Origin of the sequence: uncultured Stenotrophomonas sp., assembly GCF_963519125.1 — a bacterium.
Classification (GTDB): domain Bacteria; phylum Pseudomonadota; class Gammaproteobacteria; order Xanthomonadales; family Xanthomonadaceae; genus Stenotrophomonas.
Map to the genome: position 1 here is coordinate 1 of NZ_CAUQLJ010000028.1, position 45742 is coordinate 45742.

The 45742-nt window shown below is 66.7% G+C and carries 37 protein-coding genes, 6 tRNA genes and 1 pseudogene; 27 read left to right on the plus strand and 17 right to left on the minus strand.

What is annotated here, in order from left to right; genetic code table 11:
* Positions 1-132 precede the first annotated feature (132 nt).
* From RYM47_RS17555 to RYM47_RS17565, 3 genes are all read left to right on the plus strand, one after another.
* Positions 133-747 (plus strand): RluA family pseudouridine synthase, encoded by a 615-nt coding sequence (locus RYM47_RS17555; RefSeq protein WP_315389598.1) that lies wholly within the window; start codon positions 133-135, stop codon positions 745-747.
* An 89-nt stretch (positions 748-836) separates the two neighbouring features.
* Positions 837-2714 carry a propionate--CoA ligase gene (gene prpE / locus RYM47_RS17560; RefSeq protein WP_315389600.1) on the plus strand — a complete coding sequence of 626 codons (1878 nt, stop codon included), beginning with the start codon at positions 837-839 and terminating at the stop codon, positions 2712-2714.
* Between the two features lie 208 nt (positions 2715-2922).
* Complete coding sequence (locus RYM47_RS17565) at positions 2923-3417, plus strand: hypothetical protein (protein ID WP_315389602.1); 495 nt, start codon at positions 2923-2925, stop codon at positions 3415-3417.
* 32 nt (positions 3418-3449) lie between these two features.
* Here RYM47_RS17565 and RYM47_RS17570 read toward each other — a convergent pair whose 3' ends face one another.
* The 4 genes from RYM47_RS17570 to RYM47_RS17585 all read right to left on the minus strand — a co-directional run bounded on the left by RYM47_RS17570 (position 3450) and on the right by RYM47_RS17585 (position 8099).
* Positions 3450-4061 (minus strand): glutathione S-transferase N-terminal domain-containing protein, encoded by a 612-nt coding sequence (locus RYM47_RS17570; protein ID WP_315389604.1) that lies wholly within the window; start codon positions 4059-4061, stop codon positions 3450-3452.
* Positions 4062-4151: 90 nt separating this feature from the next.
* Positions 4152-4610, minus strand: coding sequence for a cell wall hydrolase (locus RYM47_RS17575; RefSeq protein WP_315389606.1), 459 nt, complete (start codon positions 4608-4610; stop codon positions 4152-4154).
* Between the two features lie 334 nt (positions 4611-4944).
* Entirely contained in the window at positions 4945-6978 is a 2034-nt protein-coding gene (locus RYM47_RS17580; RefSeq protein ID WP_315389607.1) for an NADPH-dependent 2,4-dienoyl-CoA reductase, read from the minus strand.
* 98 nt (positions 6979-7076) lie between these two features.
* Positions 7077-8099: a zinc-binding alcohol dehydrogenase family protein gene (locus RYM47_RS17585; protein ID WP_315389608.1), complete on the minus strand. Its 1023-nt coding sequence runs from the start codon at positions 8097-8099 to the stop codon at positions 7077-7079.
* 369 nt (positions 8100-8468) lie between these two features.
* On the opposite strand from RYM47_RS17585, the gene RYM47_RS17590 reads away from it, so the two are divergent.
* From RYM47_RS17590 to RYM47_RS17605, 4 genes are all read left to right on the plus strand, one after another.
* Complete coding sequence (locus tag RYM47_RS17590) at positions 8469-9557, plus strand: OmpA family protein (RefSeq protein WP_315389609.1); 1089 nt, start codon at positions 8469-8471, stop codon at positions 9555-9557.
* 180 nt (positions 9558-9737) lie between these two features.
* Positions 9738-10247 carry a hypothetical protein gene (locus tag RYM47_RS17595; RefSeq protein ID WP_315389610.1) on the plus strand — a complete coding sequence of 170 codons (510 nt, stop codon included), beginning with the start codon at positions 9738-9740 and terminating at the stop codon, positions 10245-10247.
* A 19-nt stretch (positions 10248-10266) separates the two neighbouring features.
* Positions 10267-11109: a pseudouridine synthase gene (locus RYM47_RS17600; protein WP_315389611.1), complete on the plus strand. Its 843-nt coding sequence runs from the start codon at positions 10267-10269 to the stop codon at positions 11107-11109.
* An 84-nt stretch (positions 11110-11193) separates the two neighbouring features.
* Positions 11194-11541, plus strand: coding sequence for a hypothetical protein (locus RYM47_RS17605; protein WP_315389613.1), 348 nt, complete (start codon positions 11194-11196; stop codon positions 11539-11541).
* Positions 11542-11587: 46 nt separating this feature from the next.
* On the opposite strand, the gene kbl is transcribed toward RYM47_RS17605, so the two are convergent.
* Positions 11588-12799 (minus strand): glycine C-acetyltransferase, encoded by a 1212-nt coding sequence (kbl, locus tag RYM47_RS17610; RefSeq protein ID WP_315389615.1) that lies wholly within the window; start codon positions 12797-12799, stop codon positions 11588-11590.
* Positions 12800-12989: 190 nt separating this feature from the next.
* Between kbl and RYM47_RS17615 the strand changes: the two genes are divergently transcribed.
* Complete coding sequence (locus tag RYM47_RS17615; protein ID WP_315389617.1) at positions 12990-13691, plus strand: TorF family putative porin; 702 nt, start codon at positions 12990-12992, stop codon at positions 13689-13691.
* A gap of 57 nt (positions 13692-13748) precedes the next feature.
* Here the strand turns inward: RYM47_RS17615 and tdh are convergent, their stop codons facing one another.
* Positions 13749-14771: an L-threonine 3-dehydrogenase gene (tdh, locus tag RYM47_RS17620; protein ID WP_315389652.1), complete on the minus strand. Its 1023-nt coding sequence runs from the start codon at positions 14769-14771 to the stop codon at positions 13749-13751.
* Between the two features lie 134 nt (positions 14772-14905).
* Between tdh and RYM47_RS17625 the strand changes: the two genes are divergently transcribed.
* The 7 genes from RYM47_RS17625 to RYM47_RS17655 all read left to right on the plus strand — a co-directional run bounded on the left by RYM47_RS17625 (position 14906) and on the right by RYM47_RS17655 (position 23557).
* Entirely contained in the window at positions 14906-17068 is a 2163-nt protein-coding gene (locus RYM47_RS17625) for a S46 family peptidase (protein WP_315389618.1), read from the plus strand.
* A 198-nt stretch (positions 17069-17266) separates the two neighbouring features.
* Positions 17267-17911, plus strand: a complete 645-nt coding sequence (locus RYM47_RS17630) for a histidine phosphatase family protein (RefSeq protein ID WP_315389619.1) — start codon at positions 17267-17269, stop codon at positions 17909-17911.
* 24 nt (positions 17912-17935) lie between these two features.
* Positions 17936-19210, plus strand: a complete 1275-nt coding sequence (gene folC, locus RYM47_RS17635; RefSeq protein ID WP_315389621.1) for a bifunctional tetrahydrofolate synthase/dihydrofolate synthase — start codon at positions 17936-17938, stop codon at positions 19208-19210.
* 100 nt (positions 19211-19310) lie between these two features.
* Positions 19311-20360 carry an SPOR domain-containing protein gene (locus RYM47_RS17640; protein WP_315389623.1) on the plus strand — a complete coding sequence of 350 codons (1050 nt, stop codon included), beginning with the start codon at positions 19311-19313 and terminating at the stop codon, positions 20358-20360.
* Positions 20361-20417: 57 nt separating this feature from the next.
* Positions 20418-21215 carry a CvpA family protein gene (locus RYM47_RS17645; protein WP_315389624.1) on the plus strand — a complete coding sequence of 266 codons (798 nt, stop codon included), beginning with the start codon at positions 20418-20420 and terminating at the stop codon, positions 21213-21215.
* Positions 21216-21244: 29 nt separating this feature from the next.
* Positions 21245-22711 carry an amidophosphoribosyltransferase gene (gene purF / locus RYM47_RS17650; protein ID WP_315389626.1) on the plus strand — a complete coding sequence of 489 codons (1467 nt, stop codon included), beginning with the start codon at positions 21245-21247 and terminating at the stop codon, positions 22709-22711.
* A gap of 72 nt (positions 22712-22783) precedes the next feature.
* Positions 22784-23557 (plus strand): ferritin-like domain-containing protein, encoded by a 774-nt coding sequence (locus tag RYM47_RS17655; RefSeq protein WP_315389653.1) that lies wholly within the window; start codon positions 22784-22786, stop codon positions 23555-23557.
* 167 nt (positions 23558-23724) lie between these two features.
* Here RYM47_RS17655 and RYM47_RS17660 read toward each other — a convergent pair whose 3' ends face one another.
* Complete coding sequence (locus RYM47_RS17660) at positions 23725-25212, minus strand: DUF2235 domain-containing protein (RefSeq protein ID WP_315389627.1); 1488 nt, start codon at positions 25210-25212, stop codon at positions 23725-23727.
* A gap of 216 nt (positions 25213-25428) precedes the next feature.
* On the opposite strand from RYM47_RS17660, the gene RYM47_RS17665 reads away from it, so the two are divergent.
* On the plus strand, positions 25429-26685 hold the full coding sequence (locus tag RYM47_RS17665) for a M12 family metallo-peptidase (RefSeq protein ID WP_315389628.1): 1257 nt from the start codon (positions 25429-25431) through the stop codon (positions 26683-26685).
* Between the two features lie 19 nt (positions 26686-26704).
* On the opposite strand, the gene lpxH is transcribed toward RYM47_RS17665, so the two are convergent.
* The 9 genes from lpxH to RYM47_RS17710 form a co-directional block, all read right to left on the minus strand.
* Positions 26705-27445 carry a UDP-2,3-diacylglucosamine diphosphatase gene (gene lpxH, locus RYM47_RS17670; RefSeq protein ID WP_315389630.1) on the minus strand — a complete coding sequence of 247 codons (741 nt, stop codon included), beginning with the start codon at positions 27443-27445 and terminating at the stop codon, positions 26705-26707.
* A gap of 21 nt (positions 27446-27466) precedes the next feature.
* Positions 27467-28006 carry a phosphatase PAP2 family protein gene (locus RYM47_RS17675; protein ID WP_315389632.1) on the minus strand — a complete coding sequence of 180 codons (540 nt, stop codon included), beginning with the start codon at positions 28004-28006 and terminating at the stop codon, positions 27467-27469.
* Positions 27987-29123, minus strand: a complete 1137-nt coding sequence (locus RYM47_RS17680) for a glycosyltransferase family 1 protein (RefSeq protein ID WP_315389634.1) — start codon at positions 29121-29123, stop codon at positions 27987-27989. The genes RYM47_RS17675 and RYM47_RS17680 overlap by 20 nt, the downstream gene beginning before the upstream one ends.
* Before the next feature lie 146 nt (positions 29124-29269).
* On the minus strand, positions 29270-32191 hold the full coding sequence (locus RYM47_RS17685) for a TonB-dependent receptor (RefSeq protein ID WP_315389636.1): 2922 nt from the start codon (positions 32189-32191) through the stop codon (positions 29270-29272).
* A gap of 292 nt (positions 32192-32483) precedes the next feature.
* Positions 32484-34010: an exopolyphosphatase gene (gene ppx, locus RYM47_RS17690; protein WP_315389638.1), complete on the minus strand. Its 1527-nt coding sequence runs from the start codon at positions 34008-34010 to the stop codon at positions 32484-32486.
* 67 nt (positions 34011-34077) lie between these two features.
* Positions 34078-36159: a polyphosphate kinase 1 gene (gene ppk1 / locus RYM47_RS17695; protein WP_315389640.1), complete on the minus strand. Its 2082-nt coding sequence runs from the start codon at positions 36157-36159 to the stop codon at positions 34078-34080.
* Positions 36156-37496 (minus strand): phosphate regulon sensor histidine kinase PhoR, encoded by a 1341-nt coding sequence (phoR, locus tag RYM47_RS17700; RefSeq protein WP_315389655.1) that lies wholly within the window; start codon positions 37494-37496, stop codon positions 36156-36158. The genes ppk1 and phoR overlap by 4 nt, the downstream gene beginning before the upstream one ends.
* Positions 37497-37510: 14 nt before the next feature.
* A complete protein-coding gene (gene phoB, locus RYM47_RS17705) occupies positions 37511-38200 on the minus strand; it encodes a phosphate regulon transcriptional regulator PhoB (protein ID WP_068849561.1) in 690 nt (229 codons plus the stop codon).
* A gap of 135 nt (positions 38201-38335) precedes the next feature.
* Positions 38336-40027 carry a M48 family metalloprotease gene (locus RYM47_RS17710; protein WP_315389642.1) on the minus strand — a complete coding sequence of 564 codons (1692 nt, stop codon included), beginning with the start codon at positions 40025-40027 and terminating at the stop codon, positions 38336-38338.
* A gap of 57 nt (positions 40028-40084) precedes the next feature.
* Here RYM47_RS17710 and grxC point away from each other — a divergent pair, with 57 nt between their 5' ends.
* The 3 genes from grxC (at position 40085) to RYM47_RS17725 (ending at position 41939) form a co-directional block, all read left to right on the plus strand.
* Positions 40085-40381 carry a glutaredoxin 3 gene (gene grxC, locus RYM47_RS17715; RefSeq protein ID WP_315389644.1) on the plus strand — a complete coding sequence of 99 codons (297 nt, stop codon included), beginning with the start codon at positions 40085-40087 and terminating at the stop codon, positions 40379-40381.
* Positions 40378-40770, plus strand: a complete 393-nt coding sequence (locus RYM47_RS17720; RefSeq protein WP_070209465.1) for a carboxymuconolactone decarboxylase family protein — start codon at positions 40378-40380, stop codon at positions 40768-40770. Before grxC ends, RYM47_RS17720 begins: the two co-directional genes overlap by 4 nt.
* Positions 40771-40931: 161 nt before the next feature.
* Positions 40932-41939: an isocitrate dehydrogenase gene (locus tag RYM47_RS17725; protein ID WP_315389648.1), complete on the plus strand. Its 1008-nt coding sequence runs from the start codon at positions 40932-40934 to the stop codon at positions 41937-41939.
* Positions 41940-42011: 72 nt separating this feature from the next.
* On the opposite strand, the gene RYM47_RS17730 is transcribed toward RYM47_RS17725, so the two are convergent.
* Positions 42012-42770 carry a Bax inhibitor-1/YccA family protein gene (locus RYM47_RS17730; protein ID WP_315389649.1) on the minus strand — a complete coding sequence of 253 codons (759 nt, stop codon included), beginning with the start codon at positions 42768-42770 and terminating at the stop codon, positions 42012-42014.
* Between the two features lie 153 nt (positions 42771-42923).
* Here RYM47_RS17730 and RYM47_RS17735 point away from each other — a divergent pair.
* From RYM47_RS17735 to RYM47_RS17770, 8 genes and pseudogenes are all read left to right on the plus strand, one after another.
* Positions 42924-43000, plus strand: a tRNA-Pro gene (locus tag RYM47_RS17735).
* A gap of 39 nt (positions 43001-43039) precedes the next feature.
* A tRNA-Arg gene (locus RYM47_RS17740) sits at positions 43040-43116 on the plus strand.
* Between the two features lie 73 nt (positions 43117-43189).
* A tRNA-His gene (locus RYM47_RS17745) sits at positions 43190-43266 on the plus strand.
* Positions 43267-43350: 84 nt separating this feature from the next.
* Positions 43351-43426 (plus strand) — tRNA-Lys (locus RYM47_RS17750).
* A 158-nt stretch (positions 43427-43584) separates the two neighbouring features.
* A tRNA-Lys gene (locus tag RYM47_RS17755) sits at positions 43585-43660 on the plus strand.
* A 305-nt stretch (positions 43661-43965) separates the two neighbouring features.
* Positions 43966-44050 (plus strand) — tRNA-Leu (locus tag RYM47_RS17760).
* Between the two features lie 200 nt (positions 44051-44250).
* Complete coding sequence (gene tig, locus RYM47_RS17765) at positions 44251-45546, plus strand: trigger factor (protein ID WP_315389651.1); 1296 nt, start codon at positions 44251-44253, stop codon at positions 45544-45546.
* Between the two features lie 66 nt (positions 45547-45612).
* A pseudogene (locus tag RYM47_RS17770) lies at positions 45613-45742 on the plus strand (ATP-dependent Clp protease proteolytic subunit); the annotation flags it as partial.

A 45742-nucleotide genomic window follows, 5' to 3' on the forward strand; every position in this document is an offset into this window, starting at 1 on the left:
ACAAGACCCTGGCCGAGCTGGAAGAAGAGCGCGCCGGCGTCGCCCACCTGCTGGGTTGATCGGTTCGCACTGCGAACGATGAGAGGGGGACGCTTCGGCGTCCCTTTTTCATATCCGGCATACCATGGCGACATGATCCACCTGCATTACCTCGATGACGCCCTGCTGGTCGCGGAAAAACCCGCCGGCCTGCTTTCCGTGCCCGGACGACTGCCGGAAAACCAGGACTGCGTGATCGCGCGCCTGCAGGCCCTGTATCCCGACGCGCTGACCGTGCACCGACTCGACCAGGTCACCTCCGGGCTGCTGCTGCACGCACGCGGCAAGGCCATGGAAGCGGCGCTGTCGATCCAGTTCCAGCAACGCCAGGTCGGCAAGCGCTACCAGGCGGTGGTGGAAGGCGTGCTGGACGAGGACGCAGGCGAGGTCGACCTCCCGTTGATCGTGGACTGGCCGAACCGGCCGAAGCAGCGCGTGGACCATGACGCCGGCAAACCCGCACTGACCCGCTGGCAGGTGCTGGCCCGCGACCTCGAGGCCGGCCAGACCCGGGTCGCGCTGGAACCGGTGACCGGACGCAGCCATCAGCTGCGACTGCACATGGCCAGCCTCGGCCACCCCATCGTCGGCGACGTGCTGTACGGCGCCGCGCCGGCTGCGCGCGTGCACCTGCATGCCTGCCGCCTGCAGTTCATCCACCCGCTGACCGGGGAGGCCCTGCGGTTCGATTCGACGGTGCCGTTCTAGGCCGCCGCGCGCGTACGACCAAGGTCGGACGGTCCGCCAGCCGCCATCGGACTATGCTCGATCCCATGACTCTGTCTGGGAGGGCCGTCATGCATTACGAAGATGTCTACCGCCGATCGGTCGAGGAACCTGAAGCCTTCTGGGCCGAGGAGGCGCACCGCATCTATTGGCACGTGCCGCCGCAACAGGTGCTGGATTACAGCAACCCGCCGTTCCGGCGCTGGTACGTCGGTGGCCAGACCAACCTCTGCTACAACGCGGTCGACCGTCACCTGGCCGAGCGCCCCGACCAGCTGGCACTGGTCGCCATCTCCACCGAAACCAACGTCACCCGCGAGATCACCTACCGCGAGCTGTACCGCGAAGTGAATGCATTTGCCGCGGTGCTGCAGCGGCTGGACGTGCAGCGCGGCGACCGCGTGGTCATCTACATGCCGAACATGGCCGAGGCGGTGTTCGCGATGCTCGCCTGCGCGCGCATCGGTGCGATCCATTCGGTGGTGTTCGGTGGCTTTGCCGCGCACAACCTGGCGCTGCGCATCGACGACGCCGCGCCCAAGCTGCTGATCGCCGCCGACGCCGGCAAGCGCGGTGGCAAGGTGATTCCATACAAGGCAATGGTCGACGCGGCCTGCGCCGAAGCACAGTCGCCGCCGCCGCATGTATTGATCGTGTCGCGCGGGCTCGACCCGGCCGAGCCGAAGGTGCCGGGCCGGGACGTGGACTACGCCACGCTGCGCGAGGAAGTGGGCGACCAGGACGTGCCGGTGGTGTGGTTGGAATCGAACGAACCGAGCTACCTGCTGTACACCTCCGGCACCACAGGCAAGCCCAAGGGTGTGCAGCGCGATGTCGGCGGGTATGCCGTGGCGATGGCGCAGTCGATGGAGACCGTGTTCGACTGCAAACCAGGCCAGGTGATGTTCTCGACCTCGGACGTGGGCTGGGCGGTGGGGCATTCCTACAACGTGTATGGCCCGCTGATCGGTGGATGTACGTCGCTGCTGTACGAAGGGTTGCCCACGAATCCGGATCCGGGCATCTGGTGGGCGCTGTGCGAGCAGTACGGCGTGCGCACGCTGTTCTCTTCGCCCACCGCGATCCGGGTGCTGAAGAAGCACGATGCGGACTTCATCAAGCGCCACGACCTGGAAACGTTGAAGTATGTGTTCCTCGCCGGCGAACCGCTGGACGAACCCACCGCGCACTGGATCAATGACGCACTGGGCAAACCGATCATCGACAACTACTGGCAGACCGAAACCGGCTGGCCGGCGCTGACCCTGCTGCCCGGGGTGGAGCTCAAGCCGGTGCGGTTCGGCTCGCCGGGTTTCCCCAACCTCGGTTACCGGATGAAGGTGATCGACGAGAACACCGGCGCCGAAGTACAACCGGGGCAAAAGGGCGTGCTGGTGATGGTGCCACCGCTGCCGCCGGGCTGCATGAGCACGGTCTGGAACGACGACGCGCGTTTCCTGCAGAGCTACTTCAGCCACTTCAAGGAGCTGTTGTACAGCTCGCTGGACTGGGCGATCCGCGACGAGGACGGCTACACCTTCATCCTCGGCCGCACCGACGATGTGATCAACGTGGCAGGTCACCGGCTCGGCACACGCGAAATCGAAGAGTGCATTTCCGGGCACCCGCTGGTCGCCGAGGCCGCGGTGATCGGGGTCAAGGACGAACTGAAGGGCCAGGTGCCGCTGGTCTTCGTCACCCTCAAGCAGGCGGTGGGCGAGGAGGGCGCCACGGTGGTTGCCGAGATGATGCAGCGGGTGACCGAGAGCCTCGGCGCGGTCGCGCGCCCGGCACACATCCACCTGGTCAACGCCCTGCCCAAGACCCGCTCGGGCAAGCTGCTGCGCCGCTCGTTGCAGGCCCTGGCCGAACACCGCGACCCGGGCGACCTGTCCACCCTGGACGACCCGGGCGCACTGGACGAGATCCGCCGCGCGCTGGGCCGGTAAGGACCTTACGGGTGTTGCAGCGCATTATCGATGCGCCGCAACCTCGGTTAAGCTGCGAGGGTGATCGCTGTGGCCCGGGTGGCAGGCTGCGGACGTGCCGGGGATGGCACGACCGCAGCGTCGGGTTCCGCACGACTGCAAGGGGACGCTGGGCAACCGTTGATGCGGAAGCCGGGCGTGCAGGGGGACCAGGCAACAGGGGGAACACATGGCCTATATCCATGCCAAGACGGCCGCTGGCCGTCAGGAAATCGAAGACCGTGCGCGTCGGCTGCTGCCGGGGTTGCGCTCCATTCTGCTGATGGTCGATGGTCAGCGTGATGACAATGAGCTGACTGCAATGTTGCCGGGGCTGCGCGCGCCGGATGACGCGCTGGTGCAACTCGCTGAAATGGGATTGATCGAAGTGGTCGGCGGCGCGCTGGCGCCGAGCGCGCCCCGCGCGCTTACCGCCGGTCGCGAGCAGGACCCGGTGCTGTACAAGCAGCTGTACGACTGGATGAGCGAGTCGGTGCGAAAACACCTGGGCCTGAAGGGCTACTTCATGCAGCTCAAGATCGAGCGCTGCACCGACGCGGCCGGCCTGGAAAAGCTGTGGCCGGAGATGGCGACAGCGGTATCGAAGGCGAAGAGTCCGGCGCTGGCCAATCGCTGGATGGAAGAGACGCGCGCGTTGCTGCAGAGCGAACCGCAGGCGGTGTAGAGCGGAGCAGAGCTCCGCTCTACGTTTCTGTCTTACTGCAGGCCTTCGGCCTGCAGAACCGCCTTCACGCCTGCGTCGGCTTCCATGCGGGTCTTGAACGCGGCCAGGTTGTCCAGGCCGCTGAGGTCGATCTTCGCTGAGGCTGCCCAGCGCAGGGTGATGTAGAAGTACGGATCGGCGTAGCTGCGGAAACCGGCCAGCCACGGCTTGTCGGCGAGCTGGCGATTGGCGGTTTCGAACAGGCCGCGCAGGCGCTTGCGGGCGGCGTCGCGCACGGCGTCGTACTGGGCTTCGTCGCCGATGAACTTGCCCGGTCCGAACAGCGGCGAGAACGCCGGATGCACGTCCGAATTGACGAAGGCCAGCCAGCGGTTGGCTTCGGCGCGCTGCTGCGGGCTGCCGTCGCCGGCCAGGCCCGCCTGCGGATGGGTGTCGGCGATATAGCCCATGATCGCCGAGTTCTGGGTCAGCACGAAGCTGCCATCGACGATCGCCGGTACCGCGCCGGCCGGATTGATCGCCAGGAACGCCGGTGCCTTCAGCGTGTCCTTGTCGAGCAGCTCCACCTCGTACGGCTGGCCGGTCCACTGCAGGGCGATATGGTCGGCGGTGGAGCAGGCACCGGGCTTGCTGTACAGCTTCATGGGGAACTCCGTCGGATTGCGGGAAATGGTAAGCGGCCCACTATTCCAGAGCCGCGCCCGCATCCTCAACGGTATGGCCGTAACAGATTGTTACGACGCGCGTGGCTTGAGTTTCTGCACGCGATAGAAGGTGTGGTCGCCGATCGTGGCCACCTGGTACGCGTTGCGCCAGCTCGGGCTCGCGATCGACAGCGCCGCGAAGTGGCTGGCGCCCGGCACGATCTCCTTGCGCTCGCCGGCCGGCAGGGCCCAGTTGCGTTCGGCATCGAAGGCCACGGTCATGGCTTCTTCCCAGGCATCGCTGTTGGCCAGCTGGGTGCCGGGCGCGACGATGGTCGGGGCGAACTGCTTGCGAGCGGTCACCACCTTGCACATCGAATCGCCCCACAGCCCGCTGTCCAGGCGGCGCAGCGCCACTTCCGCAACGGCTTGCTGGCCGCGCAGGGTCTGGTCACGCGCTTCGAGGTAGACGGTCGTGCTCAGGCACAACGAATCGGCGGCCGGCTGCGGCAACAACTGCGACAGCCAGAGTATCCAGGCCAGTTTCATGTATCTCCTTGCTCCGTATGGGCCGCACCTGGCTGTCCATCCGATCAACGGGACGGGGCGGGGGTACGACTTGGCGTCATGGGGAGGCGACCATCGGGGCCGCCCGTATGCGGCTCCCGAAAGACGTGGGGGCCGCGCGCTCACTCGAACTGGGTGGTGAGCGGGAAAGTTGGCGCACGATAGGGGGGGATTTCGCAACGCATCCTGAACCGGAAGGCTTGACATTCAGGTTCAGGGGTGGGGCGGATTACCGTATTCAGGTTCCACAGGCAGCCGGCCAGAGGCCGGCTCTACACAGGTCAAACGCGGGTCGTGCCGGCTAACGGCCGGCTCCTCACAGCTCGGCGGCCAACCGGCTGCCCTGGTTGATCGCGCGCTTGGCATCCAGTTCGGCGGCCACGTCCGCGCCGCCGATCAGGTGCGCGTCCACGCCCGCTGCCTGCAGCGCGGCGTGCAGGTCGCGGCGCGGTTCCTGGCCCGCGCAGATCACCACGTGGCTGACCGGCAGGGTCTGTTCCTGGCCGTCGACGCGGATCCGCAGGCCACTGTCGTCCACGCCCAGGTACTCCACGCCGCCGAGCATCTTCACGCCCTTGGCCTTGAGCGTGGCACGGTGGATCCAGCCGGTGGTCTTGCCCAGTCGTGCGCCCGGCTTGCCGGGGCTGCGCTGCAGCAGCCAGACCCTGCGCGCCGGCGCTTCCGGTTGCGGTCGGGTCAACGCACCGCGTGCCTCGAAGCTCGGGTCCACCCCCCATTCGGCCATCCAGCGGGCCGGGTCCAGTGCCGGGGACGGGCCTTCGTGGACCAGGAACTCGCCCACGTCGAAACCGATTCCGCCGGCCCCGATGATGGCGGCCTCGGCGCCTACCTGCACCTTGCCCAGCAGCACGTCCAGGTAGGTCACGACCTTGGGATGGTCGGCACCGGGGAAGTCGACCTCGCGCGGACGGATGCCGGTGGCCACGACCACCGTGTCGAAGCCGGCGAGGGCAGCCACATCGGCCTGCGTGTCCAGCTTCACGGTGACGCCGGTCTCGTCCAGCTTGTGGCGGAAGTAGCGCAGCGTTTCGTGGAATTCCTCCTTGCCCGGAATGCGCTTGGCCACGTTGAACTGCCCGCCGATCTCGCTGCCGGCATCGAACAGCGTGACCGCGTGGCCGCGCTCGGCGGCCACCGTGGCGCAGGCCAGGCCGGCCGGGCCAGCACCGACCACCGCGACCTTTTTCGGCGCGGTCGTCGGCCGGTACACCAGCTCGGTTTCATGCACCGCGCGCGGGTTGACCAGGCAGCTGGCGGTCTTGTTCTCGAACACGTGGTCCAGGCACGCCTGGTTGCACGCGATGCAGGTGTTGATCGCATGCGCGCGTCCGGCGCGCGCCTTGTTCGTCCACTCGGGGTCGGCAAGCAGCGGGCGCGCCAGCGACACCATGTCAGCGCCGCCGTCGGCCAGGATGCGCTCGGCCACGTCGGGCATGTTGATCCGGTTGGTGGCGATCACCGGCAGCTGCACGTGTGGCTTGAGCTTGGCGGTGACCCCGGCGAACGCGGCGCGCGGCACCGAGGTGGCGATGGTCGGCACCCGCGCCTCGTGCCAGCCGATGCCGGAGTTGATCAGGGTGGCGCCGGCCGCTTCGATTGCCTTCGCCTGCTGCACGATCTCGTCCCAGTTGCTGCCGTCCTCGACCAGGTCGACCAGCGACAACCGGTAGATGATGATGAAATCCGGGCCGCAGGCTTCGCGGATGCGGCGCACGATCTCCACTGCGAACTGCATGCGGCGGCTGGCATCGCCGCCCCAGCGGTCGTTGCGCAGGTTGGTGCGCGGTGCGATGAATTCGTTGATCAGATAGCCTTCCGAACCCATCACCTCGACGCCGTCGTAGCCGGCCTCGCGGGCCAGTCGCGCGCTGCGCGCGTAGTCGGCGATATGCCGTTCCACGCCGCGCGCCGAAAGCGCCCGCGGCGTGAACGGGTTGATTGGTGCCTTCTTCTTCGACGGCGCCACCGACAGGGGGTGGTAGGCATAGCGCCCGGCATGCAGCAGCTGCAGGCAGATCTTGCCGCCGTGCTCGTGCACTGCACCGGTGAGCTGGCGGTGCGGGCCGACTTCCCACGGCCAGGACAACTTGCCGCCGAACGGCTTCAGCCAGCCGACCACATTGGGCGCGTAGCCGCCGGTCACGATCAGTCCGACGCCACCGGCCGCGCGTTCAGCGAAATAGGCGGCCAGTTTCGGGAAATCGCGCGCACGGTCTTCCAGCCCCGTATGCATGGACCCCATCAGCACGCGGTTGCGCAGGGTGGTGAAGCCCAGGTCGAGCGGGGCGAACAGGTGCGGGTAGGCGGGGGATTCGGCGGCTGGCGACATGTCGATACGCTTGCGTACGGAAGGCGGGCAGGGTGCCGCGAAAGGCCCCTGCACGCAAGGGGCTTCGACACACCGGTAGCGCCGGCCGTTCGCCGGACCTACCAGCCGGACAGCACCAGCTTTCCGGTAACCCCACCCCCTTCCAGCAGCCGGTGCGCCTCGCGCAGATGCTCCGCGTTGATCGTGCCCAGCGAGGTATGCGCGGTGCTGCGCAGTTCGCCGGCGTCGACCAGGCTGGCCACGCGGCTGAGGATGCGATGTTGTTCGATCATGTCGGCGGTCTGGAAGCGCGAACGCGCGAACATGAATTCCCAGTGGATGCCGATGCATTTGGCCTTGTAGGGATCGCCGATCCGCAGCGGACCGCGCGGTTCCACCACCAGCCCCACATGCCCCTGCGGGGCCAGCAGTTCGCCGAGCACTTCCCAATAGTGGTCCGTGTCGGCCAGGTTCAACGCCACCTCCACCTGTGCAATGCCCAGTGCCTGCAGCTGCGCCGGCAACGGCTGGCGATGGTCGACCACATGGTCGGCGCCCATCCGCCGGCACCATTCCGCCGAATCCTCGCGCGATGCGGTGGCGACCACGGTGAATCCCGCGTGGCGCGCCAGCTGGATCGCGATCGAACCCACGCCACCGGCGCCGCCGATCACCAGCAGCGTCTGCCCGGCATGACGTCGATCATCGAAGTGCAGCGGCATGCGTTCGAACAGCAGTTCCCATGCAGTCAGCACCGTCAACGGCAATGCGGCCGCTTCGGCGAAATCCAGCGTGGTCGGCTTGCGACCGACGATCCGCTCGTCCACCCACTGCAGCTGCGCGTTGCTGCCGGGACGTGTCACATCGCCTGCGTAATACACCTGATCGCCCGGCGCGAACGCGGTGACCTGCGCGCCGACCGCAACGACTGTGCCGGAAGCGTCGAATCCAAGGATGCGGGGAGGCGACACCTCGCCCGCACGGGGTGCGCGCTGCTTGGTATCCACGGGGTTCACCGAGACGGCCTCGACGCGCACGAGCAGATCATGCCCCTGCGGCACTCCCGGTTCAGGAATCACCAGATCGCGCAGTGCATCCGGATCGTCGATGGGCAGGTAACGGGTCAGTCCTACAGCGTTCATATCGGCTCCTGGGAGGTGAAACACGTTCATCATGGGGACGCTTTCAAACCTGTTTACGAGCTGAATCACGACACACCGCCGAATTGCATCAAATACTGTAGCGAGTCGTTGAAATCTTTGGGAAAGTGCCGGAAAGCCTTGTCATTGTTGGGTCTTGCGGAAGTTCACCAACCTGTATAGGGTGCCTCCAGCTGGACCGGTGGAGGTCTGGCGGTCGATTTCACATGTTATGTGACCGTTAACATCGCCTTCACTCCCCTGAGCATAATGTTCGCGGCGGTGGCGTGCTGAATCGGCAGTCTTAACGACGCAGTAGTGCTGGCCCATGCCTCTACCGGTTTCATACCCCCGAAATAGGAGCTGTATTACATGAACAAGAAGATCCTCACTGCCGCGCTGCTGGGCGGCCTGGCGTTTGCCCAGGCAGCTTCCGCGCAGTCGTCCTTTGATGACCGCTGGTACCTGACCGGTTCGGCTGGCTTCAACTTCCAGGATAGCGACCGTCTGACCAACGATGCTCCGTTCGTGACCCTGGGCCTGGGTAAGTTCGTCAGCCCGAACTGGTCGCTGGACGGTGAGCTGAACTATCAGAACCCGAATTTCGACGACAACCAGGATCTGAACTGGAGCCAGTACGGCGTCTCGCTGGATGCCCGCTACCACTTCATCCAGGAAGGCCGTGGCTGGAACCCGTACCTGCTGATGGGCCTGGGCTACCAGAAGTCGGAAGAAGAGTTCGACAACTTCCCGTCGCCGGACAGCCCGGGTGAGCGCAAGGACGGCAACTTCGCCGCCAAGGTCGGCGTCGGCCTGCAGACCACCTTCGACAAGCGCGTTGCAGTCCGCGCCGAAGTGGCCTACCGCGGTGACTTCGACGACAAGAGCATCGCTGCTCCGGATGAAAGCTGGTTCGGCGACGTGCTGGCCTCGGTCGGCGTCGTGATCCCGCTGGGCCCGCCGCCGGCTGCCCCGGTTGCCGCCCCGGCTCCGGTTGCGCCGAGCTGCGCCGACCTGGATGACGACGGTGACGGCGTCAACAACTGCGACGACAAGTGCCCGGATTCGCAGCCGGGTCAGACCATCGGTCCGGACGGTTGCCCGGTGCCGGTCTCCATCGACCTGAAGGGCGTCAACTTCGACTTCGACAAGTCGAACCTGCGTCCGGACGCCGTGGCGATCCTGAGCGAAGCCACCCAGATCCTGGTGCGTTACCCGGACCTGCGCGTCGAAGTGGCCGGCCACACCGACCTGTGCGGCAAGGAAGACTACAACCAGAAGCTGTCCGAGCGTCGTGCGACCGCCGTGTACAACTATCTGACCCAGAACGGCGTGGCTGCTGCCCGTCTGACCGGTCCGATCGGTTATGGCGAGAGCCGTCCGCTGGAGCAGACCCCGCAGACCTTCCCGGCCTGCAAGAGCGAGAAGAACCGTCGTACCGAGCTGAACGTCCAGAACTAATCGTTCCGGATCATCAGCCTCAGGACAGGGCCCGGCAATGCCGGGCCCTGTTTTTTTGTGTGCGGTTCAACAAATCGGAAATAAATTCAACACGTTGCCGTATTCATTGAATGTGGGATCTTGAAAGCGGTTGTGGCACTGTTAAACTTGGTGCGTCACCCTCTTTCCTGGATGCATCCCATGCTGCGTATCGCACTGGCCGCCGCCCTCGGCCTGGCCCTGGTTCCCACCGCTTACGCAGCCGTGGATTGCTCGGCCACGGCCACCGCCGTGGCGCCGCTGCCGCTGCCGGCCACCGCGATCGCGCCGGTCGCCAACGAGCTGTACATCCGCAACGTGCAGCTGGGCATGCCCGCCGGTGTGCTGACCTCCAATTTCGACCAGCAGCAGTCGCTGGACCGCGTGCTGCAGCGCCTGCGCATCGACGGCTGCCAGAACATCGCCAAGGCGATGCCGGGCGCACCGGCGGTGAAGCCGAACGATCCGGCCGCCTACAAGCCGCAGACCGAGTTCGACAACACGCCGTGGCGCTTCGACATGAGCCAGAACGGCAAGCGCATGACCGCCGAGGAATTCGACGCCTGGATGAAGGCCAAGGGCGTGCGCGTGGTCAAGGCGCGTCCGGCGCCGGCGGCTGCCGCCGCACCGGCCGCCGCACCGGCTGAAACCAAGCCGGAAGGCAAGAAGTAAGGTCCGCGCGCTGCGACCGATGAGCACACGTCGGCCACCCGCGGCGCCCCCGAATCGACCACGCCGCGACCTGCGGCGTGCGTCCGCCCCGGCCAGGCCCGGCGCCGCACGCGCCACCGACGCGCCGCGCCATGGGCTGGCGCGCGTGTTGTCCAAGGCCGGGCTGTGCTCGCGCACCGAGGCCGCGCGCTGGGTCGCCGACGGCCGGGTCACGGTCGACGGCCGCACCATCAACAATCCGGAATTCCCGATCGTCGATGGCCGCCACGTGGTCCGGGTCGACGGCCAGCCGCTGGGCAGCGCCCGACGCATCCACATCATGCTCAACAAGCCACGCGGGCTGGTCACCACCGCGCAGGACGAGCGTGGCCGTGACACCGTATACCGCTGTTTCGACGGCGCCGGCCTGCCATGGCTGGCCCCGGTCGGGCGCCTGGACAAGGCCAGCGAAGGCCTGTTGCTGTTCAGCAACGACCCCGAGTGGGCGGCCCGCCTGACCGACCCGGAGACCGGGCCGGACAAGACCTACCACGTGCAGGTCGACGTCATTCCCGACGAGACCCGGCTGGCCGCGCTGCGCGCCGGGGTCGAGGACGAGGGCGAGTTCCTGCGCGCACGCGCGGTGCGCCTGCTGCGCAGTGGCGAAAAGACCGCATGGCTGGAAGTGGTGCTGGAGGAAGGGCGCAACCGGCACATCCGCCGGCTGCTGGCGGCCTTCCAGATCGATGTCCTGCGTTTGGTCAGGGTAGGGATCGGCCACTTGGCACTGGGGACGCTGGGCAAGGGCGCCTGGCGCGAGCTGCAGCCGCATGAACTGGAATTGCTCCACACCACGGCCGGACGCGCCGTGGTCGCATCGTAGTGCGTGGCCCGCTGGGGAGCGGGCGCACCACCGGGCAAGGGATGGCCTGCCGCTCAACGACTGACCACTACCGGGAGAAGTGTCATGAAAACCCTGATCAACCGCCGCCCGCTGCTGGGCGGTGCCGCCCTGTTGCTGCCGGCCCTGTTGCTGACCGCCTGCGGCGGCCATAAACAGGCGGCAAAAGGCACGCCACCGGTCACCGACAAGGTGGTCGAAGTGCAGTTGCCCGCATCCGAACGCGATGCCCGTGGCGCCTACCGGTTCCACATGAGCAGGGGCGATCAGCGCATGAGCGCCGACGAGTTCGACGCCTGGATGAAGGCCAACGGCATCCGCGTGGCCAAGGGCAATCCCGCTGCCTCGGCTGCGTCCAAGCCGGTGGTGGTGGCCAGCAAGGGCGAGGCGAAGGACAAGAAGAAAAAGAAATGACGCATGTCGAGAGCGGGGCAGGGCCCCGCTCTACGTCAGGTGTGGATCAGCCTTTGATGACACCCAGTTCGACGCCGATGCGGGTGAACGCATCGATGGCGCGGTCCAGGTGCGCGCGGGTGTGCGCGGCGCTGATCTGGGTGCGGATGCGCGCCTGACCCTTGGGCACCACCGGGAAGAAGAAGCCGATCGCGTAGATGCCTTCTTCGAGCAGGCGCTGCGCGAATTTCTGCGCCAGCGGGGCGTCGTACAGCATCACCGGGCTGATCGGATGCACGCCCGGCTTCACGTCGAACCCGGCGGCGGTCATCTTCTCGCGGAAGTACGCGGTGTTTTCCTGCAGCGTGGTGCGTAGGTCATCGGCACTGGCCAGCATGTCGAAAGCCTTGATGCCGGCGGCGACCACGTGCGGCGGCAACGAGTTGGAGAACAGGTAGGGGCGCGAGCGCTGGCGCAGCAGTTCGATCACTTCGGCGCTGGCGGTGGTGAAGCCGCCCAGTGCGCCACCCATCGCCTTGCCCAGGGTGCCGGTGATGATGTCGATCCGGTCCAGCACGCCCTTGACCTCGGCCGAGCCGCGGCCGGTGGCACCGAGGAAGCCGGTGGCGTGGCATTCGTCGATATGCACCAGCGCGTTGTACTTCTTCGCCAGCGCGGTGATCTCGTCGAGCGGGGCGATGAAGCCGTCCATCGAGAACACGCCGTCGGTGGTGATCAGCTTGGTCCGGCAGCCGGCGGCATCGGCCGCCTGCAGCTGGGCTTCCAGATCCGCCATGTCGCAGTTGGCGTAGCGGAAGCGCTTGGCTTTGCACAGGCGTACACCGTCGATGATCGAGGCATGGTTGAGCGCGTCGGAGATGATCGCGTCGTTCTCGCCCAGCAGCGGCTCGAACAGGCCGCCGTTGGCGTCGAAGCAGGCTGCGTACAGGATGGTGTCCTGCTTGCCGAAGAAGCTGGCGATCTGCTGTTCCAGCTGCTTGTGCAGGTCCTGGGTGCCGCAGATGAAGCGCACCGAGGCCATGCCGAAGCCGTGGCTGTCCAGCGCGTCCTTGGCCGCCTGGATCAGGTCGGGATGGTCGGCCAGGCCCAGGTAATTGTTGGCGCAGAAGTTCAGCACCTGGCGACCGTCGTCCAGGGTGATCTCCGCCGACTGTGGGCTGGTGATGACGCGCTCGGACTTGAACAGGCCCTGGGCGCGGATCGCCTCCAGTTCCTCAACATAGTGCTGGGTGAGCGGGGCGGTCTGGGCGTCGGTCATGGCAGGCAGTCATCGGCACGGGAAAACCGGGATTTTACCCGCCCCGGCCGTTGCCCGGGGCGGTCATCGGCGGAGCCCGGGAGTGACAGGGCCAGCGGTTACGCATGCAATTGTTGCAACGCAATATCAATCGGGTTAAAAATCCGTAAACTCGCCACCCCGTTCACCCCCACCGTCTGGAGAGACCCGCATGAACCACGCTACGCGCCGTACCGCAGCCGCTGTGCTCTGCGCCGCCCTGTTTGCCCCGTTCGTCGCCAGTGCCCAGGACGAGGCCGAATCGCCGTTCAGCTGGAACGTCACCGGCGTTTCCGACTACGTGTTCCGTGGCGTCTCGCAGACCGATGAAGATCCGACCGTGCAGGCCGGCTTCACCTACACCTCGCCGGTGGGCCTGTACGCCGGGATCTGGGGTTCGGGCGTGGACTTCGGCGACGGTGGCCCGGATGCCGAGGTCGACTACTTCATCGGCTACGGCGTGGACGTCACCGACAACGTCAATTTCGACGTGATGCTCAACCATTACAGCTACCCGGGTTCCAGCGAGCTGGCGTATACCGAGCTGATCACCAAGACCAGCTTCGCCGAGCACTACAACGTGACCGTGGCCTACACCAACGATGTCTGGAACACCGACACCGACGGCTGGTATTTCGCTGCCGGCACCGAGTGGGCGCTGCCGCAGGAATTCAACCTGACCGCCAACGTCGGCCGCAACACCTTCAAGGATGAGATCGCCAAGGACTACACCGACTGGAACATCGGCGTGAACCGCACCTGGGGCCTGTTCACCCTGGGCCTGGGTTACTACGGCACCGACGGCAACGGCCGCGACAACAGCGGCAAGCTCGCCGACAACCGCGTAGTGTTCACCGTCGCCGTCGGGCAATAACCGGCGCTCGCACTGAACAAAAAAAAGGCACCCGGTGGGTGCCTTTTTTCATGTTGCTCAGTTCCAGCTGAGAACCACTTTACCCGCCTTGCCCTGTTCCATCAGGTCGAAACCTTTCTGGAACTCGTCGATCGGCAGCTGGTGGGTCATCACCTTGCCGAGCGGGAAACCGGACAGCACCAGCTGGGTCATCTTGTACCAGGTCTCGTACATCTTGCGGCCGTAGATGCCCTGCACGGTCAGGCCCTTGAAGATGATCTTGTCCCAGTCGCAGCCGGCGCCCTTGGGCATGATGCCGAGCATGGCGATCTTGCCGCCGTGGTACATGCAGTCGAGCATGTCGTTGAACGCACGCGGGTTGCCGCTCATTTCCAGGCCCACGTCGAAGCCCTCCATGTGCAGTTCCTTCATCACGTCCTTGAGCGAGGTGTTGGCAACGTTGACTACCCGGGTGGCGCCCATGTCGGCGGCCAGCTTCAGGCGGAAGTCGTTGACGTCGGTAACCACCACGTTGCGCGCACCGATGTGCTTGCAGATGCCCGCGGCGATGATGCCGATCGGGCCGGCGCCGGTGATCAGCACGTCTTCGCCGATCACGTCGAATTCCAGCGCGCAATGCGCGGCGTTGCCGTACGGGTCGAAGAAGGCGGCCAGTTCCGACGGGATCTGGTCGGGGATCGGCCACAGGTTGCTGGCCGGCATCACCATGTATTCGGCGAAGGCGCCGTTGACGTTCACACCGATCCCGACCGTGTTCGGGCACAGGTGCGGACGGCCGCCACGGCAGTTGCGGCAGTGGCCACACACGATGTGCCCTTCGGCCGAGACGCGCTGGCCGATCTCGTAGCCGGTCACGCCCGGGCCGATTTCGGCGATGCGGCCGACGAATTCGTGGCCGATGGTCAGGCCCGGCTTGATCGTGCGCTGGCTCCATTCGTCCCACAGGTAGATGTGCAGGTCGGTACCGCAGATGGCGGTCTTCTCCAGCTTGATCAGGACCTCGTTCGGGCCCGGCACCGGCACCGACACCTCTTCGAGCCAGATGCCCTTGGCGGCTTCGCGCTTGACCAGGGCCTTCATTGTTTGCTGCGCCATCGGGGTGGAGCTCATCTGGGGGAAAGGCGGAATTATAGGGGGTGCGGGGGCGGGGGCATGTTGCGGTGCGGGTGACCGACCCCGTTACAATCGGCGGTTCTTTCACCCAAGGGCCGCACATGCGCTCGAATCTGCTTGCGTTTTCCGTCGTTGCCAGCCTCGGGCTGGTCCAGGCCGCCGCTGCCGCCGAGGGCATGTGGGTGCCGCAACAGCTGCCGGAAATTGCCGGGCCGCTGAAGCAGGCCGGCCTGAAGCTGTCGCCCGAACAGATTTCCGACCTGACCGGCGACCCGATGGGCGCGGTGGTCGCGCTGGGCGGCTGCACCGCCAGCTTCGTTTCGCCGCAGGGCCTGGTGGTGACCAACCACCACTGCGCCTATGGCGCGATCCAGCTCAACTCGACCGCCGAGAAGAACCTGATCAAGGACGGCTTCAACGCGCCGACCCTGAAGGATGAACTGAGCGCCGGCCCGAACGCGCGCGTGTTCGTGCTCGACCAGATCACCGACGTGACCGACCAGGCCAAGGCCGCCATCGCCGCCGCCGGCAAGGACCCGCTTGCCCGCACCCGCGCACTGGAAGCCTTCGACAAGGCACAGACCGCCGCCTGCGAGGCCGACGCCGGTTTCCGCTGCCGCCTGTACAGCTTCTCCGGCGGCAACACCTACCGCCTGTTCCGCAACATGGAAATCAAGGACGTGCGCCTGGTCTACGCGCCCCCGGGCAGCGTCGGCAAGTTCGGCGGCGACGTCGACAACTGGATGTGGCCGCGCCACACCGGCGATTTCTCGTTCTACCGCGCCTACGTGGGCAAGGACGGCAAGCCGGCCGCCTTCGCCGCCGACAACGTGCCGTACCAGCCCAAGCACTTCCTGAAGTTCGCCGACCAGCCGCTGGGCGCCGACGACTTCGTGATGGTGGCCGGCTACCCGGGCCGTACCAACCGCTATGCGCTGGCTGGCGAGTTCAATGAAACCGCCGACTGGACCTACCCGACCATCGCCCGCCATTACAACGCGGTGCTGGACCTGATCGACAAGGCCGGCAAGGCCGATCCGGACGTGAAGGTGAAGTACGCCGCCACCGCCGCCAGCATGAACAACGTGGCCAAGAACTACAAAGGCCAGCTGGAAGGCTTCAAGCGCATCGACGCGGCCGGCCAGAAGCAGGCCGAGGAAGCGGCCGTGCTGGCCTGGCTGAAGAAGCAGGGCGCGGCGGGCAAGCCGGCACTGGCCGCGCACGCGCAGCTGGTCAAGCACCTGGACACCAGCCGCAGCACCCGCGAGCGCGACCTGTTCGTCAGCCAGTTCAACAACACTTCTGCCGTCGGCGCCGCGCTGTCGCTGTATCGCCTGTCGATCGAGCGCGCCAAGCCGGATGCCGAGCGTGAAGCCGGCTACCAGGACCGCGACCTGCCCACCGTGGAAGGCAGCCTGCGCCAGATGGACCGCCGCTACGTGGCGAAGATGGACCAGCAGCTGCAGCAGTACTGGCTGAACCAGTACGCAGCCCTGCCGGCGGCACAGCGCACCAATGAGGTGCTGAACCAGTGGCTGGCCGGCAGCGATGCGGCGGCCGTCGATGGTCTGGTCCGCAAGCTTTCCGGTACCCAGCTGGGCAGCCTGGACGAGCGCCTGCGCTGGTTCAAGGCCGACCGCGCCGCGTTCGAAGCGAGCACCGATCCGGTGATCCAGTACGCGGTGGCAAGCATGCCGGCGCTGTTGAAGCAGGAAGAGCAGAAGAAGACCCGTGAGGGCGAATCGCTGCTGGCCCGCCCGGCCTACCTGCAGGCCGTGGCCGACTACAAGAAGAGCAAGGGCGGCTTCGTTTACCCCGACGCCAACCTGTCGCTGCGCATCACCTTCGGCAACGTGATGGGCTACGGCAAGGACGGCGTGAACTTCACCCCATTCACCACGCTGGAAGGCGTGGCCGCCAAGGAAACCGGCGAAGATCCGTTCGACTCGCCCAAGGCGCTGCTCAACGCGGTCAAGGCCAAGCGCTACGGCGGGTTGGAGGACAAGCGGATCGGCTCGGTGCCGGTCAACTTCCTCTCCAACCTGGACATCACCGGCGGCAACTCCGGTTCGCCGGTGCTCGACGCGCACGGCAAGCTGGTCGGCCTGGCCTTCGACGGCAACTGGGAATCGGTCAGTTCCAACTGGGTGTTCGACCCGGTGATGACCCGCATGATCGCGGTGGACAGCCGCTACATGCAGTGGATCATGCAGGAAGTGGCGCCTGCGCCGCAGCTGCTCAAAGAGCTGAACCTCACGCCGTGAGGCGCGTTGCCTGATTTCCGGCCAACGGCCGGGGCTACCCTGAACCCCGCGGGTCTTCCGCGGGGTTTTTTGTTGGTCGGGGTTCGCGCCGCGTTATGATGCGTTTCCCCCACGATCGTTCACGCAATGTGAACGATTGCGACTGTCTTCCTGTGCCGGTCAAACGCCCGGCGCTACACACAAGGATCTCGAGTTCGCATGCGCATCCTGCTTGCCCGCCACGGTGAAACCCCGTGGAATGCCGAAGGCCGTTACCAGGGCCAGATCGATATCCCGCTGTCGCCGATCGGCGAAGCCCAGGCCCAGGCGTTGGGCGAACGCCTGAAGTCGGTGGACATCACCCGCGCGGTGGCCTCGCCGCTGTCGCGTGCGCAGCGCACCGCGCAGCTGGCGCTGGGTGCGGAGCGGGCGCCGATGCTGCTGTCCGAACCGGACCTGCAGGAGATCGCCCACGGTGAGTGGGAAGGCCTGCTGGCCAGTGAAATCCATGAAAAGGACCCGTCGCGCCTGCAGGCCTGGCGTGAGGAGCCGGACACCGTGCTGATGCCGGGCGGCGAGTCGCTGCGCCTGGTGCTGGACCGCAGCTGGCGCGGCCTGGCCCGCGCCGCCGAAGGTCTGGGCGAGCACGACACCCTGCTGGTGGTGGCCCATGACGCGGTCAACCGGGTGATCTTGTGCCGGATCCTGGGCCTGCCACTGTCGCGTCTGTGGACCTTCCGACAGGCGCCGACCACGCTCAACCTGCTTGAAGGCGCCGACCTGGACAGCCTGGAAGTGGTGCGCCTGAACGACTGCGCCCACCACACCCCGTTCTTCGGTGAAGCCAAGCACCGCGCGCTGTAACCTCGACCGACACGATCCATCGCCATGAAAACCGCTCGCCCGCAGACGCTCGCCGACTGGCTTGCCTACATCGAACAGCAGCACCCGGCCACCATCGACATGGGGCTGGAGCGCGTACGCACGGTCGCCACCGCCATGGGCCTCGGCCAACCGCCGCCGCACACCCTCGTGGTCGGCGGTACCAACGGCAAGGGCTCCACCGTGGCCTTCGTCGAGGCCATCGCGCGGGCGGCGGGCTGGAAAGTGGGCGCGTACACCTCGCCGCACCTGCTGCAGTACAACGAGCGTGTCCGCATCGATGGCGAGGACGCCTCCGACGCGGCGCTGGTCGCGGCCTTCAACGCGATCGAGGACGCGCGCGGCGACACCACGCTGACCTATTTCGAGTACGGCACGCTGGCCGCACTGCACCTGTTCGCAGGCGCCGGGCTGGACCTGGCGGTGCTGGAAGTGGGGCTGGGCGGACGCCTGGACGCGGTCAACATCGTCGACGCCGACGTCGCGATCATCACCACGGTGGACATCGACCACGCCGACTGGCTGGGCGAGGACCGCGAGGCCATCGGCGTGGAGAAGGCCGGCATCATCCGGGGCTGGAAACCGGTGATCCTGGGCGAGACCGATCCGCCGTCGAGCGTGCTGGCGCGCGCCTATCTGCTGGGCGCCAATGCGATCCGCGGCGGCAGCGATTTCTTCGCCGAGGCGATCGATGCGCAGACGTGGCGCTGGCGTGATGTCGGCTTCCGCATCGAGCTGCCGATGCCTTCCCTGCGCGGCCCGATCCAGTTGCGCAACGCGGCGTCGGCGATTGCCGCGCTGCGCGCGCTGGACAAGCCGCTGCCGCGCGCGGCAATCGTCGAAGGCGTGGCGCAGGCGCGCATCCGTGGCCGCCTGCAAGCGTTCGAGCGTGACGGGGTGGAGGTGCTGGTCGATGTCGGGCACAACCCGCAGGCCGCGCGCGAGCTGGCAACGTCATTGAAGGCGGCGCCGCGCAGCGGACGCACGCTGGCCGTGTTCGCCGCGCTGCAGGACAAGGACGCGGTGGGCGTGGTCGAGGCGCTGGCCGACCGCGTCGACGCCTGGCACCTGGCGGGGCTGGACGGCGCGCGCGCGCAGAGTGCGGCCACGCTGCAGTCGCGCCTGGGCGGTACCGCCGCGGCCACCGCATCCACGCATGCCAGCGTAGCGGTCGCGCTGCAGCAGGTGCTGGCGGCGGCGCAGGCCGGTGACCGCGTGCTGGTGTTCGGTTCCTTCCACACCGCCGCACAGGCGCTGCAATGGCTGGAACAGGCCCGCTGAGGCGGGCTGCCGGCCAGGTCGTTCAGTTGTCTTCGACGCCGCACCCGCGCGCGCCCGTATAATCGCCGTGGCATTCCGCCGCGCCGCCTGCCTGCCTTCCGTGGATACTCCTCTGAAACAGCGTCTGATTGGTGCCATCGTCCTGGTGGCGTTGGCCGTGATTTTCCTGCCCATGCTGGTCAAGGGCCCTGCGCCTGACAGTGGCGTGGCCAATGTTCCGATCAGCGCTCCGGAGGCCCCGGCCGACGGCCAGTTCCAGACCCGTGAACTGCCGCTGGTAGCGCCCACGGGGGGTGCCACCGGCCTGCAGGGTGCAGCCAGCACCCAGCCCCTGCAGGACGCCGCCGCGCCGGCTGAAGCAGCCGTTGCCGACACGTCGCCGGCGGTGGCCGCCGGCAACTACGCGGTCAGTTTTGGTGCCTACGGCAGCCAGGCCGACGCCAATGCGGTCATCGCCTTCCTCAAGAAGGCGCAGCTGCCGGGTTTCAGCGAAGCGGCCACGATCAACGGCCGTCCGGCCTGGCGGGTCCGGGTCGGACCCTACGCCGACCGTGCGCAGGCCGAAGCCGCGCGCCTGGAAGCGGTGAAGGTGCGTAACGACGTCAAGGCTGAAGTAGTGACCCTGGACGCGGGTGCGAACAGTGCGGTGGCCACCGCGCCGACCCCGGCCGCGACCACCGCGCCGGCCAGCCCGGCGCCTGCCGCAGCCTCCAGTGCCAGCGCTGCCGCGGCTGCCGCTGCGGTCAAGACCGAATCGCTGCCGCCGGAGCCGGTGGCCGCCGCCAAGCCGGCACCGAAGCCGGAAGCACCCAAGCCCGAACCCAAGCCCGAACCCAAGCCGACCCCGGCCAAGCCGGAAGCGCCGGTCGCGGCCGCCAAGCCGGCCGTGGTACCGGCCGCACCCGCCGCCAGCAGCGTTGGTTTTGCCGTGCAGCTGGGCGCGTTCGGCCAGGCCAGCGACGCCAACGCCCTGCGCGACAAGGTCCGCGCTGCGGGTTTCAGTGCGTTCGTGGAGCAGGTACGCACCGACAAGGGCACGCTCAACCGCGTGCGCGTCGGCCCGGTCGCCAACCGTGCCGAGGCGGAGAACCTCAAGGCCCAGGTTGCGTCCAAGGTCGGCGTGGCCGGCATGGTCCGGCCGCATCCCTGATGCGGCGGCCGCACCCGCGCCGCCCGGTTGTCGATCCCGCCCAGGGAGTCGTGCAGCATGCTTGATTTCGTACTGCTGGCCGTCATCGGCATTTCGACCCTGCTCGGGCTGATGAAGGGCTTTGTCAGCATCGTCATCAGCACCCTGTCGTGGCTGCTCGGTGGCTGGGCCGCGCTGATGTTCGGGCGCAGCGCGGCGGCATGGTGGTCGGCCCCGGCCGCGCCGGGCACCGGTCATTACTTCGCCGGCTACCTCACCGTGTTCCTGCTGGTCATGGTGTCGGTCTGGGCGATCGGCCTGGTCGTGCGCCAGGCGGTGCGCTCGACCAGCCTGAACGGTGCCGACCGCATGCTCGGCGGTGGCCTGGGCCTGGCCCGCGGCGGCCTGATCGCCTGTGCGCTGCTGTTGTTGGGCTCCTATACCCCGTTGACCCGTGAAGCCACCTGGCGTGGCTCGTATGTGCGCACCGCGCTCGACCCCGGCGTGGGCTGGATGCAGGCGAAAATGCCGCGCATGCCCGAGCTGCCGGCGCTGCCCAACCTGAAGGACATGCAGGGCCTTCAGAGCCTGCCTGCGGCGCTGCCGGAGGTGAACATGGCGCAACTGCCGGGACTGGAGTTGGGCAAGCCGGGCGCGACAGGCGATAATGGCGTACTTGGCCAGTTGCTGGGTGGGCGCGGATGGCCGCGACCACTGGATGAGACCCCGCAGCAGGCGGTGGACCCCGCCGATGTGTGGGCCAACCAGGCACGGCCAGGCTCCCCCCAGAACACCGATCCGGCGCTCGTGCGCCCGGACGACACCGTTCCGGCACGGAACGGTTCCCCCGGCCAGGCACGGCCACCTTCACAGTAGATGGGCCCAGCCCAGCGGAGATTCGCACCATGTGTGGCATCGTCGGTATCGTCGGCAACCAGAACGTCGCCGGGCAGTTGTATGACGGCCTGACCGTCCTCCAGCATCGCGGCCAGGACGCGGCGGGCATCGCCACCGCCGACGGCACCCGCCTGCGCGTGCAGAAGGCCAATGGCCTGGTCCGGGACGTGTTCGACGCCAAGACCATGTCGACCCTGGAAGGCCGGGTCGGCATCGCGCACGTGCGTTATCCGACCGCCGGGTCGGAAGGCATGGACGAAGCGCAGCCGTTCTACGTCAATTCGCCCTACGGCATCGCGCTGGCCCACAACGGCAACCTGATCAACACCGAGGCACTGCGCCAGCAGGTATTCGAGCAGGACCGCCGCAACGTCAACACCGATTCGGACAGCGAAGTGCTGCTGAACGTGTTCGCCTTCGAGCTGGACGCGCAGCGCCAGCTGACCCCCGAAGCGGCCATCCGCGCGGTGGCCGGCGTGCACCGCCGCTGCAAGGGCGGGTATGCGGTGATCAGCGTGGTGTTGGGCCTGGGCCTGGTCGCCTTCCGCGACCCGCACGGGATCCGTCCGCTGGTGCTGGGCAAGCGTGCCCACGCCGAGGGCGATGAATACATCGTGGCGTCCGAGTCGTCGGCGCTGGACGTGCTGGGCTTCCAGCGCGTGCGCGACGTGCGCCCGGGCGAGGCGCTGGTGATCACCGCACGCGGTGAGCTGTTCTCGGAAGTGTGCGCCGAGCCGGTCGAGCACAGCCCGTGCATCTTCGAGTATGTGTATTTCGCACGTCCGGATTCGATGATCGACAACGTGTCGGTGCACAAGGCGCGCATGCGCATGGGCATCAAGCTGGGCGAGAAGATCCTGCGCCTGCGCCCGGACCACGACATCGACACGATCATTCCGATCCCGGATACCTCGCGCGACGCCGCGCTGGAAATCTCGAACGTGCTCGGGGTGAAGTACCGCGAAGGGTTCATCAAGAACCGTTACATCGGCCGCACCTTCATCATGCCGGGGCAGGGTGAGCGGGTGAAGTCGGTGCGTCGCAAGCTCAATCCGATCCACCTGGAATTCCGCAACCGGGTGGTGCTGCTGGTCGACGATTCGATCGTGCGCGGTACCACCAGCCAACAGATCGTGCAGATGGCGCGCGACGCCGGTGCGCGCAAGGTGTACCTGGCCAGTGCGGCGCCGCCGGTGCGTTATCCGAACATCTACGGCATCGATATGCCGGCGGCCGAGGAACTGGTCGCGCACAACCGCAGCGTGGAAGAGATCGAGGCGCACCTGGGCTGCGACTGGCTGATCTACCAGGACATTGAGGACATGGAAGCGGCGGTGCGCGAGGGCAACCCGGAGTTGAAGTCGTTCGATTCGTCGTGCTTCAACGGGGTGTACCCGACCGGGATCGAGCCCGGCTATTTCGAGCGCATCCAGCAGCTGCGCTCGGATGACGCCAAGCACAAGCGCCGCGCCTGAGGTCTGGCAGTGAGTGCGAGCGTGCTGCAGGATGCGGCCGCCGGTGACCTGCTGCGCGCGGCGCAGCAGTGCATGGCGGAAGCCGATCCGCTGCGCAAGGTGGCGCTGACGCGGCAGTACGCGGCGCAGTATCGGGCGGGGCAGTTGAAGCTGGCGGCAGACGCGCGGGATCCGGACCCGATCCGGATGCCGGGCCGGCCACCGCAGCTGCGGCTGGTGCATCCGCGCGAAGTGCCGCGGCGTGGACTGGGCAATGCGGAAGGGCGTGCGGCGTTCATCCACGCGATCGCGCATATCGAGCTCAATGCGATCGATCTGGCCTGGGATGCGGTGTACCGCTTCCGGGGGCTGCCGTCGTCGTTCCATGCAGATTGGGTCGGGGTGGCCGATGATGAGTCGCGCCATTTCCTGCTGCTGCGCGAGCGGTTGCAGGCCTATGGATTCGACTACGGCGATTTCGCGGCGCACAACGGGCTGTGGGAGATGTGCGAAAAAACAGCGCACGATGGCCTGGCGCGGATGGCGCTGGTGCCGCGCGTGCTGGAGGCGCGCGGGCTGGACGTGACGCCGGGCATGATTACCAAGCTGCGCTCATCCAACGACCACGCTACGGCGGACGTGCTGGAGATCATCCTGCGCGAAGAGGTGGCGCATGTGGCGGCGGGGACGCGGTGGTACCGCTGGTACTGTGCGCGAGAAGGTGTGGAACCTCGCGCGCGGTTCATCGCGCTGTTGAAGGAGCATGCGGGCGGCTATCTCAACGGTCCGTTCAATCTTGAAGCACGTTTGCTGGCGGGGTTCGACCATGATGAGCTTGCTGATCTGCAGGCGCAGGCGATTCGCTGACGCCGGGCTTTGCCCGGCTGCTGATGGATTCAGGCGACCCACCATCGACACATGGCCGGTCGCCAGAGAAGAGCAGCTGGTAGGGTCGCATCCCAATCGACCGCCGATGGTGGTGAAAACGTTCTGTAGGGCATGACCCCAAAGCGCAGAACTCGCGGTCCCACCGCTCAAACGTTCCCCAACACCACGCGTTTCCCATCTTCCGTTGGCCGGTTGATGTAAAGCAATCCCGGCCCTGGCCGGTACGGCAATTCCCGCGTCGCCTCATCCGCCGCATACAACAACGCGGTATCGCCCAGTGCATCGAAATTCCAATGTGCCGACTGCATCAGGTAACGCTGCCGCAACAGTTTTTCCTGCGCGGCATCCAATATCTGCCCCGCCACCAGGCGCGTGGCAATCGGCTGCAGTTCTGTCGGCAGCGCCAATGTCGGATCGGCATCCGGCGTGCGCGCCCACACCACTCCCGCCGCTGCGGCGCGTGCATGCACCAGGCGCAGTGCGATCAACTGGTAACGCCAGTCGATCTCGCGCTTGAGCACGACGGCGGCATGCGCGAACAGCACCCACTGCGGAAGCACGCTGTCGCTGCCGGCCACGCGCATCTGCTGCCAGCGGTGCCATACGTCGACCCAGATGCTGGCGTCATCCAGTCCGAGCGCGGCCTGCCAGCGTCGGCAGTCGGCCTGGGCGCGCGCGTACACCTGGGTGGCCTGGAGTACGGCGAGTGGCGGGGCCGTGGTGTCGGGCACGCCGTGATTGCGCAACCGTTGTCCCTGCGGACGGGTCAGCAGTTTCGGTCCTTCGATGCGCTGGTCGTAGCCGCCGCCGATGTTGGCGTGTACGCCGGGCAGGGCGATTTCTTCATGCGCCGGTGCGACGGTGGTGAGTGCGAAGTAGTGGCGGTGTTCGTCGCGGGCGACGACCTGCACGACCTTGTCGGCGCAGCCGGGGGCGAGCGCCACGCGGGGGAGTTCCTCGCGCTGCCGGGCGTCAATGGCAACCACGGTGTCGAACAGGCCGACGAAGCGCACCGGGCGGGCGGTTGCGTTCGCGGCCGCAGTCCAGCCGGTGCGCCGCAGTTGTTCCTGCAGCCAGCTGCGGCCGTCGGCGGCGTTGAGGCGGTTGACGGCGTCGCGTGCGGAGGCAGCGCCGCGCGAGAAGCCGAACAGGTCCAGCCGTACGCTGACGAGGAAATGCGCGGGCACGGTGCGGGCCAGGGCGCGCAGGGCTTCGGGCAGGCGCACGTCGAGCGCCTGGTGGACCTTGGCCTTCACGCCGGTGGCGCCGATGCCGAAGGCCAGGCCCATCAGGTCGTCGTCCTTGCCGGTGCGGGTGCCGGCGCCTTCGATGTAGATCGCCAGCGACAGCAGGCCGGGCGTGGCAGGGGCGCCGTTGCGATGGTCGGGGTAGAGCGCGTGCAGGCGCGCGATGTTGGTCAGGCCGTTGCTGAAACTGCTGGTCAGGCGGCTTTGGTAAGGCGAGGCGTCGTCGGCGAGCACGGCTGGTGCGGGTGCGCGCGGGGCGGGGGCGGTGCGGCCGGCGGGGCGCGAGGCGTGCCGCAGGTTGTCGGCGTTGTTGCGGGTGCCGTCGAAGAACAGGCCGATCTGCAGCGTGACCGGCACGGGTGTGGTCGGATCGGGATGCCCAGCCATGCCTCGGTGTCCCCTGTCGATGCAGGCCAAAGGTAGCGCGAAAACGACACGAGCGCGACGTAACTGAACCTCTTCGGGTCGGAGTCACAGTTCCGACATGTGATGGAAACCCTCTATTGAATTCACGCGACCGATTGGCGCCAGATGGTCACGCCTGCTGACAGGGGTGGCAGTGCGAACACGTTCCTTACTGAAGATCACTCATAGAGAGGCGACATGATGTCCAGTCCGATGAGAAAGACCGCAGTTGCGATCACGCTGTTCCTGGCCACCGTTGGCACGGCGGCGGCCGCGCCCCTGTTCGCACCGGTCACGGTGTTGAGCCGTGCCAGCGCAGCGAGCCAGCCGGCCGCGCAGGCCGTGCTTGCGGCGCCGTCCACGGCGGCCGTGCAGGAAGTCCGTGTCGATGCGGGCGCCGTGGTGGCCGGCCAGCGCCAGCTGGAGTTCGAGCTGCTGGGGACGCCGGTGCAGGCGCTGCAGCAGCGCGTCGAAAACCTGCCTGACGGCGGCAGCATCTGGTACGGCAGCCTGCGCGATGCGGGCTCGAAACTGACCCGCCAGGCGGGCGGCAACGATCCAGGCAATTCGGTGATCCTGGTCCAGTCCGGCGGCACGGTGACCGGTTCGATCCGCAAGAACGGCACGCTGTACCGGCTGCGGCCGCTCAGCGACGGCCGCCATGTGCTGGTCCAGGTCGACGAGTCGCGGATGCCGGCCGAGCATCCGGCCGACTACAACACGCTGCCGAAGATCGACATTCCGGCCAGCGACCGCGCCGGCATTGCCGCTGCATCGTCCGGCAGCCCGGCCACCATCCGCGTGCTCGTGGCCGCCACCAATGCAGCGGTGAGTGCCTACGGCGGCAACATGCAGCAGCTGGTGCAGCTGGCGGTGGCCGAGTCCAACCAGGGCTACACCAACAGCAACGTGGGCATCACCATGCAGCTGGCCGGGTACCAGGCCGTGGCGTATACCGAGACCGGCAACTTCAGCACCGACCTGGCGCGCTTCCGCTCCACCAGTGACGGCTACATGGACGCGATCCACACCACCCGCAACAGCACGGCAGCGGATGTGGCGGTGCTCATCCTCAACAACAGCAGCTACTGCGGACTGGCGTCGGGGATCGGCTCGACCGCGTCCACCGCCTTTGCAGCGGTGTACTGGGACTGCGCCACCGGCTATTACTCGTTCGCGCATGAGATCGGGCACCTGCAGAGCGCGCGGCATGACATCGCCACCGACTCCAGCACGTCGCCGTACGCGTATGGCCACGGTTACCGTTACCAGCCGGCCAGCGGCGCGCGCTGGCGCACCATCATGGCCTACGACTGCACCTCGGGCTGCCCGCGCCTGAACTTCTGGTCCAACCCCAACATCAGCTACAACGGGGTGCCGATGGGCATTGCCTCGAGCGCGGACAACCAGCGCGTACTGGTCAACACCAAGGCGGCGGTCGCCGCGTTCCGGTAACGGACTCCGGGGCTGCGCGTTACGCCAATGCGTCCAGGGTCCAGCCCTGTGGCGTGACGCGCAGGACCGAACCCTGTTCATACCAGTCGCCGAGCACGATCCGCGTGCAGCTGCGGCCACCGGCCTGGAGGCTGTGGATGGCGGGTCGGTGGGTATGGCCGTGGATCATGGTATCCACTCCATGCCGCACGAAGGTGGCGGTGACCTCGTCCGGAGCGACGTCGGTGACGGTCTCGAACGTGGCGCGGTCGCCGTGCTTCATTTCCGACTGGCGGGCCTGGCTGGCATCGCGTGCCTTCTGCGCGAAGGCGATGCGCGCGGCCAGCGGTTGCGCCAGGAACTGCGCCTGGAACACCGGGTCGCGGGTCTGGGCGCGGAACTGCTGGTAGGGGACATCGTCGGTACACAGCAGGTCGCCGTGCTGGAGCAGCACCGGCTGGCCGTAGAGGTCGATCACGCTGGGGTCGGGCAGGATGCGGAATCCGGCGCGCCGTGCGTAGTCGTCGCCGACCAGGAAATCGCGGTTGCCGCGGATGAAATACACCGGTACCCCGGCGTCGGCCACCGCCTTGAGTGCGTCGGCCACCGCGTCGGCGGCCTGGGAGGGCGTGTCATCGCCGATCCAGGCCTCGAACAGGTCGCCCAGGATGTACAACGCATCGGCCTGCATCGCCTCGCGCTGGAGAAACGCCAGAAACAGTTCGGTGATGGCTGGACGGCTGGGGTCCAGGTGCAGATCGGAAATGAACAGCGTGGTCATGCCACGCATTGTATTCGGTTATCAAACCGGCAACGGCAACCATTGCAGGCTGGCGCCAGCCAATGCCGTGGCAATCGCCGTGGCCGCCAGCACATCGCTCGGGTAATGCAGCCCCAGCACCACCCGCGATACGCCTACCGCTGCGGTGAACGGCACCAGCAGCGGCGCCAGCCACGGGTAATACGCCAACGCCACGATGGTGAACGACACCGCATGCAAGGTATGCCCGGACGGGAAGCTGAACTCGTCCAGCGGCGCCACCCAGGCGCGGATCCGCAGGTCGGCCGCGTAGGGGCGCGGGCGCCGGGTCCAGCGCTTCAGGCCCTTGTACAGCAGCAGCGCCATCAACCCGGTGGCGGCCATGTGCAGCGACGCACGCAGGCCGTCGAAGCCGTCCACCAGCACCAGCGCGCCCATCAGTGCGTACCAGAACATCCCGTCGCCGAGCCGGCTGACCACCGCGAATGCGCGGCGCACCCGACGGTGCCGGCAGTAGTGGTTGGCGCGGCGGCAGAAGCGGGTTTCGCGCCCCCGCAGGGCCTCAAGCGGCGTGGTCCGCATGTGGCCTCCGGGCGTGGGCCAGTTCAGCGAGAAGGGCGTCGAATTCGGCCACCACCTGCTGCGGATGCAGTCGCTGCATCGCCACGGCCGCGTTGCGGCCCATGCGTTCGCGTGCGGCATCATCGCCGGCCAGGCGCACGGCGGCCCCGACGAAGGCAACATCGTCGTCGACCGCCACGCCGGTTTCATCGGTGCGCAGGTGCTCGCGCGCGGCACCGTAGTCGAAGGCGACCGTGGTCACGCCGCTTGCCATTGCTTCCAGGGTGACATTGCCAAAGGTCTCGCTACGGCTGGGGAACAGGAACAGGTCGCCACTGGCGAAGTGCCGGGCCAGCGCGTCGCCGCGCTGCACGCCACAGAAGATGAAGTCCGGATTTTCGTGCGCCAGCTTCTCGCGCGCCGGGCCGTCGCCGACCCACACGAAGCGCGCCTTGGGGCGCACCTGCTGCAGGCGACGGAACGCCTTCACCGCCAACGCCAGGTTTTTCTCCGCAGCGATGCGGCCAACGTAGATCGCGGCAAAGCCGGTGCCATCGATCCCCCATTCCTCGCGCAGCACCGGGTCGCGCCGCGCCGGCTCGAACTGGCTGCTGTCCACCGCGCGTGCCAGCAGGCGGACCCGGTCGAAGCCCTGGCCGGCGAGGAACTGCTGCAGCTCCTGGGTGGGTACCAGGGTCGCATCGGCCTGGTTGTGGAACCGGCGCATCCAGCGCAGCGCAGCTGCCTGCAGCCAGGCCACGCCGTAGTCGGGCAGGTATTCGTCGAAGCGGGTGTGGAAGCCGGTGGCCACCGGGATGCCCAGCCGCCGCGCGGTACGCAGCGCCGACCAGCCCAGCGGGCCCTCTGTGGCGATGTAGATCGCATCCGGTCGTTGCTGCTGCCACTGCCGCGCCAGGCGCTTGGGAGCCGGCAGCCCGAAGCGCAGCCCGGGGTAGCGCGGCAGTCCTGCGCCCTGCACCAGCAGCGCACCGCTGGCGTCGGTCTCATCGCCCTGGCGGGGGCGGACCAGGTCCACCTCGTGCCCGGCCGCGCGCAGTCCCTGCTCCAGGCCCTGGACGGTCAGGGCGACGCCGTTGACCTCGGGGGGATACGTTTCGGTGACGATCGCGTAGCGCATGGGAACCTCCCGGTTTGGCGCATGCTCGCGGGCGGCGATGTAGCCGACATGACGCGGCCATGACCGCCAGATGACGCCGTGACCGGGCACAAAAAAACCACGGCCCCGAAGGGCCGTGGTCATGTTCCCTCACCCTCGGGGGGCGATCAGAAGCGCTGCTGGTACTTCATGTAGATCACGCGACCGATATCGTAGCCGCCGTAGTACGAGAAGGCCGAGTTCGGCTTGCTGTACATGATCGGGCCCAGGCGGTCGAACACGTTGTTGGCGCCGACCGACACGGTGCCGTCCCACGGCAGGTTGTAGCGGAACTGCACGTCGTGGAAGGTGACCGACCCACGCTCGTTGTAGTTGCGCGAACCCTTGTACCAGGGGGCGTACTGGTTCGGGTCCGAGCACTCTTCCGGGTACAGGGCGATGTTGGCGCACTGTTCCTTCACCCCGGAGTAGTAACGCGCGGTCCAGCTCATGCCGAAGTCTTCGCGATCCCAGCCCAGCACCAGGTTGGAACGGACGCGGAAGCCGCTGCCGATGCCGTTGGTGGTGGTCGGGACGACGTTGGCGTCGTTGGTCGAACGGTAGATGTTGCTGGAAACGTAGGTGGTCGCCGAGTTCAGCGAGAACTTGCCGAAGGCGGTCTCCAGGCGGTAGCTCAGGTCCAGGTCGTAACCTTCGGTCTCCAGGAAACCGGCGTTGCGGTTGCCGAACTTCAGGTTGGTGACGATGCCGGTGACCGGATCGCGATCGAAACGGGTGCAGCGGGCGTCGATGCCCTGCTCATAGCAGTCGATCAGGATCTGGGAAGGCGTATCGGCAATGATGGTGTTGTCGATGCGGATCTTCCACCAGTCCAGCGAGGCGTTGAAGTTCTGGATGAAGCCGGGGCTCCAGACCAGGCCCAGCGTCTTGCTCTTCGAGGTTTCCGGGGTCAGGTCCGGGTTCGAGCCGCTGGTGAACGGCACCGGGGTGGCGTCGGTCGCCACGGTCACCGGCGTGCCGCCCTGACGCAACTGGCGGAAGGTGGCGGCGTTGGTGATGTCACGCGAGCAGCGTGCGCGGACTTCGGCGCTGGTGCGCGAGGAACCGAACACGGTGTCGCACGGATCGCTGAACTGGGCGAAGGTTTCCGAACCGCCACCGAACAGGTCGTTGATGGTCGGAGCGCGGAAGCCTTCGGCCCAGGTGCCACGCACCATCAGCGAATCGATCGGCTTCCACTTGAAGCCAAACTTGCTGTTGAGCGTGTTGCCGAAGGTGTCGTAGTCGGAGAAGCGGGTCGCGCCGTTGAAGGTCAGTTCCTTCGCGCCCGGCAGGTCGGCCAGCACCGGCACGTTCAGTTCCAGGTACGCCTCGTTGACGGTGTAGTCGCCACCGGTCGGGCCTGCGGCCAGGTTGGTGGTGGCACCGGTCTGGGCCAGCGGATCGGGCGTGTAACGGCCGTCTTCCTTGCGGCTTTCAACGCCGAACGCGAAGCCCAGGTCGCCGCCCGGCAGGGTGACGATGGAACCGGCGATGTTGGCGAAGAAGTTCTTCGAGGTGGTGCGGCCCTTGGTGACTTCTTCCGGGAACAGCCATGCCTGCAGTTCTTCATTGCCGTACAGACCGTCGGCAGCGGTGGTGCCGTACGGCACCAGCGGGTTCCACGGCTTGCACACGTCGTAGCCGATCGGCGCTGCGGCGGTACCGCACTGGACCTTGCCGGTGGCGGTGTTGAGGAACGACGGGCCGACGCCGGCGGCGACGCGCGCCTTGTGCAGGTTGCCGGTGGCGATCGATTCCAGCTCATTGCGGTTGTACTGGTAGCCCGCTTCCCAGTCGAAATAGCGCTCGCCGATGTCGAACGAACCGTCGAACGAGGCCACCGCGCGGTAGGTCTTCAGCTCGCTGGTGGTGACGCGCGGCACTTCCCAGGTACGACGGTTCCAGGCCACCGCGGTCGGGGTGGCGTAGCCGTGCTGGTTGCCGAACGGGTTGAAGTAGCTGTTGATCGACATCGAACCGACGCCGGCGGTGCTGGACTGCAGCGGGTAGCCGGCGATCTGGCGGGTCGACTTGCGCTCGTTGTAACCCAGCTCGGTGCGGAAGTTGATGCTGTCGGTGATCGCGAAGCGACCATCGAAGTACACCGAGTCGCGCTTGAGCGGATACATCACGTGCATCTGGTCGTTGGCGTTGCTCACGTCACCGGTGAACGGCGTGGTGTCGGTGCGGTGGAAGTTGCCCGGCAGGGTCGGGTCGCTGCCACGGTTGAGCGAGTAACCGCAGCCGGCGGTCGCCGTGCAGCCCGGGCCGCGCAGGCCGGTGATCTGGCCGTACTGGCTGATCGTGGTCCAGTTGCTGGAATCGAGCGGGTGGCGGTCGGTCATGCCGTACTGGCTGAAACCGCGGTTGCGCGCCCACACGCCGTCTTCTTCGGAGTGCTCCAGCGCCAGGGTCAGCGACAGGCGGTCGTTGCTCCAGCCGGTGACCGCGTCGATACGGTCGCGCGCGCCGTCGCCTTCGCTGTACTGGCCGTGGTACACGTTGACCGTGGTGCCGGTGACGTTGCTGCGGGTGATGATGTTGACCACGCCGGCCATCGCATCCGAACCGTAGATTGCCGAGGCGCCGTCCTTCAGCACTTCAATGCGCTCGACCGCCGAGACCGGCAGGGTGGACACGTCCTGGTAACCGGAGGTGCTGATGCCCAGGCGCTTGCCGTTGACCAGCACCAGCGTGCGCTGGGTGCCCAGGTTGCGCATGTCGATGTAGGTACCGCCGGCGTTCTCACCGGCGGTCAGCGCGTTGGCGCGGCTGATCGTCGGGCTGCCCATGGCGGTGACGTTCTGCAGGATGTCGGCCACCGAGCTGAAGCCCTGGCGTTCGATATCGGTACGGCTGATCGCAAACACCGGCTGTGCGGTCTCCACGTCAACGGTGCGGATGCGCGAGCCGGTGATCTCGATGCGATCCAGGTTGGTGGTGCTTGGCGTGTCCTGTGCCATGGCCGGGGCGGCCACCAGGCCGGCGGTACCGGCGACCAGGGCAAAGCGGATCGCCTGTCCCAGTACGTTGATGCGTGAAGTCATTTGGCTCTCTCTCTGGTTCGGAACTGAATCAAAAGAGGTCGGCGGGGTCCCAAGTGCCCCGTGTCCCTCGAAAACCGTCCCAAATGGGCCGGTGACTCGATCTTAGTCCCAGTCGTTAAGCCAATGTAAAGCCATCTGCCAAAAAAATTCACCGTACCGTAACCAATGGTACATATTTCGTTGTAAATCAAACAATTGTGACAACGCGCGCCCGTCAGGACGTGTGTCCTGATGTATCGAAATGTATCCGGATGGTGCGGCGCGTCACGCAGATCTGCGCAACGCGGGGTACTTACGCCACGAACGGGCGGAACAGGATGCCGAGGCCGGCCATGCCGTCGGTCTCGCCGATCAGGTCGGCGCGGAGCAGCGGGCGGGCGTCGATGTAGGCCTGCGGCAGGATCAGTGACATCCGGTTGTCGTCCGCGCTCAGCTCCAAAGCCGGCATCGGGCTGTCTTCATGGGCGCGGTTGAGCAGGACCGCCAGCCGGAGCAGGGCCGTCATGCGCCGGGCCGGCAGCAGCAGGCGCTCGGGCACGGCGTCGAACGCCGATTTGGATACGTTGCGGCGGTGGCTGCGCACGAGGGCGGCCAGCAGCTGCTGTTCCTGGCGGGAGAAGCCGGCGATGTCCGAGTTCTCCAGCACGTAGCTGCCGTGCACGTGGTAACCGCTATGGGCGATCATCAGGCCCAGCTCGTGCAGGCGTGCGGCCCAGCCGAGCATGCGCGCGTCGTCCGGGTCCAGGTTCCATGCTTTCTCAACCTGGCCGAACAGATCCATCGCGGTGCGCTGCACCCGCTCTGCCTGGACTGTATCGATGCCGTAACGCTGCGTCAGGGCATCGACCGACTCGTCGCGCAGGTCGTTTTCGCTGGCACGGCCGAGGATGTCGTACAGGATGCCTTCGCGCATGGCGGCCTTGCTGACCAGCAGCTTCTGCAGCCCCAGCGCATGGAAGGCCGCTTCCAGCACCAGGATGCCGCCGGCGATGATCGGGCGGCGGTCCGGCGACAGGCCGGGCAGGTCGATGTCCTCGATCCGCTTGGCCTTGAGCAGCTCGTCGCGCAGCTGGGGCAGGGCTTCGGCGGTGATCGCGCCCTTGCTCAGCTTCATGCTGGCGCAGATCTCGCTGATCGCCTTGTGCGTGCCCGAGGAGCCCAGCGCTTCGTCCCAGCCGAGCGAGCGGTACTTGGTGGCGAACTGCTGGAACTCGGCGCCGATCTCGGTCAGTGCGTCCTTCCAGCGCTTCCTGCTCAGCTTGCCGCCGGGGAAGAAGCGCCGCGTGCTGGCGATGCAGCCGGCCTGCAGGCTTTCGCGCTCCAGGGTCTGCATGCCCTGGCCGATGATGAATTCGGTGGAGCCGCCGCCGATGTCGATCACCAGGCGGCGCTGGTCCGGCTTGGGCGGCTGCGCATGGGCTACGCCCAGATAGATCAGGCGGGCCTCTTCGCGCCCGCTGACCACTTCAATGGCGTGCCCCAGCGCCGTTTCGGCCGGCATCAGGAAGGCCTGCGGGGAACGCAGCTGGCGCACCGTGTTGGTGGCGAGTGCGCGCACCCTGACGGTCGGAATGCCGCGGATGCGCTGGCCGAACCGGGCCAGGCATTCGAGCGCGCGCTGGCGCGCCTCGGCCGACAGGCCGCCCTTGCCATCCAGGCCGTCGGCCATGCGCACGGTTTCGCGCAGACGGTCGACCACGCGCAGCTGGCCGAGCGTGTAGCGTGCGATCACCATGTGGAAACTGTTGGAGCCCAGGTCGATCGCGGCGAGCAGGTCGCCATCCTGGAGCGCGGGCGGTGTCGTGGAGGTATGCGGCATGGACGAATGGTAGCCGATGGCCGGGTCGCGGCGTCACCGCATGTTTCACACGGTACTGATGGCCGGGTTACAACCCGGCCATCAATGCCATCTGTGCCGAATGCGGGGGCTCGTCGTGGCCGGGCGCGCACTTCCGGTAGGTGCCGTCGGCCTGCAGCTCCCAGGCGTTGAGGTTGTCGTCCAGGTAGTTCTGCAGCACGTCGCGGTAGACCTTGCGGGCCAGCTCCGGATCCAGGATCGGGAAGCAGGTCTCGACCCGGCGCAGCAGGTTGCGTTCCAGCCAGTCGGCGCTGGCGCAGTAAAGCTCGGCGGCGCCGTCGTTGCCGAACCAGTAGACCCGACTGTGTTCCAGGAAGCGGCCGACGATCGAGCGCACCCGGATGTTGTCCGAGACCCCGGGCACGCCCGGGCGCAGCGTGCAGGCGCCACGCACGATCAGGTCGATCTGCACGCCGGCCTGCGAGGCGGCATACAGCGCCCGCACCACCTGCGGCTCGTTGAGGGCGTTCATCTTGGCGATGATGCGCCCGGGGCGACCCTTGTGGGCCAGGTGCATTTCGCGTTCGATCCGCTGCAGCAGGCCGTCGTGCAGGGTGAACGGCGACTGCAGCAGGCGCTTGAGGCGGGTCCGCGGCGCCAGCCCTGACAACTGCTGGAACAACAGGTGCACGTCATTGCCGATGTCCGCATCGGCCGTGATCAGGCTCAGGTCGGTATACGCGCGCGCGGTACCGCTGTGGTAATTGCCGGTACCCAGGTGCACGTAACGGCGCAGCTTGCGGCCTTCGCGGCGCACGATCAGCAGCATCTTGGCGTGCGTCTTGTAACCGACCACGCCGTACACCACCTGCACGCCGGCTTCCTGCAGGCGGTCGGCCAGGCCCAGGTTCGCTTCTTCGTCGAAACGCGCGCGCAGCTCGACCACCACGGTGACGTCCTTGCCGTTGCGTGCGGCCAGGATCAGCGCGTCGACGATCAGGGAATCCTTGCCGGTGCGGTACAGGGTCTGCTTGATCGCCAGCACGTTCGGGTCGACGGCCGCCTGCTTGATCAGGTCCAGCACGGCGGTGAAGGAATCGAAGGGGTGGTGCAGCAGCACGTCCTTGCGCGCCACGACCTCGAAGATGCCGTCGCTGTCGCGCAGGTTGCGGGGGCTCATCGGCGGGTATTTCAACTCCGGCCGCGCCAGCAGGTCATACAGCTGGATCACCCGGTTGAGGTTGACCGGGCCGTCGATCTGGTACACCGCGTTCTCGGTCAGGCCGAAGTTCTGCAGCAGGGTGCGCACGATGTCGCGCGGGCAGTCCTGCGCGATCTCCAGCCGCACCGCCGGCCGGTAGCCACGGTCGACCAGTTCGTCGCGCAGTGCCAGGGCAAGGTTTTCGACTTCTTCCTCGTCCACCACCAGTTCCGAATTGCGGGTCACGCGGAACTGGTAGGCGCCCTGGACTTCCATGCCCGGGAACATCTCGCCAACGAAGGTCGACAGCACCGAGGACAGGAACACGAAGGTCTGCGGTCCACCCAGCGTCTGCGGCAACTGGATGATGCGCGGCAGCGAGCGGGGTGCGCGCACGATGGCCAGGTGGCCGGCGCGGCCGAACGCGTCGGTGCCCTTCAGCACCACCACGATGTTCAGCGACTTGTTGAGGATCTTCGGGAACGGATGCACCGGGTCCAGGCCCAGCGGCGACAGCACCGGCATGATCTCGTTGCGGAAATATGCGCGCAGCCAGCGCTTCTGGCGGTGGTTCCAGGAATGCCGCCCGAGCACGTCGATGCCGGCCTCGTGCAGTGCCGGGCGCAGGGTGTCGTTCCAGCAACGGTACTGCTGGTCCACCAGCTCGGCAGCGCGGTCATGGATGGCGTTCAGAATCGCCTGCGGGGTCATGCCGTCCGGTGCGGGCGGCAGGCCGAATTCCTGCGCATGGCGCACTGCAGCGGCGCGGATCTCGAAGAACTCGTCCAGGTTGGTGCACGAAATGCACATGAAACGCAGCCGCTCCAGCACCGGCACCTGCGGGTCCATGGCCTGGGCCAGCACCCGGAAGTTGAAGTCCAGCTGCGACAGCTCGCGGTTGATGTACAGCGCAGGGTCGCGCAGGTCATCGGTTTCCGCCGGCACGGCGATGGGAACGAGGCTGCTCATGCGGAAAAGTCTTCTGCTGAAGGAAGGAGGGCCGCGTCGGTGCGTTCGCGCACGTGGTCGGCATCGAAATGGCACGAGAACGTGCTGCCCTTGCCGACTTCGCTCTGGATCTCCAGGCGGGCGTGGTGCAGGCCAAGAATGTGTTTGACGATCGACAGGCCCAGCCCGGTGCCGCCGCTTTCGCGCGAACGGCTGCTGGAGACCCGGTAGAAGCGTTCGGTGAGGCGCGGCAGGTGGGTGGAGGGAATGCCGTAGCCGGTGTCGCGCACCGCCAGCACCACGCCCTGGCCTTCGCGGGCCAGTTCCACCTCGACCCGGCCACCGGCCGGGGTATAGCGCACCGCGTTGGTGACCAGGTTGGAAAACGCGCTGTGCAGTTCCTTGTTCGAGCCCTGCAGATCCACCCCGGCGTTGTCGATCACGCTGATCGTATGGCGGCCCTGGCTGTGCGCTTCGGCCTCGCGGCGCAGCGTGGCCAGCATCGGCGCCATCGCCACGGTTTCTTCTTCGGTATGTTCCTGCGATTCCAGCCGCGACAGGGTCAACAGGTCTTCGACCAGCTGGGCCATGCGCTGCGACTGCTTGCGCATTTCTTCCAGCATAGGGCCGGTGCCGGGGAAATCTTCCGGCTCCATCATGTCCAGGTAGCCGTGAACGACGGTGAGCGGTGTACGCAGTTCATGCGAAACGTTGGCCACGAAGTCGCGGCGGACCTGTTCCAGCCGCAGCAGCTTGCTCACGTCGCGTGCGATCAGCAGCCAGTAGTCGGGCGAATAGGGAATCAGGCGAAGGTTGAGCCGGATCGCCGGATCGACCGGCGAAGGCACGTCCAGGATCGGCTCGGCATTGCGGCCACCGGCCAGCCAGTGGGCCAGCGGCATCGGCTGCAGCCGTTCGACCAGCGCCTCGCCGAGATCGCCGGGGTGGTGCAGGCCGAGCAGGGTGGTGGCCGACTCGTTGAACCACTGCACGCGTTGGCTGTTGCGGTCCACCACCACCACCGCATCGGGCAGGGCCGCCGCGGCGGCGCGGTAGCTGCGCAGCATGTCCAGCAGGCGACGCTTGCGCGTGCGCATTTCCAGCTGGTTGCGGTAGAGCAGGCGGTCCAGTTCGTTCCAGACCCCGTTGCCGCCGCTCATGTCCCAGCGCTGGCGCGCGGTGAGCCGGCCCAGCACCTTGCGCAGCCGCCAGTAATGCCAGGCCAGCGCGCCGATCGAGGCCAGCGCGATGCACATCCACACGTGCCCGGTGGCCAGGCCCACGAGCACCGCAGCCAGCAGCAGCACGGCCAGGGTAGCGAGCGTTTTCAGCCAGGCAGAACGGATGTGGCGCGGCATTGCGGTCTCGCGGTTCACGTGGACGTCGAGAAACGATACCCCGCGCCGCGTACGGTCTGCACCATGTTCTCCGCACCGAACGGTTCCAGCGTCTTGCGCAGGCGCCGGATGTGCACGTCGATGGTGCGTTCTTCCACGTACACGCTGCCGCCCCACACATGGTCGAGCAGCTGGGCGCGGGTATACACGCGCTCGGGATGGGTCATGAAGAAGTGCAGCAGGCGGTACTCGGTCGGCCCGATCGGGACCGGCTGGTCGCCGGCGAACACGCGGTGCGCGGCGCCGTCGATGCGGATGCTGCCTACCGCTACGCTGCCGTCCTCATCGTCGTCGCGTGCACGGCGCATCACCGCACGGATCCGCGCCAGCAGTTCGCGCGCGGAGAACGGCTTGACCACGTAATCGTCCACGCCGGCCTCGAGGCCGCCGACGCGGTCATTTTCTTCGCCGCGCGCGGTCAGCATGATGATCGGCACCTCGCGGGTGAGGGCCTCCTTGCGCCAGCGCCGGGCCAGGTCCAGTCCGCTGGTACCCGGAAGCATCCAGTCCAGCAGGATCAGGTCCGGCACGCGGTCGGCGATGGCGGTCTGCGCCTCGCGGGCGTCACCGGCGTGAATGGGGTCGTAGTCGCCCTTGCGCAGGGCGAAGGCGACCATTTCGCGGATCGCGGGTTCGTCATCGACGATCAGGATGCGTTTCTGCACGTGCCCACCGTATTGCTCATCAGACCGGGATTGAGCCCAGTAGACTACGGTTTCGTTACATGTTTGTGACCAGGATGACGGCGCTGCAATCTTCACGTCATCTTTACGACTGCGAAGTCCGGCCAACGGCCGGGGCTACCGTCGCTCGAGTTCGGGGTCATCAATACCCTGGCGGCGCATCTCCAGGACGGTCGGGGTGATGCTCTCGATCCGGGCATCGACCCGCGCACGGCCGACGTAGTCCAGATCCGGGCGCTTCTTGAGCGCCTGCAGCTGGATCAAGGCCTGCTCAGGCCGGCCGTTCAGGAACGCCGCTTCGGCATAGGCCTCGCTGGCGCGCAGGGTGTCGCCGGCCAGCTCGCTGGCGCGGGCGTAGCGCTGCTGGAAGACCGGATCGTTGCCGCTTTGCGCCAGCAACGGACGCAGCATGGCCTGGGCGCGCTGACCGGCCTCGCGCCCGCCCTGCTCATTCAGGATCTCAGCGTAGGTGAGCGCCACCGGTCGGCTTCCCGGGTGCTGGCGCAGCAGGGTATCGAAGCGGGCGTTGGCTTCGGATTTCTGGCCACTGCGCGATTCGGCCTCGCCCAGCGCCAGCGCCACCCACAGGTTGTCCGGATGGTCCTGCAGCAGTGCGGCCAGGTCGCGTCGCGCCTCGGTGGGGTTGCTGTTGCGCAGCCGCGCCAGGGCCAGGCCGTAGCGCTGCGGCTCGGTCAGGCCGTTCTTCTGCGCGCGCTGCAGGTTCTGGTACTCGGTGGAGAGTTCGCCGGGGGTATCGGCACTGAGCACGCGCAGGCGCTCGCGCGCCCAGTCGAACTGGCCGCTGGCGCCGCGGCTGAGTGCGTTCACCGAAAACTGCATCGACGCCGGCAGCAGCGGGTTGTTGCGCTGGACCGCCGGCTCGGACAGCGACGGGTCGGTCGGATTCACCCGTTCCTGACGGACCCCGCCGGGGACTTCGGTGGTCAGCAGCACCGTGTCCTTCTTCATTTGTTCGGCGCGGGCCTTGGCTTCGCTGATGCGGGTGGTGTTGACCGGGTGGGTCTGCAGGAAGTCGGGCACCGAGTAGCCGCCGGCGTTGCCGCGCATCGAGGCGGACATGCGCTCGAAGAACCCGGCCATCGCGTCCACGTCGTAGCCGCTGCGGGCCAGGGTGCGGATGCCCAGGCGGTCGGCCTCGGACTCGTTGCTGCGGGTGTAGTTGATCTGGCGCTGCTGCATCAGCCCCATGCCGGAGGTGATCGCGGCCATGGTCGCATCGCCGGAGGAATTGCCGCCGACCTGCTGCGCCGCGACCACCGCGGCCAGCATGCCGAGCAGGATCGGGATCTGGTCGCGCTGGGCGCGTTCCACCCCGCGCAGGACGTGCTGCTGGGTGACGTGGGCGATTTCGTGGGACAGCACGGCGGCCACCTCGTCCTCGCGCTCGGCGGTCAGCACCAGGCCGGCGTTGACCCCAACGTAGCCGCCGAGGGTGGCGAAGGCGTTGATCTGGCGGTCGCGCAGCATGAAGAAGGTGTAGGACTGGCGCGGCTGGGCACTGTTGGAGCCGAGCCGGGCGCCCATGGTCTGCAGCCAGTCGTCCACCAGCGGGTCGTCCAGCAGGTAGCCGTAGTTGCGCAGCTCGCGCAGCATCATGCCGCCGTACTCGGCCTGGCGGGCCGGGGTCAGCAGCTCGCCGGCCGACGAACCGATGTCCGGCAGCTTGCTGTCCTGGGCCGATGCCCACGGCGCGGCCAGGGCCAGGGTCAGGGCGGCGGAGAGCAGCAGAGGGCGCAAGCGGGTACTCCTAGAAGCGGGGGGTGAGTCACTGTGTTGCGGTGATGACATGGAATATCCGACGCAGGGCTACCATATACAGACAATCGTTCCGTTGTGGAGTTTCCCGTGAGCCAAGATGTCGCTTCCAACCCGGGTGGGACCCCCGCCATCACCATCTATTCGACCGCGGTCTGCCCATACTGCGTGGCGGCCAAGAACTTCCTGAAGAGCAAGGGCCGGGAGTGGACCGAGGTCCGCATCGACCTGGACCCGGAAGAGCGCCAGAAGATGATGGCCAAGACCAAGCGCACCAGCGTGCCGCAGATCTTCATTGGCGACACCCACGTGGGCGGTTTCGACGACATGATGGCGCTGCACCAGGCCGGAAAGCTTGAGCCATTGCTGAACGGGGAGGGCGCATGAGCGCTGCCGACGACGCCAGCAAGGACCGGATCGCCGAGTTCACCGAGTTCCGCCAGCGCATGAACCAGCGCATCCTGGGCGAGCCCAACCAGGTCGTGCGGCGCTTCTTCGCACTGGACACCCAGACCTACCAGGCCGGCGCGCTGGATGTGAAGACCAAGGAGCTGCTGGGCCTGGTCGCCTCGATGGTGCTGCGCTGCGACGACTGCATCAGCTACCACGTGGCCCAGTGCAAGGACGCCGGCGTGACCCGTGAGGAGTTCTTCGAGACCTTCTCGGTCGGCCTGGTGGTCGGCGGCTCCATCGTGATCCCGCACCTGCGCCGTGCGGTGGACTTCCTGGACCAGCTGGAAGGTGGCGCGGCCGCCCCGGACGCCCACGAGCATTGATGAATCGGGCTGCACCGGCCGATAGCCGGTGCAGCGCCTGCCACCTTTGTCTATTTGGGGTCCCCGGGCCGGGTAAGGCATAATTGCGGGTGAAACTTCCCTTGCGCCCTTGCTCCGGATCCATGCGGACGGCGCTCCCCCTCGGTTCGGAAACAGATCAAATGACGCAGAAAATCACGGTCATCCGCGGTGACGGCATCGGCCCGGAGATCATGGACGCCACCCTGTTCGTGCTCGGCAAGCTGGACACCGGTTTTGAGTACGAAGACGCCGATGCGGGTCTGGTCGCGCTGGAAAAGCATGGCGACCTGATGCCGGCTTCGACCCTGGAGTCGATCGCCCGCAACAGGATCGCCCTGAAGAGCCCGCTGACCACGCCGGTCGGTGGCGGCTTCACCTCGATCAACGTCAGCCTGCGTCGCCACTTCGACCTGTACGCCAACGTGCGTCCGGCGGTGTCCTTCCCGAACACCAAGTCGCGCTTCGGCGACGGCGTGGACCTGATCACCGTGCGTGAGAACACCGAAGGCGCCTACCTGGCCGAAGGCCAGGAAGTGTCGGCCGACGGCGAAACCGCGTTCTCCGGCACCCGCATCACCCGCAAGGGCTCCGAGCGCATCGTGCGCTACGCCTTCGAGCTGGCCAAGAGCACCGGCCGCAAGAAGGTCACCGCCGTGCACAAGGCCAACATCATCAAGTCGACCTCGGGCCTGTTCCTGAATGTCGCCCGTGAAGTGGCCGCGCAGTACCCGGACATCGAATTCCAGGAAATGATCGTCGACAACTGCTGCATGCAGCTGGTGATGCGTCCGGAACAGTTCGACGTGATCGTCACCACCAACCTGTTCGGCGACATCATCTCCGACCTGTGCGCCGGCCTCGTCGGCGGCCTGGGCCTGGCTCCGGGTGCGAACATCGGTGAGAACGCGGCGATCTTCGAAGCGGTGCACGGCACCGCGCCGGACATCGCCGGGCAGGGCAAGGCCAATCCGTGCGCGCTGCTGCTGGCGGCCGCGCAGATGCTGGACCATGTCGGCCAGACCGAGAACGCCGAGCGCCTGCGCAAGGCGATCGTGGCCACGCTGGAAGCCAAGGACTCGCTGACCGGCGACCTCGGCGGCACCGGCAACACCATGGGCTTCGCCCAGGCCATCGCCAGCCGCCTGTAACGGGCTGCGCGACGGAACAGAAAAAGGGCCGCTTTCGCGGCCCTTTTTTTGTTCATGCGTTGATGTTTCGCATCAACGCTGGTTGAGCTTGGACAGCAGCCGCAGGAACTCGACATACAGCCACACCAGCGTGACCATCAGGCCGAACGCGCCGTACCACTCCATGTACTTGGGCGCGCGCGCTGCCGCGCCGTTTTCGATGAAGTCGAAGTCCAGCACCAGGTTCAGCGCGGCCACCACGACGACGAACAGGCTGAAGGCGATGCCCAGCCAGCTGGCTTCATGGATCACCGGTACGTTGATGTTGAAGAAGCCGAGCACGAACGAGGCCAGGTACAGCAGCGCGATGCCACCGGTAGCCGCGACCACGCCCAGCTTGAAGTTCTCGGTAACCTTGATCAGCCCGCTGCGGTACGCCACCAGCAGTGCGAACAGGGTGCCGAAGGTGAGCAGTACCGCCTGGAACACGATGCCCGGGAAGCGCGCTTCGAACACCGCCGAGATCGCACCCAGGAAGAAGCCTTCCACCAGCGCGTACATCGACGCGGTGACCGGCGACCATTCCTTCTTGAACACCGTGACCAGCGCCAGCACCAGGCCGCCAATCGCGCCACCGATGGCGTAGATCATCGCGCCCGGTGCGATCTGGCCGTCGGCGCCGATGGTCTGGCTCCAGGCGAAGGCGGCGGTGATCACGGTCAGCAACAGAAGGATGCCGGTCTTGTTGACCGTGCCGTTGATGGTCATTGCCTGGTCGGGCGAGGTCACGACCGAGCCACTGGCCAGGTCGAGGAAGGTCGACTCGGAAAGTGCGGGGTTGCCGCTGCGCATTGCCAATCTCCTTGAAAGGGTAGGGTTCCGGTCCATCCGGTACTGTGCCGAGCATAGCGGATGTGAAAAACTCTGTGAAAAGCGTTGACAGATCGGTCGGCGATTCCCACAATAGCCGACTCTTTCGGGGGGAACCTCGAGGGATGAAACCACCGGGGTATAGCGCAGTCTGGTAGCGCGCCTGCTTTGGGAGCAGGATGTCGGGGGTTCGAATCCCTCTACCCCGACCAATCCCACATCACGTCGGATTGGACACCGTTCCGGTTCGGGCGCCCGTAGCTCAACTGGATAGAGCACCGGCCTTCTAAGCCGGCGGTTACAGGTTCGATTCCTGTCGGGCGCGCCACTTGGCGCAAGCGGCAGATAGGTAAGCGGTAGTGACGCGCCATGCGCGTCAAACGTTTAAAAGGTTTTCAGTGGTGGCTGTAGCTCAGTTGGTTAGAGTACCGGATTGTGATTCCGGTGGTCGGGGGTTCGAATCCCCTCAGCCACCCCACTGATTGGTTGTATCCGATTCGCCGAAAGTGAATCGGGGTTGCAAAAAAAGGCGGAAACGTTACACTTGCCGCCTGAAGTTTCAGGGCTGTTAGCTCAGTTGGTAGAGCAGTTGACTCTTAATCAATAGGTCCAAGGTTCGAATCCTTGACAGCCCACCAAGACAGAAGCCACCCGGTCATCCGGGTGGCTTTTTTCTTGCCTGCGACCTGGCATTGCAGCCACGCAGGGCGTGGCTCTACCGGGACCTTCGCAACCGTCTTCAAAAAACACTTGCGCATCCGTGCGGCATTGCGTCATAATTCGCCTCCCGATTTTCGGGCTGTTAGCTCAGTTGGTAGAGCAGTTGACTCTTAATCAATAGGTCCAAGGTTCGAATCCTTGACAGCCCACCAAGACGAAAGCCATCCGGTCATCCGGGTGGCTTTTTTCTTGCCTGCGATCCGGGCCGATGCTCCGCGGACCCGCTGGAGAAAAGCCCCCTTGAGTCAAGGGGGCGCGCCGAAGGCGCGGGGATGTGGGTGCTGATGAGATGGGGCCCGCGCGGCGCGAAGCGGCGGGTGGGGCTGCGGCGCGAATGTGCTGCAGCTTCCCCAAGGTTCGAATCCTTGACAGCCCACCAAGACGAAAGCCATCCGGTCATCCGGGTGGCTTTTTTCTTGCGCGCGATTCCTGCTCCCGCAGCTATACTGCGCGTCCTGCGAAAGTGGCGGAATTGGTAGACGCCCTGGATTTAGGTTCCAGTGCCGCAAGGCGTGGGGGTTCGAGTCCCCCCTTTCGCACCAGATACCGGGCATCTGCCCCGGCCGGGGACTGCCTGAACAGGCCTTTGATTGACGCTTCCGGCCACATGCTGGCGGCGCTGGCCGTTATCGGCGAAACTACAGGGCTGCGGCGGGAAGGGGTATCCACCACCCGCGTTCCCAACCCGTTTCATCCAATCACATCGTGCCGGGGGCGTTCCCACCGGTTGGCAGGAGTCAACATGCAAGCTTCGATCGAATCCACCGGCAATCTGGAACGCCGCCTGACCTTCTCGCTGCCGGAAGACCGCCTGCAGACCCATATCAGCGGCCGCCTGGGCGAAATCGCCCGTACCGCACGCATCAAGGGCTTCCGCCCGGGCAAGGTGCCGGCCAAGGTGATCGAGCAGCGCTTCGGCCAGCAGGTCCGCAGCGAAGCCGTCGACGGCCTGCTGCGCGAAACCTTCGACGCGGCCATCCGCGAACACGAGCTGCGCATTGCCGGCGCGCCGCGCATCGACAAGGGCGATGACGGCGAGTTCTCGTTCGTCGCCACCGTCGAGCTGGTGCCGGACTTCGGCGACGTCGACGTCGCCAAGCTGACCGTGGTGCGCCACACCGCCGAGATCAACGACGCCGACATCGACCAGATGATCACCAACCTGCGCGAACAGCGCCGCAGCTGGAGCCCGGTGACCCGTGGCGCCCAGGACGGCGACCTGGTCGCGCTGGAAACCTGGTCGCAGGCCGGCGATGAGCGCCTGCCGGCCGAAGGCACCGAAAAGGGCAGCGTGGTGGTGGGCCAGGGCATGATGTTCGAGCAGATCGAACAGGGCCTGGTCGGCCTGGCCAAGGGTGAAGAGAAGACCCTGGACGTCGAATTCCCGGCCGACTGGCGCGTGCCGGCCCTGGCCGGCAAGCAGGTCAAGGTCACCGTCAAGGCGGTGGACGTGTCCGAGCCGGTGCTGCCGGAGGTCGACGGCGACTTCATCAAGAGCTTCGGTGTGAAGGGTGGCGACGTGGAGCAGTTCCGCACCGACATCCGCGCCAACCTGGAACGCGAGCTCAAGGGCGCGCTGATGAACCGCCTGCGCAAGGAAGTCGGTGAGCAGCTGATTGCCGCCTACGCCTCGGTGGAAATGCCGCCGCGCCTGGTCGACAACGAAGCCCGCGCCATGCTGGCCCAGCAGGTCGAGCAGATCCGTCGCAGCGGCCGCAACCCGGGCGAAATTCCGGCCGACGCCCACGAAGGCTTCAAGGACGCCGCCGCCAAGCGCGTGCTGGTCGGCCTGCTGGTCGGTGAAGTGGCCCGCCGCAACGACCTGCGCCTGGACCCGAAGCGCCTGAACGAAACCATGCGTTTGATTGCTTCCACCTATGAAGAGCCGGAACAGGTCATTGAGATGTACCGCAACGACCCCCAGCTGATGAGTGGGCTGCAGAACCGCGTGATGGAAGAGCAGGTGATCGACTGGATCGCCGAGCGCGCCCAGCACACCGAGCAGTCGCTGTCGTTCCAGGACGCCATCCGCCAGTAAGCGGGCGGCGTTTCATGCCCCGCGTCGCTGGCGCGGGGTGCTTTCCCCCAAATAGGTGCCTCAGAAATGGACAACCAAACCAAAGCCCTGAACATGGTTCCGATGGTGGTCGAACAGACCAGCCGCGGCGAGCGCGCCTATGACATCTATTCGCGCCTGTTGAAGGAGCGCCTGATCTTCCTCGTGGGCCCGATCG

What these genes read in the sequence shown, in the direction of transcription:
- RYM47_RS17675 (WP_315389632.1), bottom strand. Translation starts at nt 28,006, where the DNA reads ATGCGGACCACGCCGCTTGAGGCCCTGCGGGGGCGCGAAACCCGCTTC.
- phoR (WP_315389655.1), bottom strand. Translation starts at nt 37,496, where the DNA reads ATGCCGCGCCACATCCGTTCTGCCTGGCTGAAAACGCTCGCTACCCTG.
- tdh (WP_315389652.1), bottom strand. Translation starts at nt 14,771, where the DNA reads ATGAAGGCCCTGGTCAAGCGCGAAGCCGCCAAGGGCATCTGGCTCGAA.
- ppx (WP_315389638.1), bottom strand. Translation starts at nt 34,010, where the DNA reads ATGCCGCATACCTCCACGACACCGCCCGCGCTCCAGGATGGCGACCTG.
- RYM47_RS17655 (WP_315389653.1), top strand. Translation starts at nt 22,784, where the DNA reads ATGGCGGAAGCCGATCCGCTGCGCAAGGTGGCGCTGACGCGGCAGTAC.
- RYM47_RS17645 (WP_315389624.1), top strand. Translation starts at nt 20,418, where the DNA reads ATGCTTGATTTCGTACTGCTGGCCGTCATCGGCATTTCGACCCTGCTC.
- RYM47_RS17590 (WP_315389609.1), top strand. Translation starts at nt 8,469, where the DNA reads ATGAACAAGAAGATCCTCACTGCCGCGCTGCTGGGCGGCCTGGCGTTT.
- RYM47_RS17660 (WP_315389627.1), bottom strand. Translation starts at nt 25,212, where the DNA reads ATGGCTGGGCATCCCGATCCGACCACACCCGTGCCGGTCACGCTGCAG.
- RYM47_RS17570 (WP_315389604.1), bottom strand. Translation starts at nt 4,061, where the DNA reads ATGAAGCTGTACAGCAAGCCCGGTGCCTGCTCCACCGCCGACCATATC.
- RYM47_RS17720 (WP_070209465.1), top strand. Translation starts at nt 40,378, where the DNA reads ATGAGCGCTGCCGACGACGCCAGCAAGGACCGGATCGCCGAGTTCACC.
- tig (WP_315389651.1), top strand. Translation starts at nt 44,251, where the DNA reads ATGCAAGCTTCGATCGAATCCACCGGCAATCTGGAACGCCGCCTGACC.
- RYM47_RS17555 (WP_315389598.1), top strand. Translation starts at nt 133, where the DNA reads ATGATCCACCTGCATTACCTCGATGACGCCCTGCTGGTCGCGGAAAAA.
- RYM47_RS17665 (WP_315389628.1), top strand. Translation starts at nt 25,429, where the DNA reads ATGATGTCCAGTCCGATGAGAAAGACCGCAGTTGCGATCACGCTGTTC.
- prpE (WP_315389600.1), top strand. Translation starts at nt 837, where the DNA reads ATGCATTACGAAGATGTCTACCGCCGATCGGTCGAGGAACCTGAAGCC.
- RYM47_RS17725 (WP_315389648.1), top strand. Translation starts at nt 40,932, where the DNA reads ATGACGCAGAAAATCACGGTCATCCGCGGTGACGGCATCGGCCCGGAG.
- RYM47_RS17710 (WP_315389642.1), bottom strand. Translation starts at nt 40,027, where the DNA reads ATGTCATCACCGCAACACAGTGACTCACCCCCCGCTTCTAGGAGTACC.
- lpxH (WP_315389630.1), bottom strand. Translation starts at nt 27,445, where the DNA reads ATGACCACGCTGTTCATTTCCGATCTGCACCTGGACCCCAGCCGTCCA.
- RYM47_RS17685 (WP_315389636.1), bottom strand. Translation starts at nt 32,191, where the DNA reads ATGACTTCACGCATCAACGTACTGGGACAGGCGATCCGCTTTGCCCTG.
- RYM47_RS17615 (WP_315389617.1), top strand. Translation starts at nt 12,990, where the DNA reads ATGAACCACGCTACGCGCCGTACCGCAGCCGCTGTGCTCTGCGCCGCC.
- RYM47_RS17580 (WP_315389607.1), bottom strand. Translation starts at nt 6,978, where the DNA reads ATGTCGCCAGCCGCCGAATCCCCCGCCTACCCGCACCTGTTCGCCCCG.
- RYM47_RS17625 (WP_315389618.1), top strand. Translation starts at nt 14,906, where the DNA reads ATGCGCTCGAATCTGCTTGCGTTTTCCGTCGTTGCCAGCCTCGGGCTG.
- RYM47_RS17730 (WP_315389649.1), bottom strand. Translation starts at nt 42,770, where the DNA reads ATGCGCAGCGGCAACCCCGCACTTTCCGAGTCGACCTTCCTCGACCTG.
- folC (WP_315389621.1), top strand. Translation starts at nt 17,936, where the DNA reads ATGAAAACCGCTCGCCCGCAGACGCTCGCCGACTGGCTTGCCTACATC.
- RYM47_RS17575 (WP_315389606.1), bottom strand. Translation starts at nt 4,610, where the DNA reads ATGAAACTGGCCTGGATACTCTGGCTGTCGCAGTTGTTGCCGCAGCCG.
- RYM47_RS17565 (WP_315389602.1), top strand. Translation starts at nt 2,923, where the DNA reads ATGGCCTATATCCATGCCAAGACGGCCGCTGGCCGTCAGGAAATCGAA.
- RYM47_RS17630 (WP_315389619.1), top strand. Translation starts at nt 17,267, where the DNA reads ATGCGCATCCTGCTTGCCCGCCACGGTGAAACCCCGTGGAATGCCGAA.
- RYM47_RS17585 (WP_315389608.1), bottom strand. Translation starts at nt 8,099, where the DNA reads ATGAACGCTGTAGGACTGACCCGTTACCTGCCCATCGACGATCCGGAT.
- RYM47_RS17600 (WP_315389611.1), top strand. Translation starts at nt 10,267, where the DNA reads ATGAGCACACGTCGGCCACCCGCGGCGCCCCCGAATCGACCACGCCGC.
- RYM47_RS17680 (WP_315389634.1), bottom strand. Translation starts at nt 29,123, where the DNA reads ATGCGCTACGCGATCGTCACCGAAACGTATCCCCCCGAGGTCAACGGC.
- ppk1 (WP_315389640.1), bottom strand. Translation starts at nt 36,159, where the DNA reads ATGAGCAGCCTCGTTCCCATCGCCGTGCCGGCGGAAACCGATGACCTG.
- kbl (WP_315389615.1), bottom strand. Translation starts at nt 12,799, where the DNA reads ATGACCGACGCCCAGACCGCCCCGCTCACCCAGCACTATGTTGAGGAA.
- RYM47_RS17595 (WP_315389610.1), top strand. Translation starts at nt 9,738, where the DNA reads ATGCTGCGTATCGCACTGGCCGCCGCCCTCGGCCTGGCCCTGGTTCCC.
- purF (WP_315389626.1), top strand. Translation starts at nt 21,245, where the DNA reads ATGTGTGGCATCGTCGGTATCGTCGGCAACCAGAACGTCGCCGGGCAG.
- RYM47_RS17605 (WP_315389613.1), top strand. Translation starts at nt 11,194, where the DNA reads ATGAAAACCCTGATCAACCGCCGCCCGCTGCTGGGCGGTGCCGCCCTG.